The sequence below is a fragment of the Nocardioides bruguierae genome (assembly GCF_023656415.1).
Classification (GTDB): Bacteria; Actinomycetota; Actinomycetes; order Propionibacteriales; family Nocardioidaceae; genus Nocardioides; species Nocardioides bruguierae.
Window position 1 is genome coordinate 281,757 of record NZ_JAMOIL010000001.1, and the last position, 56,653, is coordinate 338,409.

The following is a 56,653-nucleotide window of genomic DNA, read 5'->3' on the forward strand; positions in this document are numbered from 1 at the left end:
ACCAGTTCACGAAGGCGACGGGCACGAGGAAGGTCAGCCCGGCCACCAGCTCACGCGGGTAGATCGTGAGCGGGTACTGGGTCAGCGACGAGCCGCCGTAGGTGAAGGCGTTGGCGACCTCGGCGGCGTCCGCCGTCCAGAACTGGATGGCCGCGAAACCCACGAAGATGCCGAAGAAGATGGCCGTGCCCGCGAGCAGCGCCACCAGCGTCAGCAGGACGGCGGCGGGCGACCAGTCCACGAACAGGCCGGCCCACACCAGGACCGCGACCGCCTGCCCGAGCCGGCCGACCCGGCGCAGGGCGAACCGGTCCGAGCAGACCTGCACGAGCAGCGGCACCGGACGCACCAGCATCTGGTCGAGCGTCCCGGTGCGGATGCTGCGCCCGAGGTCCTCGACGCTGCCGACCAGCAGGTTGGCCAGCGCCATGGGCACGCCGGTGGTGCCGTAGAGGAACGCGACCTCCCGCAGGGAGAACCCGCCCAGGTCGGGCACGTTGGCGAAGATGAAGACCACGGCGAGGAACTCGATCGCGTTGACCGCGAAGCTGCTGAGCACCATCAGCCAGAACGACAGCCGGTAGCTGTAGGAGGAGCGCACCCAGGCCGCGGCCAGCCGCAGGTAGGTCCGGGCGTGCCGCAGGACCGCGGCCGGTCGGGGCCGTGCGGGAGCCAGGACGTCAGCCACCCTGGACCACCACCTTGCGCTCGGCGGCCCGGAGCACGAGCGCGGTCGCCCCCAGCAGCAGCACGGCCCAGCCGACCTGGAGCGCCAGGCCGCCCACGAGGGCGCCCCCGGTGCGCTGCCCGAGCCAGACGTCGGCCGGCACCTGCAGGTAGGAGGCCCACGGCAGCACCATCGCCACCTCGCCCAGCCAGCCGGGGAAGAGGACGAGCGGCAGCGTGATGCCCGAGAAGAAGATGGCGAGCAGGTTCGCGGTCATCGTGAGCCCCTGGGAGTCCAGCACCCAGAACCCGGCGACGGCCACGAGCATGCGGACGGCGAAGCTCACCAGCAGCGCCAGGGCGACGCTGAGGGCGAAAGCCAGGACGGTCAGCGGGCCGTCGGGGTAGCGCAGGTCGAAGAGCAGCGCGCCGACGACCGTGGGTGCCACCCCGCGGGTGAGCAGGTGGAAGACGGCACGTCCGGCGTCCGCGGCGAGGTACCAGGAGAGCAGACCGACCGGGCGGTAGAGGTCCAGCGCGACGTCCCCCGTGCGGATGCGCTCGGCCAGGTCGCTGGGCGCCCCGCCGCCCCACAGCATGATCGTCATGATCATCGACTGGCCGAGCCACACGTAGGTGACCGCGTCGGTCGCGTCGTACCCGCCCGCGCCGGGGTTCGCGCGCCACACGGCGAGCAGCACGAAGGCGTTGATGACGCCGAAGACCGAGTTGGTGAAGATGCCCGACAGCGTCGCGGCGCGGTAGGTCGACCAGCGACGGAAGGACCGGACCGCCACGGCGAGGTGGAGACGGAGCCCGGGCACCGCTCGACGCTACCGGCGGCGGCGCCGCACGAGGGCGATCGACACGCCTGCGACCGTCGCACCCAGCGTCCCGAGCACCTCGTCGCCCAGCGTGTCCTCGTAGGCGGTGCCCAGCTCCGTGCCGTGCCGGATGAACGTCCACCACTCGCCGACCTCCCACCCGATGGCCAGCACCGCGCCGAGCCCGGCCACCACCAGCACGTCCAGCCCCGCCCGGCCGGTGCGGGGGAGCAGCAGCCCCAGCCCGCCGCACAGCAGCGCCCAGTTCACGAAGTGGTTCGCGTCGTCCCACCACACGACCGTGTCGTAGAGGTCGAGGGTGTTGCCGGTGACGTCGATCAGGAACGGGACCATCACCAGCGTGGTCGCCACCCAGGGCTGCCCGCGCCACCCGCGGCCGCGATGGGTCGCCCACCACAGCACGGGCACCAGCAGCATCAGCACCGGGTAGGCCACGAGGCGGGCGCCGAAGGCCTTGCCCGCGAAGCGGTCGATGCCGGGCACGAAGGTCGCCACCGCCAGCTGCCCGGCCGTGAGCAGCAGGACGAGGCCCGCGGCCGCCGCCCAGACGGCCGGTCCTCCGGGCGCCACCGCTGCGGGAGGACGGGTCTCGACGGTCTCGCTCATCCGTCCAGCATGCCGCGACGAGCTGCTCGCGGCCGGTGTTGCCGACCGCGAGGAATAGCGTGTCGTGCACCGCGGTTGAGGCGATTGTTCAAAGATTCAACTACTCTGGTGGAGTGAGTGACATGGAGCAGAAGCAGCACACCGGGATGCAGCTCGGCATCTTCACCGTCGGCGACGTGACGCCGGACCCGACCACGGGCCGCACCCCGACCGAGCACGAGCGGATCAAGGCGACCGTCGCGATCGCGAAGAAGGCCGAGGAGGTCGGCCTCGACGTCTTCGCGACCGGCGAGCACCACAACCCGCCCTTCATCTCCTCGGCGCCCACCACGACGCTGGCCTACATCGCCGCCCAGACCGAGCGGCTGATCCTGTCGACGGCGACGACCCTGATCACCACGACCGACCCGGTGCTCATCGCGGAGAACTACGCCAAGCTCCAGCACCTCTCCGACGGCCGCGTCGACCTGACCATGGGCCGCGGCAACACCGGCCCGGTCTACCCGTGGTTCGGCAAGGACATCCGCCAGGGCATCAACCTGGCCATCGAGAACTACGCCCTGCTGCACCGGCTGTGGCGCGAGGACGTCGTGGACTGGGAGGGGCGCTTCCGCACCCCGCTCCAGGGCTTCACCTCGGCCCCGCGGCCGCTGGACGGCGTGCCCCCGTTCGTGTGGCACGGGTCCATCCGCAGCCCCGAGATCGCCGAGCAGGCGGCGTACTACGGCGACGGCTTCTTCCACAACCACATCTTCTGGCCGGCCTCGCACACGCAGAAGATGGTGGCCTACTACCGCCAGCGCTTCGAGCACTACGGCCACGGCCGCGCCGACCAGGCGATCGTCGGCCTCGGCGGCCAGTTCTTCATGCGTCGCAACAGCCAGGACGCCGTCCGGGAGTTCCGTCCGTACTTCGACAACGCGCCGGTCTACGGCCACGGCCCGTCGCTGGAGGACTTCACCTCGGGCACCCCGCTGACCGTGGGGTCGCCGCAGGAGGTGCTGGAGCGCACCCTGTCCTTCCGCGACTACGTCGGTGACTACCAGCGCCAGCTGTTCCTCATCGACCACGCCGGCCTGCCGCTCAAGACCGTCCTGGAGCAGCTCGACCTGCTCGGCGAGATCCTGCCCGACCTGCGGGCAGGGTTCGCCGAGGGCCGGCCCGCCCACGTGCCCGACGCCCCCACGCACGCGTCCCTCGTGGCGGCCGCGGGCGGCGCCCGCGACAGCAGCGTCCACGCCGTCGACGACGTCACCGGCCGTCGCGCCGAGGAAGAGGTGTCGGCATGACCCGCCTCGTCGTCGTCAGCGGCGGGCTCTCCACCCCGTCCTCCACCCGCCTGCTGGCCGACCGGCTCACCGAGGCGACCGTGGCCGCCCTGGCACGGCCGGTCGAGGTGGACGTGGTGGAGCTGCGCGACCTCGCGCACCCGCTGGCCGACAACCTGCTCACCGGGTTCCCGTCCGGTGCGCTGGCCGAGGCCGTGGAGCTGGTCCGTCGGGCCGACGCGCTCGTGGTCGTGACGCCCGTCTTCAGCGCCAGCTACTCCGGCCTGTTCAAGACGTTCTTCGACGTCCTGGAGCCGGGCACCCTGGCGGGCAAGCCGGTGCTCGTGGGGGCCACCGCCGGCACCGCCCGGCACAGCCTCGTGCTCGAGCACGCCCTGCGGCCGCTGTTCGCCTACCTGCGGGCCGTGGTCGTGCCCACCGCCGTGTTCGCGGCCTCGGAGGACTTCGCCGACCCGGCGCTCCAGCAGCGGGTCGAGCGTGCGGCCGGCGAGCTCGCGGCGCTCCTCGGCGTCGCGTCCGCCCCGGCGGCCGGTCGCCCCACCTCGTTCGAGGAGCAGGTCGCCTCGCCGGTCGCCTTCGAGGACCTGCTGCGGCGGGCGAGCACCCCCGGCACCTGACCGGGCTCCCGTCCTCCTCGCCGCGCCCAGGCGTGGGCGCGGCGAGGGACGGGTGGTTGGATCGAGGCATGGAGGAGCCGGACACCGACCAGGCCCACCCGGGGCTGCCGACGCAGGAGCCGGGCGCGCAGGACGCGCGGGTCCGTGACGAGCTGCTCGCGGCGGTCTCCCGTGAGGAGGAGGGCTCCGTCCCCGACGCAGCCGTGTGGGCCGCGATCGCCTCGGTCGAGCGGATCGCCTGCCACGTCGGTACCACCGACGCGGAGGAGCTGACGGTCCTCCTGACCGACGGCGCCGCCGCGATCGGCAACGCCGAGACGCTGCGGCTGGTGGGGGAGGCCCACGACAGCGTGGTGCGGGGCCTCGGGTACCGCGCCCGGGGCATGGTCGTCGACGCCGGAGTCCTCAACCCGGAGGGCGGGGTCTACCCGGTGACCACCGACGCCCGACTGCTGCGGGCGGCCGTGCGTGCCGCGCACCGCACCTGTGCGCACGTGCCGTACTACGGGGCCCGCTACGCCGACAGCGCCGGGCGCTACTCCGGCACCGACTCGGCCTGGCTCGCCCAGCTCGCCGACCAGCCCCTCACGGAGTCGCAGCGCCAGGTGGACTGGCTGACGCGCCTGCTCGCCGCGCGCGGCATGCCGTCCTGGCTGATGGAGCGGCACCTGGGCGACCTCGTGGACGCCCTGGAGGAGGCTGCGGGCAGCCAGGCCGCCGGCAGCCTGCCCCAGGTGCGTGACGAGCTCGCCCGGCGGCGCCAGGCCGTCGTCCCCGACGTCATCCTGGACGAGGCGGAGCGCGTGCTGGCCCAGGAGCTCGGCGAGGAGCCGGCACCGGTGGGAGGCGCCGGGGCCCTGCTGGCCGCGGCGGTGGCCGACGTGGGCTCGGGGCTGCTGACCCACGACCGGGCGCTGTTCACCTGGCTCACCGACCCGGCGCGCTGCGGCGCCCCGGCCCGGCGAGCCCTCGAGAGCACGCGCGCCTCGGTCTACCGCGTGGCGCGGGTCGACGTGCCGACGCTGCAGCAGGCCCGGGGGCGGCGCCCCGCCTCGTCCTGACCGGGGATCAGTGCTGGTAGGTGCCGTGCAGGATCGCGCGGCCCGCCGTCTTGAACGCCAGGTTGAAGGAGACGACCGCGGGGGAGGCGTCGGCGTCGACGCCGAGGCTGTCCTCGGTCACGGCGTGCACCACGAAGTAGTACCGGTGCACCTGGTCGCCCTCCGGCGGGGCCGCGCCCATGAAGGCGTGGGTGCCACCGTCGTTGCGGCACATGAACGCGGCCCCGGGCAGGTCCGCGCCCTCCTTGCCGGCGCCGGTGGGGAGCTCAGTGCAGTCGGCGGGCAGGTCGACGAGGACCCAGTGCCAGAAGCCGCTCGGGGTCGGGGCGTCGGGGTCGAAGCAGGTGACGGTGTAGCTCTTGGTGCCCTCCGGGCCGGGCTCCCAGGACAGCTGGGGGCTGGTGTTGCCGCCGGACGCGACCTGGGCGTCGTCCAGGGGAGCACCGTCGATGACGTCGGTGCTGGTGACCGAGAAGGACGGTGCGGCCGGGAGCAGCTCGTACGGGTTCGGGGTGACGGGTCGGTCGAGACTCATGCCCTCGACGCTAGCGGCGCATCGCTGCGGGCCGCTCACCCTCCGAGCCCGGTCATGCCCCTGTCACACGAGAGCGCGAGAATGTGGGCATGACTCGTCCGGGAGAGAACCACCGCACCGACCACACGCCGTACCCGGTGGGGCTGCGCCTCGCAGGACGACGAGTCCTCGTCGTGGGCGGAGGGCACGTGGCGCAGCGCCGCATCCCGGCGCTCATCCGGGCCGGCGCCGACGTCGTCGTGGTCTCGCCCGACGTCACGCCCTCGGTCGAGGGGCTCACCGGCGTGCTGACCTGGCACGCCCGTGAGTTCGAGCCCGCCGACCTCGACGGCGCCTGGTACGCGCTGGCGCTCACCGACGACCCGGCGGTCAACGCCGCGGTCGCCGAGGCGGCCGAGGAGCGACGCATCTTCTGCGTGCGCGGCGACGACGCCAGCGAGTCGAGCGCGTGGACGCCGGCGGTCGGGCGGCACGGACACCTCACCGTCGCCGTCCTCGCGAACCGGGAGCCGCGTCTCTCGGCCGGCGTCCGGGACGAGATCATGACCGGCCTGCGCGACGGCACCATCTCCGCGCGCGCTGGCCTCGACACCACGGCCGGGGTCGTGCTCGTGGGCGGTGGCCCCGGCGACCCCGAGCTGGTCACCGTCGCGGCCCGGCACGCGCTGGCCTCGGCCGACGTCGTCGTCGCGGACCGGCTGGCGCCCCGCGAGCTGCTCGACGAGCTGCCGGCGCACGTGGAGCTCGTCGACGTGGCGAAGCTGCCGCGCGGTCGGCACACGACCCAGGAGGTCATCAACGAGACGATCGTGAACCGGGCGCTCGAGGGCAAGCGCGTCGTCCGGTTCAAGGGCGGCGACAACTACGTCTTCGGCCGCGGCTACGAGGAGGTCATCGCCTGCCAGGAGGCCGGTGTGCCGGTGACGGTGGTGCCCGGCCTGACGTCCTCGATCTCCGTGCCCGCCCGGGCGGGCATCCCGGTGACCCACCGCGGCGTCGCGCACGAGTTCACCGTCATCTCCGGCCACGTGCCCCCGGGTCACCCCACCTCGCTCGTCGACTGGTCGGCCGTGGCTCGCATGCGCGGCACTGTGGTGCTGCTCATGGCCGTGGAGAACGCCCCGCTCATCGCGACGACGCTGATGGAGGGCGGGCGCGACGCCGGGACCCCGGTCGCCGTGGTCGTCGAGGGCACGCTGCCCGAGGAACGCACGGTGTTGACCACGCTGGGCTCGCTCGCTGCCGACCTCGTCGCCCACGAGGTGCGCCCGCCCGCCATCATCGTGGTCGGCCAGGTCGTGGCCGTGGCCAAGCCCGGTCACTACGGGCTCGCCTGACCCGTGGCACGACTGGTCGAGGTCACCGACGCCGACGATCCCCGGCTCGCCGACTACCGGGACCTGCGCGACACCCAGCTGCGCCGCAGCCTCGAGGCCGAGCACGGCCTGTTCCTGGCCGAGGGGGAGAAGGTGGTGCGGCGGGCGGTGGCCGCCGGGTACCCGCCGCGCTCCTTCCTGATGAGCCCGCGCTGGGTCGAGGGCCTCCACGACGTCCTCGAGGCCGTCGACGTCGTCTGCTACGTCGCCCCCGAGCCGCTCCTCGAGGGGATCGTCGGGTTCCACCTGCACCGCGGGGCCCTGGCCTCGCTGGCGCGCACGCCGCTGCCGGCGGTCGCCGACGTGCTGGCGGGGGCACGCACCGTGGTGGTGCTCGAGGACATCGTCGACCACACGAACGTCGGCTCGGTCTTCCGCTCCGCCGCCGGCCTCGGGGTGGACGCGGTGCTGCTGGCGCCCCGGTGCGCGGACCCGCTGTACCGGCGCTCCGTGAAGGTCTCCATGGGCACCGTGTTCTCGGTGCCGTGGACGCGCGTCGAGGACTGGTACGCCGCCATGACCGACCTGTCGGCCGCCGGGTTCCGCACGGTGGCGCTCACGCTCGCCGAGGACTCCGTCGACCTCGCCGACGCCGTGGTGGGCGCGGAACGGCTCGCCCTGGTGCTCGGCACCGAGGGCGACGGTCTCTCGGCGCGCTGGCAGGCCTCCGCCGACGTCCGGGCGGTGATCCCCATGGCCGCCGGTGTCGACAGCCTCAACGTCGCCGCCGCGTCCGCCGTGGCCTGCTACGTCGCCGTGCGGCGGTAGCCCCGGCCCCAGGTCGGGCCCCGGGTCGGGCCCCGCGGCGAGCACCGGGGGCCCGTCCGAGGGGCGCTCAGGCCTCGAGCGGCCAGCCGGCCGGGTACTCCTCCACGGCCCGGTCGTGCTCCTTGGTCAGCTTCTTGCGAGCCTTCGTGGCGATCCGGTCGCCGAAGACGGTGCCCTGCAGGTGGTCGGTCTCGTGCTGCAGGCACCGTGCGAGCAGGCCGTCGCCCTCGAAGGCGACGGGCTCGCCGTCGAGGCCGGTGCCCGTGACCGCGGCGTGGTCGGGGCGGGAGCAGTCCACGAAGGCGCCGGGGTAGGACAGGCAGCCCTCGAGGTCGGTGTCGATCTGGCGGTCCTTGCCCTCGGGGAGGGTCAGGACGGGGTTGCAGACCACGCCGACCGTCCGCTCGCCGGAGGCGTCGGGACAGTCGAAGACGAAGATCGAGCGGTCCACGCCGATCTGGCACGCGGCCAGGCCCACCCCGTCGGCGGCGTACATGGTGGCGACCATGTCGGCAGCCAGCGCGCGCAGCTCGTCGTCGTAGGTGCTGACCGGCTCCTGCACGCGGTGCATCACGGGCTCGCCCCAGCGGGTGATCGCCCGCACGGAGCCGCCGGTGGGCAGCTGGCCGTGGGGGGCGTGCTCGGGCGGCGGGGGAACAGCGGTCTCCGACATGCGCAGGATCCTAGGGACGACGGCGGCCCAGCGCCCATCGAGGCCCCTCGGGGCCGCACCCGCGCCTCCGTCGTCCTGCCTTCGCGGGGCCTCTCACCCCCGGGGGTGAGAGGCCGGTGCCGGGAACGGGAACGCTGCCCCTCATGGACACCGAGAAGCGCATCCAGACGATCGTCGAGACCCTCGAGGACGCCTTCGGTGGGCTGATGCAGGCCGACCCGGCGGCGTTCCGCGGCAAGTACCGCAAGATGGCCAAGGACTCGCACGCATTCTACCGGGGCACGGCGTGCCTGTTCTTCCGGGACGTGACCGCGGGCCACGTGGACGACCTGGTGGGTCGCCCCGACGACTTCTCCGACGAGCGGTCGGGCCGGATCTGGGTCCACGGCGACCTGTACGTGGAGAACTTCGGCACCTACCTCGACTCCGACGGTCGGCTCGTCTTCGACGTCAACGACTTCGACGAGGCCTACGTGGGGTCCTGGACGTGGGACCTGCTGCGCTTCGCCGCCTCGCTGTCCCTCACGGGGTGGCAGAAGGCGCTGCCCGAGGACGACGTGCGCGACCTGGTCGCGGCCTACGTCCGGTCCTACCTGGACCAGGTGCGCACCTACGCGCAGGACCACGACGACGACTTCGCCCTCACCCTGGACAACACCTCCGGCCCGATCCGCGCGGCACTCGCCGCGGCCCGCCAGAACCGGCGCGCCGGCCTGCTCGACGCGAACACGACCCGCGAGGGCGAGGTGCGGATGTTCCTGGAGGACGCGACCATCCGCCGTCTCCCCGACGACGAGCGCGCCCGCGTGGAGGACGCCTACCGCCGCTACCTGGAGACGATCCCGGCCGACCGGCGCCGCTCCAGCGTCTTCCACGACCTGCGCGACGTGGCCGGCAAGTCCGGCTTCGGCATCGGCAGCGCGGGCCTGCCCGCCTACAGCCTGCTGATCGAGGGCCACAGCCAGGCGCTGGACAACGATGTCATCCTCTCGATGAAGCAGGCCAACGTGCCGGCCGTGAGCCGCTACGTCGACACCGACGCCGTCGAGCGGTACTTCGACCACGAGGGCCAGCGCACCGTCGTGTCCCAGCGCGCCCTCCAGGCCCACACCGACCCGCTGCTCGGCTGGACCGACATCGACGGCGTCGGCTACGTCGTCTCCGAGGTCTCCCCGTACGAGGAGGACCTGGACTGGGCCGACCTCACCGAGCCCGACGACATCCGGGAGGTGGTCGGGCTGCTGGGGCGCGCGACCGCCAAGATCCACTGCGCGTCGGACTCGGACTCCGACCAGGACCTCGTCGACTTCCAGGTCGAGGACGCCGTCCTCGCCTCGCTGGGGGAGCGCGAGGACGACCTGGTGTCGTGGCTCGCGGACGCCGGCGCCGCCTACGCCGAGCAGGTGCGCACCGACCACGGGCTGTTCGTCGAGGCCTTCCGGTCGGGCCGGATCTCGGTCTCGGCGACCTGAGGCACGCCCTCGGCTTCCCGCCTCAGCTCCCCGCCTCAGCCCAGCCTCCCGGCCCCGACCGAGGGGACGCCCAGCAGGTGGGCGGGCGCACGGAAGCCGGCGGTGACGAAGCGGGCGTCGATCGCCCGGACGACGGCGCTCACCCGCTCGGTCGGCACCAGCGAGACCGCCGAGCCGCCGAAGCCCCCGCCGGTCATCCGGGCGCCCACGGCGCCGGCCTCCACGGCGGTCTCCACCACCGTGTCGAGCTCCTCGCAGGAGATCTCGAAGTCGTCGCGCATGGAAACGTGGGAGGCCAGGAACAGTCGGCCGAGTGCGGCCCGGTCCTGCTCGGCGAGGGCCTCCACCGTGGCGGTGACCCGGGCGATCTCGGTGACGATGTGCCTGGCCCGACGGCGCAGCCGGTCGTCGGCCAGGCCCTCGACCTGCTCGAGGGTGGCCTCGCGCAGGCTGGGCAGCCCCAGCAGCCGGGCCGCCTCCTCGCAGTCGGCGCGGCGCGAGGCGTAGCCGCCGTCGTGCAGGGCGTGGGAGACCCGAGTGTCGGTGACCAGCACGGTGAGCCCGAGGTCGTCGAGGTCCAGCGGCACCGGGCGGTGCTCCCCGGAACGGAAGTCGATCAGGAGGGCCGCGCCGCCTCGTCCGTGCATGGCGATCGTCTGGTCCATGCCCCCCGTGGGGGCGCCGACGACCTCGGTCTCGGCCGTCATCGCCGCCCGCACGAGACGGGCGCGCAGGTCGTCGTCGAGCTCCTGGTCCGCCAGGGCGACGGCGGCCACCGCCACGGCGCACTCCAGCGCCGCCGAGCTGGACAGCCCCGCACCGAGCGGCACCGTCGAGTCGACCAGCACGTCCATGCCCGGCACCGGCACGCCCTCGCGCTCGGCCAGGGCCCACAGGACCCCGGCGGCGTACCCGGCCCAGCCCGGCGCCGCGGACGCCTCGGCGAGCGTGCCCTCCCAGGTCTCGTCGCTCTGGCGGCTGCGCACGCGGACCCGGTCGTCCGTGCGTCGGCGCGCGGCCGCGAACGTGGCGTGGGCCAGGGCGAGGGGCAGCACGAGCCCGGCGTTGTAGTCGGTGTGCTCGCCGATGAGGTTGACCCGGCCGGGCGCGCGTCCGACGACCTGCGCGGGCGCACCGAACGCCTCCCTGAACGCGCCGCCGAGATGCTCGGCGGTGGTCTGCGGGTCGCCCGGCTCCAGGAACGTCATGGCGTCACCCTAGGAGTCGTCGCTCGCGCGGCCGTTCACCCCTCCTGCCGCCTCCCTCCTGCCGCCACCCTCCTGCCGGGCGAACCGCGTGGTCCTCCACCGCGGCAGGCTGGAGCCATGGCAGCGCAGCAGACAGGCCCCACCGACGACGGGACGCGTGACGAGGCGGTGGACCCCGCCCTCGTCGAGCTCGCCCAGCAGATGCTCGACTGGGCCCGCGGGGGCGACACCGAGCGCGTGCTGGCCTACGTCGACGCCGGCGCGCCGGCGGACCTGACCGGCGCGGACGGCAACACGCTGCTCATGCTCGCCGCCTACCACGGTCACGCCGCCCTGGTGCGTGGCCTGGCCGAGCGTGGCGCCGACGTCGACCGCCTCAACGACCGCGGCCAGTCGCCGCTGGCCGGTGCCGTGTTCAAGGGCGAGGACGACGTCGTCAGCACCCTGCTGGCCCTGGGCGCCGACCTCGACCACGGCGCCCCCACCGCCCGCGCCACCGCCGAGATGTTCGGCCGCAGCCTCACCTGAGACCGGCGGTCGTCCTTCGGCTCACGTTTGGTCACCAACCCGGTGCTCCGGCCCGGATCCGACAGCGTTGGTGACCAAACCCGGGGTACCGGGACGTTCGGCTGCCCCAGGGTTGCCGGGGCTGGCGTACCGTCCGGGCACGTGCAGTTCCTCCACGAGACACCCCGCCACGACCTGACCTACGACGACGTCTTCATGGTCCCCGGGCCCAGCTCGGTCGCCAGCCGCTACGACGTCGACCTCGCCAACACGGACGGCACCGGGGCGACCGTGCCGCTGGTGGTGGCGAACATGACCGCCATCGCCGGCAAGCGGATGGCCGAGACCGTCGCCCGCCGCGGTGGCCTGGTGGTGATCCCGCAGGACATCCCCGTCCCGGTGGTCACCGAGGTGGTCCGCTTCGTGAAGTCGCGGCACCACGTCTACGACACCCCGATCGTGCTGCGTCCCGACCAGACGGTCGCCGAGGCCCTGGCCCTGATGCCGAAGCGGGCGCACCGGGCCGCCGTCGTCCTCGCCGAGGGTCGCCCGGTCGGCCTGGTGACCGTCGAGGACTGCGCCGAGGTCGACCGGTTCGCCCAGGTGCACCAGGTCATGCGGCCCATCGAGGTGCAGGTGGACGCCGGCACCGACGCCCGCACCGCCTTCGACCGGATCGACGCGGCCCGCGCGCCCCTCGCGGTCGCCGTCGACCAGGACGGCGGCCTGGCCGGCGTCCTGACCCGGGCCGGCGCCCTGCGCGCGACCCTCTACCGCCCCGCCCTGGACGCCACGGGCGGGCTGCGCGTCGCCGCCGCCGTCGGGGTGAACGGGGACGTCGCCGGCAAGGCCGCCGAGCTGCTCGCCGCGGGCGTCGACTGCCTGGTCGTGGACACCGCCCACGGTCACCAGGACCGGATGCTCGAGGCGCTGGCGGCGGTGCGGGCCCTCGCGCCCACCGTGCCCGTGGTCGCGGGCAACGTGGTCTCGGCGGCGGGCACCCGGGCGCTGGTCGAGGCCGGCGCCGACATCGTCAAGGTGGGCGTGGGGCCCGGCGCCATGTGCACCACACGGATGATGACCGGGATGGGTCGGCCGCAGTTCTCCGCCGTGCTGGAGTGCGCCGCGGCCGCCCGTGACCTCGGCGCGCACGTGTGGGCCGACGGCGGCGTGCGGCACCCGCGCGACGTGGCGCTGGCGCTCGCGGCCGGCGCCTCCAGCGTGATGATCGGTTCCTGGTTCGCCGGCACCCACGAGTCGCCGGGCGACCTCGTCGAGGACGGCGGCCGTCAGTACAAGGTGTCCTTCGGGATGGCCTCGGCCCGCGCCGTGGCGAACCGGACGACGGGGGAGTCGGCCTACGACCGGGCCCGCAAGGGCCTCTACGAGGAGGGCATCTCGGCCTCGCGGATGTACCTGGACCCCGCACGTCCGGGCGTGGAGGACCTCATCGACCAGATCTGCTCGGGCGTCCGCTCCGCCTGCACCTACGCGGGTGCCGCGAGCATCGCCGAGCTGCACGAGAACGTGACCGTGGGCGTGCAGTCCGCCGCGGGCTACGCCGAGGGACGCCCGCTGGCCACCAGCTGGTGACCTGCTGCCGGCCCGCTGCCGGGTCGGCTCCTAGCGGGAGGACCGGGCCGTGCGCCCGCGCACCACGCCGATGAAGGCCTGGATGCGCGGGTCCTCGTCCCGGTCCTTGAGCCAGGCGAGGCCGACCTTGGTGCCGGGCAGGTCGGTGACGACGCGGTGCGTGGCGTCGCGGCGGTGGTACAGGCGCGCCACCGACATCGGGACGACGGCCACGCCGGTACCCGCGGCGACGGTCTCGACCGCGTCCTTCTCGCTCATGGGCGGCCAGGGCAGCTGCTCGACAGCGGGCACCCAGCCGGACCGCTCGGGCAGCACCAGCTGCTCCTCGGCCAGGTCCTCGGTGGAGACCTCCTCCAGGAGGCTGAGCAGGTGCTCGTGGCCCATGACGGCCACGGGGAGCTCCTCGTAGAGCGGGATGCAGTGCAGCCCGAGGCCGTCGCGGTCGACCGGCAGGCGGACCAGCGCCATGTCGAGGGTGCGGTCCACCAGGCCGTCGGTCTGCGCGTCCTCGGTGAGCGGCACGAGCTCCATGCCGGAGGAGATGCGGCCGCGGTAGACGCGGGCCCACTTGTCCGGGGTCGCCCCGGTCACGAACCCGACACGCAGCGGCCAGTCCTCGAGGTGCCCGTCCATGCGCCCAGCCTAGGTGCCACGCCGTCGTCCACCCGCCTCGACGGGCTCTCCGACGATCGTGGCGACCCAGGCGTCGGCCCGCGGGTCAGGCGATCTCCAGCACCTCGTCGCCCGAGGCGCACAGCAGGCACGCGTCGACGGCGTCGGCGTCCTCGAGACCGAGATCGGTGCGCCACTGGTGCAGGAAGCGGCCGGCGCCGGTGCCGTCGTCGTAGACGCGCTCCTCGCCGTACCAGTGCAGCCGGGAGGTGGCCATGACCCACTCGTAGACGAGCACGGTCTCGCGGGTGCCGGTGATGGGCGGGTGCGCGGCGGCGACGAGGCGGGCGACGGCGGTGGCCTCGGCGTCCGGCACGACGTCGACGGCCTTGTGGCCGCGCAGGCCGGCGGGGCACAGGTCGCAGCGCTCGTCGCGTCCCTGGAGCGCGCGATGGGAGTGCAGGAACGCGGCGGCCTGGGAGAGCGAGGGGTAGACGTGCAGCCCGGGCTCGGTGGTCTCCGAGGACGTCAGCAGGAACAGGTAGAGGGCCAGGGTGTCCTCGACGTCGTGCCAGCCCACCTCGTGGCTGCCCATCACCAGGTCGAGGGTGGCGAACAGCTCCTCGTCGAGGTGCGGCAGCGGCGCGATCGCGGCGACCGCGCCCCGTCGGCGGCTCGTGCGGCAGGCGGCGGCCCAGAGTCCGTCCATGGAGTCCATGTGTGCGTCCCATCCGTAGGTCTCGCGACCCCTCGGGCGTCCGTGCCGTCACAGGGGTACCTCTGAGCCTTCGGCGCAGAGTCGGACGTCCTGAGCCCCTGACCGGCATCCGTAGGACAAGATCCGGACAACTCGGTGAACAGGCGTGAAAACGCCGGAAGGGCGGCCCGGGGGCCGCCCTTCCGTCTTCCTGTGTCCGAGGGGGGACTTGAACCCCCACCCCCTATACGGGGACTAGCACCTCAAGCTAGCGCGTCTGCCTATTCCGCCACCCGGACGAGGTGGTGGAACCGTAGCAAGACACCGCCGCGACTCACCAATCGGGACGCCACACCCCTGTCTTTCCGCAGGTCAGAACCACATCTGCGGCCGGCGTGCGGCTCGCACGGGCGAACACCCCGCCGGGGCGAGGGCCCGCCCACGACCACGATGGCATGCTGAGGCCCATGGCTCCCCACGACGCAGCGACCGCCCCGACCGAGCCCACCGCCCCCGGCTACGACCCCGCGGCCGAGGTCGTCGACCTGTGCCGCGACCTGATCCGGTTCGACACCTCCAACTACGGCGAGGCCGAGGGCCCCGGCGAGCGCAAGGCCGCGGAGCACGTGGCCACGCTGCTCGACGAGGTCGGCATCTCCTCGGAGGTCATCGAGGGCTTCGACGGCCGCACGAACGTGGTCGCGCGCTGGGGCGGCAACGGCTCCGCGGAGTCCCGGGCCAAGGGCGCCCTGCTCGTCCACGGCCACCTCGACGTCGTCCCTGCTGCCGCCGAGGACTGGCAGGTGCACCCCTTCTCCGGCGAGGTGCAGGACGGCTACGTGTGGGGCCGTGGCGCCGTCGACATGAAGGACTTCGACGCGATGCTGCTCTCAAGCGTGCGGGCGCGCGCCCGCGCGGGCGTGGTGCCCGACCGCGAGATGGTCCTCTGCTTCACCGCGGACGAGGAGGCGGGCGGCCACCGCGGCGCGGAGGTGCTGATCGAGCAGCACCGCCACCTGTTCGAGGGCTGCACGGAGGCGGTCGGCGAGGTCGGCGGCTTCTCCACCACGGTGCGCGGCCGCCGCGTGTACCTGATCGAGGCCGCCGAGAAGGGGATGGCCTGGATGCGGCTGACCGCCCGTGGCCGCGCCGGGCACGGCTCGATGATCAACGACGACAACGCCGTGACCCGCCTGGCGGCGGCGGTGGCCCGCGTGGGCGCCTACGAGTGGCCGGTGCGCCTGACGCCCACGATGGAGGTCTGCCTGGCCGCGGTCGGCGAGCTGGCGGGCGTCGAGGCCACCCCCGAGAACGCGCCGGGGCTGATCGAGGAGTTCGGGCCGGCGGCCCGCATGCTCGGCGCCGTGATCCGCAACGTCGCCAGCCCCACCCAGCTGGAGGCCGGGTACAAGGTCAACGTCATCCCCACCGAGGCCACCGCCCACATGGACGGCCGGTTCCTGCCGGGCTTCGAGGACGAGTTCTTCGCCACCATGGCCGACCTGCTCGGCGAGGGCGTGGAGATGGACTTCGTCTCCCACCAGCAGCCCTGGGAGAGCCCGTACGAGGGCGACACGGTGCGCGCCATGCACCGCTCGCTGATGGCCGAGGACCCCGATGCCCTTGTCGCGCCGTACCTGATGAGCGCGGGCACCGACGCCAAGCACTTCCGCAAGCTGGGGCTGCAGTCCTACGGCTTCGCGCCGCTGCGGCTGCCGGCGGACCTCGACTTCACCGCGCTCTTCCACGGCGTGGACGAGCGGGTGCCGGTGGACGCGCTCGAGTTCGGCGCGCGCGTGCTCGACCGGTTCCTCGGCGACGCCTGACGCGTGACGCCTGACGTCTGACCCCTGATACGGGCGTGGCCGGCCGGTGGCCGGTCAGGCCGTGCGGACGGCCCGGATGATCTTGCGGCGCAGGGTCACCCGGCGCACGCCGTCGGCGGTGATCCGCACGCGGTCGAGCTCCCACCCGCCGTGCTCGGCGCGCTCGACCAGCAGCTTGCGCACGACGTTGCGACCCAGCTCACGACTGAAGTTCACGCGCTCGAACTCCCACTCGACACCGGGTCGAGGGGCACGTCGGTCTGTTCGTGGCATCGGGACCTCCCCGGGGACGGACGAGCGACGGCGGAGCGGAGGTCAGTCCGCGCTGACGTCGTCGAGGGCTGCGGTGATCTCTGCCGGCAGGACGACGTCCTCGACTCTGAGGGCCTCGCGCAGCTGCGCGGTCGTGCGAGCCCCCACGATAGGGGCCGTGACAAGGGGACGGTCGCGCAGCCAGGCCAGCGCCACCTGGGTGGGGGAGAGGTCGAGCCCCTCGGCGGCGCGCACGACGGCACCGACCACGGAGCCGGCCCGCTCGTCGAGGTACGCCTCCACGAACCGCCGCCAGTGCTCCGAGGCGGCCCGGGAGTCCGAGGGCAGCCCGGTGCGGTACTTGCCGGTCAGCACGCCGCGTCCCAGGGGGGACCAGGCGAACAGCCCCACCTCGAGGGCCTCCAGCGCTGCGGCCGTGTCCAGCTCCACCGAGCGGTTGAGCAGGGAGTACTCGACCTGGTTCGACACGATCGGCGTGCGCCCGGGCACCGCCCTCTGCCAGGTGGCGGCCTGCGCGACCTGCCAGCCGGCGTGGTTGGAGAGCCCGACGTAGCGGGCGCGGCCGGTCGCCACGGCGTGGTCGAGCGCCGCGAGGGTCTCCTCGACCGGGGTGTACGGATCCGGGGCGTGGACCTGCCAGAGGTCGACGTGGTCGGTGCCGAGACGACGCAGGGACGCGTCGAGGCCGCTGAGCAGCCGCCCGCGCGAGGCGTCCACGTGCCGTCGTCCGCGCCTGGTCTCGAGGCCGGACTTGGTGGCCAGCACCAGGTCGTCGCGGGCCACGACCGGCCCGATCAGCTCGCCGAGCAGCTCCTCGGCACGGCCGTCGGTGTACACCCCGGCGGTGTCGACGAGGGTGCCGCCGGCGCCCACGAAGGCGGTCAGGAGGTCGCGCGCCTCGTGCTCGTCGGTCTCGCGACCCCACGTCATCGTGCCGAGACCGAGGCGGGAGACCCGCAGGCCCGAGGCACCCACGCTGCGCTGCTGCATGGCGGAAAACCTAGCGGGACGAGGGCCCGTGACCGTGCATCCCCGGCCGCTCGAGCCGTGCCCGGGCGAGATCCGCCACGCGCAGTGGCGTTGCTCACGCCCTCCGCGGGAGCAGGCAGCGGCGGCGGGTCCGGTCAGGTGCGGTGCAGGTCCTGGCCCTATTGTCAGGGCCCGTGGTCGATCTCCTCCAGGCAGTCGTGCTCGGCATCATCCAGGGACTCACCGAGTTCCTGCCGATCTCCTCCAGCGCACACCTGCGCATCTACCCCGAGCTGTTCGGCTGGGGCGACCCCGGTGCCGCGTTCACCGCGGTCATCCAGATCGGCACCGAGCTGGCGGTGCTCGTCTACTTCCGCAACGACATCGCGCGGATCATCAAGGCGTGGGTCCTGGCCCTGTTCAAGCCCGAGTGGCGCGGGCACGCCGACGCCCGCCTGGGCTGGTACATCATCGTGGGCTCGCTGCCGATCGTGGTGCTCGGCATCGCGCTCAAGGACGTGATCGAGAACGACCTGCGCTCCCTGTGGATCGTCGGCACCACCCTGATCGTCCTCGGCCTCGTCCTCGGCCTGGCCGACCGGATCGGCGCCAACCGCCGCGCCATCGGCGAGCTGACCATGCGGGACGCGATCCTCATGGGCTTCGCGCAGGCAGCCGCCCTGGTGCCCGGCGTCTCCCGCTCCGGCGCCACGCTGTCGATGGGCCGCTTCCTCGGCTACGAGCGGGCCGCCGCGACCCGCTTCGCCTTCCTGCTGGCCATCCCCGCCGTCATCGGTGCCGGCCTGTTCGAGCTGAAGGACGTCATCGGCTGCGAGCCCGGCACCGAGGCCTGCGCCAACAGCTACACCGGGCTCGACACCTTCGTCGCCACGGTGGTCTCGTTCGTCGTCGGCTACGCCGTCATCGCCTGGCTGCTGCGGTGGGTCACCACCCGCACCTACACCCCGTTCGTCGTCTACCGGGTCGTGCTCGGTGCCGCCGTCCTCGTCCTCGTCGGGACCGGGGTCCTCGCGGCCTGAACCGACGCCACTGCTCGGGTTTGGTCACCAACCCGGGGTTTACGGGCGTTCAGCACCACGTTGGTGACCAAACGTGAGGTCCCGGGTCGGCCTCAGAGCCACCCGGACCGCTTGAAGAACACCCAGAGCCCGACGACGGCGGAAACCATCAGCAGCAACGCGAACGGGTAGCCGAACGTCCAGGACAGCTCCGGCATGTGGGTGAAGTTCATGCCGTAGACGCCCGCGATCAGGGTCGGGACGACCACGAGCGCGGCCCCGGCCGAGATCTTGCGCATGTCGTCGTTCTGCTGGATGCCCAGCCGCGCGACCGAGGCGTCGAAGGCGGTCGAGAGCAGGCTGTCGAGCGAGTCCACGGCCTCGGCGGCCTGGTTGAGGTGGTCGAGCACGTCGCGGAAGAAGGGGCCGGCCTCCTCGGCGATGCCGCTGACGGCGCCCGAGGAGAAGCGCCGCATCGGCTCGCGCAGCGGCATCACCGCGCGGCGGGCCTCGGCGATCTCGCGCTTGAGCGTGTAGATCCGCATCGAGTCGTCGGTGCGGGCGGGGGAGAAGACCGAGACCTCCACCTCGTCCACGTCGACCTGGAGGTCCTCGACGACCTTCAGGTAGCCGTCGACGACGTGGTCGGTGACGGCGTAGACGACGGACGACGGCCCGTGGCTGAGCACCTGCTGCTGCCGCTCCAGCGTCTGCCGGGCCGTGGCCAGCTCCGAGCCGCCGCCGTGCCGCACCGTGATCACGAAGTCCTCCCCGACGAACAGGGCGACCTCGCCGGTCTCGACCGCGTCCTCGGCGTCGACGTACCAGAGCGTCTTGAGGACGAGGAACAGGCTGTCGTCGTAGCGCTCCAGCTTGGGCCGCTGGTGGGCGGTGAGCGCGTCCTCGACGGCCAAGGGGTGCAGCCCGAAGGCGTCGGCCACCTCGGCGAGCTCGCGCTGCCCCGGGTCGTGCAGCCCCACCCACACGAACCCGCGCTCGCCGTCCGCGTGCTGGTCGGGGCGGGCGACAGCAGCGCGCAGCCGCGCGAAGTCCTGCGGCGCACAGCCCACGTCGACGCGACGTCCCTGCAGGTAGGCGGCGGAGTCCACGATCACGCTCGGCACGCTAGTCCTCGCGGGCGGCCGACCGCGGCCCCCACGCGGGTGGGCACCGCTGGGTAGGGTCGCGGCCATGGCGACGGTCATCCTCCTGCGGCACGGACGCACCACTGCGAACGCCTCGGGCGTGCTGGCCGGCCGCACCGCCGGCGTCCGCCTCGACCAGACGGGACGCGAGCAGGCCCGGCGTGCCGGGGAGCGGCTCGCCCCGGTGCCCCTGGCCGCCGCGGTGGTCAGCCCGCTGGAGCGGTGCCGACAGACCGCCCGCCTGGTGCTCGACGCCCAGCAGGGCGAGGTCCCCAGCGCGATCGAGAGGGGCATCAGCGAGTGCGACTACGGCGAGTGGCAGGGCCGCGCGCTGAAGGACCTCGCCGCCGAGCCGCTGTGGAAGGTCGTGCAGGCCCAGCCCTCGGCCGTGCACTTCCCTGGCGGGGAGTCCATGCCCACCATGCAGGCGCGCGCGGTGGCTGCCGTGCGACGCCACGACGCCGCCGTCCAGGCCGCCCACGGCCCCCACGCCGTCTGGCTGGCCGTGAGCCACGGCGACATCATCAAGGCGCTGCTCGCCGACGCCCTCGGCATGCACCTGGACCTGTTCCAGCGGCTGCACGTCGACCCGGCGTCCATCTCGATCGTCCGCTTCGGCGACTCCCGGCCCACCGTGCTCGCCCAGAACACCCACGCCGGCGACCTGTCCTGGCTCAAGCCCCCGGCCTCGACCGAGGCACCCGCCTCCGACGACGCGGCGGTCGGCGGGGGAGCGGGTCCGGGGGAACCCCCGGCCGGGGTCTCCGCCTAGGCTGACGACATGCCTCTCGTCCACTCCTTCGACCCGCCGGAGCGCTTCGTCGCCGGCACCGTCGGCGAACCCGGTCAGCGCACCTTCTTCCTGCAGGCGCGGGAGGGTGCGCGGCTCGTCAGCGTGGCCCTGGAGAAGCAGCAGGTCGCCGCGCTCGCCGAGCGGGTCGACGAGCTCCTGGACGAGGTCATGTCCACGGACGGCGGCGCCGCCGTCGTCCCCGCGATGGCACCGCTCGGCTCGGCCGACAACTCCCCGCTCGACCAGCCGATCGAGGAGGAGTTCCGCGCCGGCACCATGACGCTGTCGTGGGACCCCGACGACGCCCGCGTGGTGATCGAGGTCTTCCCGTTCACCGAGGCCGCCGTCGTCAGCCCGGACCAGCTCGACGAGGAGCTGACCGAGCCGGAGCCCGAGGAGCTGCTTCTCGTCCGCCTGACCCCCGGGGCCGCCCGCGCGTTCGTGCAGCGCGCCGAGCGGGTCGTGGGCGCCGGGCGGCCGGCCTGCCCGTTCTGCGGGCTCCCCGTCGACCCGGAGGGCCACCTGTGCGTGCGCGCCAACGGGTTCAAGCGCCGCGACCCGGTGTGACGCGCCACCGGTGACCGACGTCGACGTGGAGGCGGAGCTGCGCGAGGGCGACCTCGCGCTGGACGGTCGCGTCCTCTCCGCCTCCAACGCCACCTTCGTCGGCGAGGTCGCCGGCACCCGCGTCGTCTACAAGCCGGTGGCGGGGGAGAAGCCGCTGTGGGACTTCCCCGGCGCCGTCCTCGCCCGCCGCGAGGTGGCCGCCTACGAGGTGGCCCGCACCTTCGCCGGCGACGACTTCCCCGTACCCGTGCCCCGCACCTGGCTGCGCGACGGCCCGCACGGCGAGGGCATGGTGCAGGAGTGGCAGGAGCCGGACGAGGCGCAGGACGCGGTCGCGATCGTGCCGTCGCGCGCGGTGCCGGAGGGCTACCTGCACGTCTTCGACGGGTACGACGCCCGCGACCGCGAGGTCTCGCTCGTGCACGAGGACAGCCCGCAGCTGCGCCGGCTGGCCGTGCTCGACGTGATCATCAACAACGCCGACCGCAAGGGCGGGCACGTGCTGGAGATGCCCGGCGGGCACCGCTACGGCATCGACCACGGGATCGCCTTCCACAGCGAGCACAAGCTGCGCACGGTGCTGTGGGGGTGGCTCGGCGAGCCGCTGGACGAGGAGTCCTGCGAGGCGGTGACCCGCGTGCGGGTCGGGCTCGCCGGCGGGCTCGGCGCCACGCTGGCGTCCCTGCTGGACCCGCTGGAGGTCGACTGCGTCGCCCGGCGGTGCGACCGGCTGCTCGCCTCCGGTGTGATGCCGGCCCCGCCCGGGGACGGACCTGCCATCCCCTGGCCGCCCTTCTGAGGGCCGGGGACTAGTGTCGGGCCCATGCGCGCCTGGTCTGCCCCGGACGTCCCCACCACCCCCGTCGCCCCCGCGGTCTCGCTGCACGACACCGCCACCGCGGGTCGCGTCGAGCTCGTCCCCGACGGCCCGGCCCGGCTCTACGTCTGCGGCATCACGCCCTACGACGCCACCCACATGGGGCACGCGTCCACGTACGTCGCCTTCGACCTGCTCAACCGTGCCTGGCGCAGCGCCGGCCACGCGGTCACCTACGTCCAGAACGTCACCGACGTCGACGACCCGCTGCTGGAGCGCGCCGACCGCGACGACATCGAGTGGACCGCCCTCGCCGAGCGCGAGACCGAGCTGTTCCGCGGCGACATGGAGGCACTACGGGTGCTCCCGCCGGACACCTACATGGGGGCGGTGGAGTCGATCCCGCTGGTCATCGCGCTCATCGAGCGCCTCCAGGAGCTCGGCGCCGTCTACCAGGTCGAGACCGACCTGTACTTCTCGGTGACCGCCGACGGCGCCTTCGGCGAGGAGTCCGGGTTCTCGCGCGAGACCATGCTGGAGATCTTCCCCCAGCGTGGCGGCGACCCCGACCGCGCCGGCAAGAAGGACCCCCTCGACGCCCTCCTGTGGCGCGGCGAGCGGCCCGGCGAGCCCGCGTGGCCCTCGCCCTTCGGCCCCGGCCGGCCCGGCTGGCACATCGAGTGCGCCGCCATCGCGCTGGAGCACCTCGGCGCCACCTTCGACGTCCAGGGCGGTGGCTCCGACCTGGTCTTCCCGCACCACGAGATGTGCGCCTCGCACGTCCAGGTCGCCGCCGCCGCGCCGTTCGCCAAGGCCTACGGGCACGCCGGCATGGTCGCCTACGACGGCGAGAAGATGTCGAAGTCCAAGGGCAACCTGGTCTTCGTCTCCCGTCTCCGGGCTGCCGACGTCGACCCGATGGCCGTGCGGCTCACCCTGCTGCGTCACCACTACCGCAGCGACTGGGAGTGGACCGACGCCGAGCTGGTGCGCAGCCTCGAGCAGGTCGACATCTGGCGCCGCGCCCTGGCCCTGGGCGCCGGCGCCCCGACTGCTCCGGTCGTCACCGGGGTCCTCGACGCGCTCGCCGACGATCTCGACGCCCCCCGGGCGGTCGCGCTCGTCGACGCCTGGGCCGAGGCCACCCTCGCCGGTGACACCACGGACGGCGACGCCGCCGCCGTCCTCGCCCCCGTGCTGGACGCCGCGCTCGGCGTGCTGGTCTGAGACTGCCGGGCCGGGCCTGACTGCCGGTGGGTCCACCCCACGTTTGGTCACCAACGTGGGGTCAGGAGGCTTCCCGGACTGGGTTGGTGACCAAACCCGAGGTCGGAGCCCGTGCCACCGACCCTGGCCGGGCGTCGGTCAGTCGTCGTCCTGACGCCGCTTGAGGTACCGCTCGAACTCCCGGGCGATGGCCTCGCCGGAGGCCTCGGGCAGGTCGGCGGTGTCGCGGGTCTCCTCGAGGGAGCGGACGTAGTCGGCGATGTCGTCGTCCTCCTCCGCCAGCTCGTCGACGCCGCGCTCCCAGGCGCGGGCGTCCTCGGGCAGCTCGCCCAGGGGGATCGAGATCTCCAGCAGGTCCTCGAGCTGTCCGATGAGCGCCAGCGCGGCCTTGGGGCACGGCGGCTGTGCGACGTAGTGGGGCACGGCCGCCCAGTAGGAGACGGCCGGCATGTCGATCCGCACGCAGGCGTCCTGGAAGACCCCGACGATCCCGGTCGGGCCCTCGTAGGTGGACTGCTCGAGCTTGAGCCGGTCCACCAGCTCGGGCTCGGTGGCCGTGCCGGTGACGGGGATGGGCCGGGTGTGCGGGGTGTCGGCCAGCAGGGCCGCCAGCGTGACGACCAGGCCGCCACCGAGCTCGTCGATCGCGGCGAGGATCTCGGTGCAGAACTGCTTCCACCGCATGTTCGGCTCGATGCCGCGCACGAGGATGACGTCACGGTTCATGCCCGGCGGGGAGCAGACGGCGATCTTCGTCGTGGGCCACGTGATGCGTCGCATCCCGTGCTCGTCGTTGCCCACCACGGGCCGGTTGACCTGGAAGTCGTAGAAGTCCTCCGGGTCCAGCTGCGCGACGACGCGCGCGTCCCAGACGTCCAGCAGGTGGTCCACGACGGACGAGGAGGCGTCCGCGGCGTCGTTCCAGCCCTCGAAGGCCGCGATGACGATGGGGTCCACCAGGTCGGGGGCTTCGTCGAACTCGATCACCCACCCACCCTAGAGCCGCCGGGCCACGATTTCCCCGCTCGCGCAGCCTGGTGTCACGCTTGTGATCCACCCTCGCCGTCGAACGGGACCTCCCTCACCTCCGGCCGGACCCACGGCGGCCCCGAGAGGAGCACGCGTGAGCGTCCCGAGCACCGCCGACACCCAGCCGCAGGCACCCGTCGAGGGCGTCGCGGCCATGGACCGGGTCGACGCCACCGACTGGCGTCCCGACGTCCACGAGGTGCTCGCCGAGATGCTGCGCGAGCGCATCCTCGTCCTCGACGGCGCCATGGGGACCGCGATCCAGCGCGACAGGCCGGACGAGGCGGGCTACCGCGGCGTCCGCTTCGCCGACTACGCCGGCGGCGACCTGGTCGGCAACAACGACCTGCTGACCATCACCCAGCCGCAGATCATCGAGAGCATCCACCGCGAGTACCTCGAGGCCGGCGCGGACGTCATCGAGACCAACACGTTCAACGCGAACTCGGTCTCGCTGGCCGACTACGGCCTCCAGGCGCTGGCCTACGAGCTGAACCTGGAGTCCGCCCGGCTGGCCCGGCGCGCCGCTGACACGGTCGCCACGCCCGAGCGGCCCCGCTACGTCGCCGGCGCCCTGGGGCCGACCACGCGGACGGCGTCCATCTCGCCCGACGTCAACGACCCCGGCGCCCGCAACGTGGTCTGGGACGACCTCGTGCCCGCCTACCTCGAGGCCGCCCGCGGGCTCGTGGACGGCGGCGCGGACCTGCTGATCATCGAGACGATCTTCGACACCCTCAACGCCAAGGCCGCGATCTTCGCGGTCGAGCAGCTGTTCGTCGAGTCCGGACGCCGCTGGCCGGTGATCATCTCGGGCACCATCACGGACGCCAGCGGGCGCACCCTCTCCGGTCAGACCACCGAGGCGTTCTGGAACTCGGTGCGGCATGCCAAGCCCCTGGCCATCGGCCTCAACTGCGCCCTGGGCGCCGCCGAGATGCGGCCCTACATCGCCGAGATGAGCCGCATCGCGGACACGTTCGTCTCCTGCTACCCCAACGCCGGCCTGCCGAACGCGTTCGGCGAGTACGACGAGGTCGCCGAGCAGACGGCGGCCGTCGTGGGCGAGTTCGCCGACGCCGGGCTGGTCAACATCGTCGGCGGCTGCTGCGGCACCACCCCGCAGCACGTGGCGGCGGTGGCCGCGCGGGTGGCGCAGGTGGCGCCGCGTCCCGTGCCCGAGGTGGCCCCCGCCATGCGCCTCTCCGGCCTGGAGCCGTTCACCATCGACGGCGACTCCCTGTTCGTCAACGTCGGCGAGCGCACCAACATCACCGGCTCGGCGAAGTTCCGCAACCTGATCAAGGACGGCGACTACGACACCGCCCTGTCGGTGGCGGCGCAGCAGGTCGAGAACGGCGCGCAGGTCATCGACGTCAACATGGACGAGGGGATGATCGACGGGGTCGCGGCGATGGACCGCTTCCTCAAGCTGGTCGCCTCCGAGCCCGACATCTCCCGCGTCCCGGTGATGGTCGACTCCTCGAAGTTCGAGGTGATCGAGGCCGGCCTGAAGTGCGTGCAGGGCAAGGCGATCGTCAACTCGATCTCGCTGAAGGAGGGCGAGGAGCCCTTCCGGGAGCACGCCCGGCTCTGCAAGGCCTACGGTGCCGCGGCCGTCGTCATGGCCTTCGACGAGGACGGCCAGGCCGACAACCTCGCCCGCCGCCAGGAGATCTGCGCCCGCGCCTACCGCATCCTGGTCGAGGAGGAGGGCTTCCCGGCCGAGGACATCATCTTCGACCCCAACGTCTTCGCCGTCGCCACGGGCATCGAGGAGCACGCCACCTACGGCACCGACTTCATCGAGGCCGCGCGCTGGATCACCGAGAACCTGCCCGGGGCCAAGATCTCCGGCGGCATCTCGAACGTGTCGTTCTCCTTCCGCGGCAACAACGTCGTGCGCGAGGCGATCCACGCCGTCTTCCTGTTCCACGCGATCAGGGCCGGGCTCACGATGGGCATCGTCAACGCCGGCGCCCTCGTCGTCTACGACCAGGTCGACCCCGAGCTGCGCGACGCCATCGAGGACGTCGTCCTCAACCGACCCACCCCCGACGGCACCGACGCCACCGAGCGACTGCTGGAGATCGCCGAGCGGTTCCGCGGCACCGCCGCCGAGACCGAGGCGAAGACCGAGGAGTGGCGCTCGCTGCCCGCCGCCGAGCGGATCACCCACGCCCTGGTGAAGGGCATCGACGCGCACGTCGAGGCCGACACCGAGGAGCTGCGCGCCGAGATCGAGGGCCGCGGCGGTCGCCCGATCGAGGTCATCGAGGGCCCGCTCATGGACGGCATGGACGTCGTCGGCGACCTGTTCGGCTCCGGCAAGTTGTTCCTGCCGCAGGTCGTGAAGTCCGCGCGCGTGATGAAGAAGGCCGTCGCCTACCTCATCCCGTTCATCGAGGAGGAGAAGCGGACCAACCCTTCGCTCGCCTCGGCCAAGGGCTCCAACGGCACCGTGATCATGGCGACGGTCAAGGGCGACGTGCACGACATCGGCAAGAACATCGTCGGCGTCGTCCTGGCCTGCAACAACTTCGAGGTCATCGACCTCGGCGTCATGGTGCCGGCGCAGAAGATCCTGGACGCCGCCAAGGAGCACGACGCGGACGTGATCGGGCTGTCCGGGCTCATCACCCCGTCGCTGGACGAGATGGTCTCCTTCGCGGCCGAGATGCAGCGCCTGGGGATGGACCTGCCGCTGATGATCGGCGGCGCCACCACGTCCCGTGCCCACACGGCCGTGAAGGTCGACCCGCGTTACGAGGGCCCGGTCATCTGGGTGAAGGACGCCTCGCGGTCGGTGCCGGTGGTCTCCCAGCTGCTGAACCCGGAGCGTCGGGTGAAGCTGATGGCCGACACCAAGGCCGACTACGACGGGCTGCGCGAGCGGCACGCCGGCAAGTCCGAGCGCAAGCTCATCGGCATCGACGACGCCCGCGCCCAGGCGACCCCGATCGACTGGACCGGCTACGTCCCGCCCGTGCCCGCCACGCCCGGCGTGCACGTGCTGGCCGACTACCCGATCAGCGAGCTGCGCGAGTACATCGACTGGCAGCCGTTCTTCAACGCCTGGGAGATGAAGGGCAAGTTCCCCGACATCCTCAACTCGCCCAGCCACGGCGAGACCGCGCGCAAGCTCTACGACGACGCCCAGGCGATGCTGGACCGGATCGTCGAGGAGAAGTGGGTGACCGCCCACGGCGTCTACGGCCTCTTCCCCGCGGCCTCGGACGGCGACGACGTGGTCGTCTACGACGACGAGACCCGCTCCTCGACGAAGGCGGTGCTGCACCAGCTGCGGCAGCAGGGCGAGCACCGGGCGGGCGTCCCGCACCGGGCGCTCTCCGACTTCGTCGCGCCCGTCTCCACCGGGCTGGCCGACCACGTCGGTGCGTTCGCGGTGACCGCCGGCATCGGGCTGCCCGAGCGGGTCCAGCAGTTCAAGGACGACCTGGACGACTACAACGCGATCCTGCTCGAGGCGCTCGCCGACCGGCTGGCCGAGGCGTTCGCGGAGCGGCTGCACCAGCGGGTGCGGACCGAGTTCTGGGCCTCCGACGCCGAGGAGTCCCTCGACAACGAGGCGCTCATCGCGGAGAGGTACCGCGGCATCCGCCCGGCCCCGGGCTACCCGGCCTGCCCCGACCACACCGAGAAGCAGACCATCTGGGAGCTGCTCGACGTCGAGGCCTCCACCGGCATCACGCTCACCGAGTCGATGGCCATGTGGCCCGGCGCGTCGGTCTCCGGCGTCTACTACTCCCACCCCGAGTCGCAGTACTTCGTCGTCGGTCGTCTCGGTCGGGACCAGATCGCCGACTACGCCGAGCGCAAGGGCTGGGACGTCGCCACCGCCGAGAAGTGGCTCTCCCCGAACCTGGGCTACGACCCGGAGGACTGAGCCTCCTGACCCCACGTTTGGTCACCAACCCGGTCTCCAGAGGCCCCGAGCACCGGGTTGGTGACCAAACCGTGTCGCGACGACCGATGGCACCGGCCCGGGACCGGGGCCCGTTCGGACCGGGTTGGTGACCAAACGGTGCGCTCGCAGCGACCGACCACCACGAGTGCCGGCCGTCACCGCGCCCGATCCGCCGCAGGCGCGGTGGATGGGGAAGACTGAGGTCGTGACCCAGGCAGCATCCCCCGAGGCAGGCCGCGAGACGATGCCGACCGCCGTCCTGTGGGACATGGACGGCACCCTCGTCGACACCGAGCCGTACTGGATCGCGACGGAGTTCGCGATGGCCGAGAAGTACGGCTCGACGTGGAGCCACGAGCAGGCGCTCGGACTGGTCGGCAACGAGCTGCTGGTCTCAGGGGCGGCCATCAAGGAGCAGATGGGTCTGCAGCAGAGCCCGGCCGAGATCGTCGAGGAGCTGCTCGACGGGGTCGTGGCCCGCGTCCAGGAGTCGGTGCCGTGGCGCCCCGGCGCCCGCGAGCTCCTGACCGCGCTCGGCGACGATGCGGTGCCGTGCGCGCTGGTCACGATGTCCTACCAGCGCTTCGTCGACCCGATCCTGGCCCACCTCCCGGCAGGGACCTTCGCGGCCGTGGTGACCGGTGACCGGGTGACCCACGGCAAGCCGCACCCCGAGCCGTACCTGGTGGCGGCCGAGCAGCTCGGGGTCGCTCCCGAGGACTGCCTCGCGGTCGAGGACTCAAGCACAGGCGCCCGCTCCGCGGTGGCGGCCGGCTGCACCGTCCTCGTCGTCGAGCACCACGTGCCCGTGCCTGACGGTGAGCGGCGGGTCAAGCGCGACAGTCTCGACGGCATCGGCGTCGCCGACCTCCCGGCGCTCGTCGCCGAGGGTCGCTGCGCCTGCTGAGGCCTCGGCGCCCGAACGAAGTCAGTCGAGGGCGTCGGCGTCCTCGTCGGCGCTGGGAACCACCGGGGTGGGCAGCAGCGGGGGAGTGCCACCGAACTCGGGGCACAGCGCCTGGTGCGAGCACCACCCGCACAGCTTCGACTTCTTCGCCTGCCACTCGCCCGACGAGGTGGCCGACGCGATGGCCCGCCAGATGGCCGTCACCTTGCGCTCGGTGGCGAGCAGGTCGTCCTCGTCGGGCTCGTAGCGGACGATCTCCCCGTTGCCGAGGTAGACCAGCTGCAGCAGGGTCGGCATCACGCCGCGGGCCCGCCACAGGACCAGCGCGTAGAACCGCATCTGGAACATGGCCTTGGCCTCGAAGCCGGGGCCGGGGGAGCGGCCCGTCTTGTAGTCGACGACCCGGATGCGTCCGTCGGGCGCGACGTCGAGCCGGTCGATGAACCCGCGCAGCAGCAGCCGCGAGTCGAGCACCGCCTCCACGTAGCTCTCGCGCTCGGCCGGCTCGAGGCGCGTCGGGTCCTCCAGGTCGAACCACCGACGCAGGTACTGGCGGCAGCCGGCCAACCACGACACGGCGTCCTGGCCGCCGTCCGCCTCAAGGACCTCGGCGAGACCGGGGTCGCCTGCGCACAGCTGCTCCCAGGCCGGGGCGAGCAGCGCCTCGGCCCGCTCGGGCGTCCGCTCGAGCGCAGGCAGGTCGAAGAGCGTCTCCAGCACCTTGTGCACGACCGTGCCACGCACCTGCGCCGGCGACGACGGCTCCGGCAGCCGGTCGATGCTGCGGAACCGGTAGAGCAGCGGGCACGTGAGGAAGTCCGACGCGCGGCTGGGCGAGAGCGCCCCCACCACGTCCACGCCGTCCACGAGCGTCGAGTGGCCCTCCGCGGGGGAGACCGGCGCGACCCCGACGGGTCGGACCGGCTCGTGCAGCGAGGTGGGAGGCGTCATGGTGTTCACCGTAGGGGAGGTCACCGACAGACGACGGGAGCCCGGGCCGGGCCACACCGGCTACGGCCTGCTCGGTAGCGTCTGCGCTGTGAGCTCCCCGCGCACCCGACCCCCGGGCACGATCCGCATCGGCACCATCGCCGGCAGCGACGTGCTCGTCTCCGGCTCGTGGTTCCTGATCGCGGGCCTCATCGCCCTCCTCATGGCGCCCGTCGTGGACCAGGTGCGGCCCGGCCTGGGCGCTCTCGCCTACGTCGCGGGCTTCGCCTTTGCGGTGCTGCTCTACGGCTCGGTGCTGCTCCACGAGATCTCGCACGCGCTGATGGCGCGGCGCCTCGGGCTGCCGGTCGGCGACATCACGCTGCACTTCCTGGGCGGCATGACCCAGATCGAGGAGGAGTCGCGCAGCTCGCGCGAGGAGCTGCTCGTCGCCGTCGTCGGCCCCCTCACGTCGCTGGCCGTCGGTGGTCTGGCGCTGGGCCTCGTCCAGCTGACTCCCGAGGGCCTGCCGCGGCTCGCGCTGGAGGGCCTCGCGGGCGCCAACCTCGTCGTGGGCGTCCTCAACCTCGTCCCGGCCTTCCCGCTGGACGGCGGCCGGGTGCTGCGCGCGGTCGTGTGGCGCTTCTCCGGGGACCGGCACCGCGGCTCGATCGTCGCGGGCTGGGGTGGTCGCGTGGCCGCCGTGGCCGCGATCGCCTACCCCTGGCTCGGCACCCTGCGCACCGGCGCCGCCCCGTCCGTCGTGGACGTCCTCCTCTTCGCCTTCGTCGCGGCGTTCCTGTGGCAGGGGGGCAGCCAGGCGATCGCCTCGGCCAAGATCCGGCGTCGCCTCCCGGCGCTGCACGCACGCGGGCTCGCACGACGCACCATCGCGGTGCCCGCCGACCTGCCGCTGGCCGAGGCCGTGCGCCGGGCGCGGGAGGCGCAGGCGGGAGCGATCCTCACCACCACCCCGGACGGCTCGCCCGCGGGACTCGTCCACGAGCCCGCACTGCTCGCCACCCCCGAGGAGCGCTGGCCGTGGATGGCGGTCAGCACCGTCGCCCGGACCCTCGACGGCCCGCGGGTGCTCGCGGCGGACCTCGCCGGCGAGGCGCTCGTCGAGGCCGTCACCGCCACCGGCCCGGGGGAGTACCTCCTGGTCGAGCAGGACGGCGGCGTGCACGGCGTCCTGGTCACCACCGACCTCGACGCGGCGTTCCGCGAGGCCCTGGGCTGAGCGGGCGACCACACGGCTGAATCGTCGTCCGGCGCGCTGCGGCCGTAGGGTTCGCCCGTGCCTGAGGAGTCCGCCGCCCCGTCCGACCCGACCGTCGACGTGCCCGCCGAGGCGATGTCCGGCGTGCACCGCGGCCCGTTGCGCGAGGGCGAGTGGGTGCGCCTGATCGACAACAAGGGCCGCAAGCACAACTTCGCCCTCGTGGCGGGCAAGCGCTTCTTCTCCAACAAGGGCCACCTCGACCACGACGACCTGATCGGTCGAGAGGAGGGCTTCACCATCGCCTCCTCCGCCGGCGGTGAGTACCTGGTCTTCCGCCCCCTGCTCAGCGAGTTCGTCGTGTCGATGCCGCGCGGCGCCGCGGTCGTCTACCCCAAGGACGCGGCCCAGATCGTCGCGCAGGCCGACATCTACCCGGGCGCCCGCGTGGTGGAGGCCGGCGTCGGCTCGGGCGCGCTGACCTGCTCGCTGCTGCGTGCGGTCGGCCCCTACGGCACGGTCACCTCCTACGAGCGGCGCGAGGAGTTCGCGGACGTCGCCCGCCGCAACGTCCACCAGTTCTTCTCGGTGCCCGAGGGCGCCGTGCACCCCTCGTGGAGCCTGCGCCTCGGCGACCTGGCCGAGCGGCTCCCGGCCGACGGCGAGCCCGCGGACCGCGTCATCCTCGACATGCTCGCCCCGTGGGAGTGCGTGGACGCGGTGGCGGACGCGCTCGTGCCCGGCGGCATCGTGTGCGCCTACATCGCCACGACCACCCAGATGTCGCGGTTCGTCGAGACGGTGCGCACCCACGGCGGCTTCACCGAGCCCCACGGCTGGGAGTCCCTCGTGCGCGACTGGCACACCGAGGGCCTGGCCGTGCGCCCCGGCCACAAGATGGTCGGGCACACCGCCTTCCTGGTCACCGCGCGTCGCATGGCACCGGGGCAGAAGCCGCCGCGCCGCACCCGCCGTCCCGCTCCCGGCGCCTACGGCCCGGACTACCGCGGTCCGCGGCCCGCCGACGTCCCCACCCTCGAGCAGGTGCTCGCGGACGCGGACGAGAGCTGACTCCGGCTCGCGCAGCCGCTCGCCCGGAGCATCGGGTTTGGTCACCAACCCGGTGTCGAACGGCGTCCAGCACCGGGTTGGTGACCAAACGTGAGGCGATGTCGCCACCGGCCGCTCGTCCGGACCGGCCTGTCTGACCCACCGCATGGTCACGGCAAAGCGCCGAAATCGTGACCGCTCGGCGTTGCAGAGGGGGTCGCACGGGGTCGTCCCGGGGGTAGGGTCGAAGCCACAGGAGGTGCGCTGATGACGACATCCGAGCCCAACGAGAACAACCACGCCGACACCCCGACCGAGCGTGGCCCCGGAAGTGCGGAGCAGCTGGCGACGCAGGTCCGGTTCCTGGAGTCCGAGGTGAGCGACCTGCGGCGTCGACTCGCCGAGGCTCCCGCCGGCAGCCGCAGCCTCGAGGCGCGGCTCACCGACACCCAGCGTCAGCTGTCGTCGGTGACCGGGCAGAACGAGAAGCTCGCCCAGACCCTGCGCGACGCGCGTGACCAGATCACGAAGCTCAAGGAGGAGGTGGACCGTCTCGCCCAGCCCCCGGCCGGGTTCGGCGTGTTCCTCTCCGCCAACGAGGACGAGTCGGTGGACGTGTTCACCTCCGGCCGCAAGATGCGCGTCAACGTCAGCCCGGCGGTCGACACCACCGAGCTGCGCCGTGGCCAGGAGGTCCTCCTCAGCGAGGCCATGAACGTGGTGGCGGCGCTGGAGTTCGAGGACGTCGGCGAGGTCGTCATGGTCAAGGAGGTGCTGGCGGACGGCAAGCGTGCCCTGGTCATCGCCAACGCCGACGACGAGCGTGTCGTGATGCTGGCGCAGCCGCTGCTCGAGGACGCGATCCGGGCCGGTGACTCCCTCCTGGTCGACACCCGCTCAGGCTGGGCCTACGAGAAGGTCCCGAAGTCGGAGGTCGAGGAGCTCGTCCTCGAGGAGGTCCCCGACATCGCCTACGAGTCGATCGGTGGCCTCGGCAACCAGATCGAGCAGATCCAGGACGCGGTCGAGCTGCCGTACCTGCACCCGGACCTGTTCAAGGAGCACGAGCTCAAGCCGCCCAAGGGCATCCTGCTGTACGGACCTCCGGGCTGCGGCAAGACGCTGATCGCGAAGGCGGTCGCGAACTCGCTGGCCAAGAAGGTCGCCGCCAAGACCGGCGCGTCCGGCAAGTCCTACTTCCTGAACATCAAGGGCCCCGAGCTGCTCAACAAGTACGTCGGCGAGACCGAGCGGCACATCCGCCTCGTCTTCCAGCGGGCGCGGGAGAAGGCGTCGGCGGGCACGCCCGTCATCGTCTTCTTCGACGAGATGGACTCGCTGTTCCGCACCCGTGGCACGGGTGTCTCCTCGGACGTGGAGAACACGATCGTCCCGCAGCTGCTGAGCGAGATCGACGGCGTCGAGCTGCTCGAGAACGTCCTGGTCATCGGTGCCTCGAACCGCGAGGACATGATCGACCCGGCGATCCTGCGTCCCGGCCGTCTCGACGTGAAGATCAAGATCGAGCGACCCGACGCCGAGGCAGCCCGCGACATCTTCTCGAAGTACCTGACCTCCAACCTGCCGCTGCACCCGGAGGACGTCGCCGAGTTCGGTGGCGACAAGCAGGCCACCGTGGACGGGATGATCCGGGCCACCGTCGAGCGGATGTACACCGAGTCCGACGAGAACCGCTTCCTCGAGGTCACCTACGCCAACGGCGACAAGGAGGTCCTCTACTTCAAGGACTTCAACTCGGGCGCGATGCTCCAGAACATCGTCGACCGGGCCAAGAAGATGGCGATCAAGTCCTTCCTCGACTCCGGTCTCGACGACGCGCAGAAGGGCCTGCGGGTGCAGCACCTGCTCCAGGCCTGCGTGGACGAGTTCAAGGAGAACGAGGACCTGCCGAACACCACGAACCCGGACGACTGGGCTCGGATCTCCGGCAAGAAGGGCGAGCGGATCGTCTTCATCCGCACGCTCATCACCGGCAAGCAGGGCACCGAGCCCGGCCGCTCGATCGAGTCGGTCTCCAACACCGGCCAGTACCTCTGACGCCTGGCCCCTGGCAACACCCACCGCGGCCCCGAGCAGATGCTCGGGGCCGCGGTGCGTGAGCGGACGCCGGCTCAGGTTTGGTCACCAACCATGTCCTCAGCGGCCCCAGGCACCGGGTTGGTGACCAAACGTGACGTCCTGGGGGGGTCGGTCACCGCCTTACAGCGGCTCGGTCACGTCCCCGACGAGGGCACCGAGAGCAGCCAGCAACGGGCCCGCCTCCAGCGTGATACCGACACCGTGCGCCCCACCGCCCAGCGAGATCCGCCCCGTGACGCGCTCGTCGGCCACCACCGGCAGCGGAGTCGTACTGCCCAGCGGGGTGATCGTCCCCCGCTCGAACCCGGTCACGGCCAGGGCCTCGTCCGCCGGCGGCATCGCGGCGCGGTTCACCCCCAGGGCGGCTCGCAGTCGGGGCCAGGCGATCTGGCGGTCTCCCGGCACGAGAACGAACCGGTGGTCGTCCTCGGCGAGCCTGATCACCAGCGTCTTCACCAGCCGGTCCGGGCTCACCCCACGCGCTGCCGCGGCCTCGGCCAGCGACGACACGCGACCGTGGCGGGTCACCTCCACCTCCAGCCCCAGGTCGGCGGCCGCCGCGAGCACGCGGCGGGTCCCGGGAGCGTCCCTGGCGTCGTCGGGGCTGCCATCCTCGGCGACAGGGGCGGACGAGGCGGGGCGGTCGTGGCTCACGACGGACTGCAACGCGGCGAGTCCCCGCGACCTTCCCGACCGGCACGTCCCACGACGCGGCCGCCCCGCCGCGTCCGCCCGACCGATCACCGCGAGCGCGGCTCGTCGGGCCCCGGGGTGACCGTGACGTGCGTAGTCTCGGTCCCATGAGCGTGCGACGAGTGATGGGTACCGAGGTCGAGTACGGCATCGCCGTCACCGGCAACCCGAAGGCGAACCCGATGGTGGCGTCGTCCCAGGTGGTCAACGCCTACGCCTCCGCGACCCTCAAGGCCAGGCGAGCGCGGTGGGACTTCGAGGAGGAGTCACCGCTCCGGGACGCGCGCGGGTTCGACATGAGCCGGGAGAAGGCCGATGCCTCCCAGCTGACCGACGAGGACTTGGGCCTGGCCAACATCATCCTCACCAACGGCGCCCGGCTCTACGTCGACCACGCGCACCCGGAGTTCTCTACGCCGGAGGTGACGACGCCGCTGGACATCGTCCGCTGGGACAAGGCGGGGGAGCAGGTCATGCTCGACGCCGCGCGTCGCGCCGCTCTGCTGCCGGGCGGGGCTCCGATCGTCCTGTACAAGAACAACACGGACGGCAAGGGCTCCTCCTACGGCGCGCACGAGAACTACCTGATGCGCCGCAAGACCCCGTTCGCGGACATCATCAAGCACCTCATCCCGTTCTTCGTGAGCCGACAGGTCGTCTGCGGCGCCGGGCGGGTCGGGATCGGGCAGGAGAACCGCGAGCACGGTTTCCAGATCAGCCAGCGCGCCGACTTCTTCGAGGTCGAGGTGGGTCTGGAGACCACCCTCAAGCGCCCCATCATCAACACCCGCGACGAGCCGCACGCCGACCCCGACGTCTACCGACGGCTGCACGTCATCATCGGTGACGCGAACCTCGCCGAGATCTCCACCTACCTCAAGGTCGGGACGACAGCGCTCGTGCTGTCGATGATCGAGGACCGGTTCATCGACCGCGACCTGACCGTCGACCAGCCCGTCGCCGCCCTGCGGTCGGTCTCCCACGACCCGTCGCTGCAGCACCTGGTCACGCTGCGCGACGGCCGGACCCTGACCGCCGTCCAGCTGCAGATGGAGTACCTCGAGCTCGCCCGCAAGTACGTCGAGACTCGTCTCGGCGACTCCGCCGACCCCCAGACCCTCGACGTCCTGGCCCGCTGGGAGTCGGTCCTCGACCGACTGGAGCGGGACCCGATGTCCCTGGCCGGCGAGCTGGACTGGGTGGCCAAGCTGAAGCTGCTCGAGCAGTACCGGCAGCGTGACGGCCTGGAGTGGGACGACCCCAAGCTGCAGCTCATCGACTACCAGTACTCCGACATCCGCCCCGAGAAGAGCCTGTACCAGAAGCTCGTGAAGGCGGGCCGCATCGAGCGCCTGCTCGACGACGCGGCGGTGGAGTCGGCGATGCACGAGCCCCCGACCGACACTCGGGCGTACTTCCGTGGCCAGTGCCTGGAGCGCTACCCCTCCTCGGTCGCCGCGGCGTCCTGGGACTCGGTCATCCTCGACCTCGAGGGCCGCGAGTCGCTCCAGCGCATCCCCACCCTCGACCCCCTCCGCGGCACCCAGCGGCACGTCGGTGCGCTCCTGGACCGATGCCGGACCGCCGAGCAGCTCTTCACCGAGCTCACCGGGGCCTGAGCGCAGAGGCTCCTGCTCCCTACGGCTCACGTTTGGTCACCAACCCGAGGTTCCGGGCCGGTTGACCGCGGGTTGGTGACCAAACCCGAGGGGCCGGCGTGGAGGCACTCCCAGCCACGAGCCACCACAGAGCCGTGTGACGCGCCAGTCCAGATGATCCGCGCGGTCCCTCCTGAAAGTCCCCGCCGAGGGATAGGGTCGGTGCATGTCACAGGAGCACAAGCAGCCGCGTAAGGGCTCCGAGGTCGAGGAGACCGAGGAGACGGTCACGGAGACCGATGCCGCCGAGCGGAAGGAAGCCCTCGACAACGAGGTCGACGACCTGCTCGACGAGATCGACGACGTGCTGGAGACGAACGCCGAGGAGTTCGTGAAGTCGTTCATCCAGAAGGGCGGCCAGTGATCCCGGACGACCCTCGCCTGCCCGCCGCCTACCTGCAGCCCGGCAGTGCGTCCTTCGCAGACTTCCTCTCCGCCCAGGCCCCGGACCTGCTCCCGGGCGCTCGCAACCTGCCGCCCGGCCAGGCTGGCGACATCGCGCCGCACGGCACCACCATCGTCGCCCTGACGTTCCCCGGCGGCGTGCTGATCGCCGGTGACCGCCGCGCCACGATGGGCAACCTCATCGCCTCGCGGGACATCGAGAAGGTGTTCCCGACCGACGAGTACTCCGCCGCCGGCATCGCCGGCACGGCCGGCCTCGCCGTGGAGATGATCCGGCTCTTCCAGACCGAGCTGGAGCACTACGAGAAGATCGAGGGCACCACGCTCTCCTTCGACGGCAAGGCGAACCGGCTCGCCGGCATCATCCGCGCGAACCTCGGCATGGCGATGCAGGGCCTGGCCGTCGTCCCTCTGTTCGTCGGCTTCGACATGGCCACGAGCTCGGGCCGCATCTTCTCCTTCGACGTGACCGGTGGCCGCTACGAGGAGACCGGCTTCCACGCCGTGGGCTCCGGCTCGCTGTTCGCCCGCGGTGCGCTGAAGAAGCTGTACCGCGCCGACCTCTCCGTCGAGGGCGCGATCACCGCCGCCGTCCAGGCGCTCTACGACGCCGCCGACGACGACTCCGCCACCGGCGGCCCCGACGTCGGGCGTCGGATCTTCCCGATCGTGCACGTCGTCACCGCCGAGGGCGGTCGCCGGGTGGACGCCGGCGTGGTAGCCGACGTCGCGGACCGGGTGATCGCCGCACGCATGGGCCGACCCGACGGGCCGATCGCCCCGCTCGACCTGCCCGGCTCCGGGGAGGGGGCCCAGTCATGAGCACACCGTTCTACGTCTCGCCCGAGCAGCTGATGAAGGACCGGGCCGACTTCGCCCGCAAGGGCATCGGCCGCGGCCGGTCGGTGGTGGCCGTCCAGTACGCCGACGGCGTCCTCTTCGCCACCGAGAACCCCTCGCAGGCGCTGCACAAGATCTCGGAGATCTACGACCGCATCGCGTTCGCCGCCGTGGGTCGCTACAACGAGTTCGAGAACCTGCGGATCGCCGGGGTGCGGCTCGCCGACATGCGTGGCTACGCCTACGACCGGCGCGACGTGACCGGTCGCGGCCTCGCCAACGCCTACGCCCAGACGCTGGGCACGATCTTCTCCAGCGGTGGTGAGAAGCCGTACGAGGTGGAGATCTTCGTCGCCGAGATCGGCGACACCGCCGCCGACGACCAGATCTACCGGCTCACCTACGACGGTCAGGTCGCCGACGAGCACGGCTACGCCGTGATGGGCGGCGCCTCGGACGTGGTGGGCGCCTACCTCCAGGAGCGGTACTCGGCCGGCTCCTCGCTCGAGGACGCCCTCCGGCTCGCCGTCAGCGCCCTCGGCCACTCCGAGTCGGAGGACCGCTCGATCTCCGCGACGTCGCTCGAGGTCGCGGTGCTGGACCGTACGCGCCTCCAGCCCCGCAAGTTCTCCCGGCTCAGCCCGGCTCGGCTCGAGGCGCTGCTCGGGCCGACCGACGCCGTCCCGACGGCGCCTGAGCCGAGCACCGAGGACGGTCCCCCCGAGCCTCCGATCGCGCCGCCGATCGCGTGACCTCGCCACAGTTTGGTCACCAACCCGCTCCAGGAGCCCTCTGGATCTCGGGTTGGTGACCAAACGTGCTTCTGGCGCAGGGCGCACCGCACCACCCACGATCCACAGCCTGCACCGACGACAGGCTTCTCCACAGCCCGAAGCTGACCCGGACCACGGGCCGTGCGACCGCACGACCCTGAGGCCATGCCATCCATCGAATCCGGCCCAGTCCGAGGGCAGCGTTCACTTGCGACCCACCGACGCGTCTCCCACGGGCTCTACGTCCCCCACGCCCAGCACCGCTCGAGAGAGCAACGGTGGCGGGACGACCTGTCCGCCGTCCTGCTGCTGCTCCCCGACGGCGCCACCTTCACCTCCGTCACGGCGGCGCGGCTCCTGGGGTGGAGCCTCCCGAAGTTGCCGGCAGTGCCACCCGTCTTCGCTTCCGTGGGGGAGCGGGACCCACGCCCCCGGAGACCGGGTCTGATCTGCTCCCGTCTGCGGCGGACGCAGGCCGCACAGCCGTCTCACCCCACCTGGCTCCGTGCGGTCTCCCCGGGGCTGCGGCATGCCGTCGACTCACCCGAGGAGGTCCTGCTGCGCGCTGCGCGGGACTTCGGCACGCTCGACCTCGTGATCATGATCGACAGTGCCCGCCGCCTCGGGCACGTGGACGAGGCCGCCATGGCTCTGGTCCTCGGCAGTGGCCGCCCCGGCGTCCGCGCCCTGCGCACGGCCTGGCTGCTGTCGGACCCCCGGGCGGAGTCGCCCGGCGAGACCCTCCTGCGCCTTCTCCACCTGGCAGCAGGCGCGCAGGTCACGCCCCAGGTCGAGCTACGGGCAGGCGGCACCTTCCTCGGACGCGTCGACCTCCTGCTCGACGGCACCTGCTGCGTCCACGAGTACGACGGGGAGCACCACCGTGACGCGGCCCAGCACCGCAGCGACCTGCGGCGAGACCGCCGGCTGCAACCGCGGTACCAAAGACGCGGCTACGTGCTGGACGACCTGCTCAACCGGCCCGCCGACGTTCTGGCCGACATCGACTCCGCCCTCGGTCGCCCGTGGGACCCCACCAGGCTGGCGCGATGGAAGCGGCTGGTGTCCAACTCCATGTACGGGGAGGGCTACGGACGACTGATCCAGCGCTGGCGGCGGCTCGGCGGCTTCGACGATTGGTCACGAACAGGCCGAGATCGACCTCAGAAGAGCAGGTTGGTGGCCAAACCCGATCCCGCAGCCTGACCCCCGACCGTTGCCGCCGGGCGTAGTGTTCAGTCATGGACCGACGCATCTTCGGCATCGAGAACGAGTACGGCGTCACCTGCACGTTCAAGGGGCAGCGTCGGTTGAGCCCGGACGAGGTGGCGCGGTACCTCTTCCGCAAGGTCGTGAGCTGGGGCCGCTCCAGCAACGTCTTCCTCCGCAACGGCGCCCGGCTCTACCTGGACGTCGGCAGCCACCCCGAGTACGCGACGCCCGAGTGCGACGACATCACCGAGCTCGTGACGCACGACAAGGCGGGGGAGCGGGTCCTCGAGGGGCTCCTCGCCGACGCCGAGCAGCGACTGCACGACGAGGGCATCGCCGGCGAGATCTACCTGTTCAAGAACAACACCGACTCGGCCGGCAACTCCTACGGGTGCCACGAGAACTACCTGGTCAGCCGCAGTGGGGAGTTCAGCAAGCTGGCTGACGTGCTGATCCCGTTCCTGGTGACCCGCCAGATCATCGTGGGGGCGGGCAAGGTCACGCAGACGCCTCGTGGCGCCGGCTACAGCGTCAGCCAGCGCGCCGAGCACATCTGGGAGGGCGTGAGCAGCGCGACCACGCGCAGCCGCCCGATCATCAACACCCGCGACGAGCCGCACGCCGATGCCGAGAAGTACCGCCGGCTGCACGTCATCGTCGGCGACTCCAACATGTCCGAGACGACGACGATGCTGAAGGTCGCCAGCGCCGACCTGGTGCTGCGGATGATCGAGGAGGACGTGGTCATGCGCGACCTCACCCTCGAGAACCCGATCCGCGCGATCCGCGAGATCAGCCACGACGTGACCGGCCGCCGCAAGGTCCGCCTGGCCAACGGCCGCGAGGCCAGCGCGCTGGAGATCCAGGCCGAGTACCTGTCGAAGGCCCGTGACTTCGTCGACCGCCGGCAGATCTCCACGCCGGTCATCGAGCGCACGCTGGACCTGTGGGAGCGCACCCTCAAGGCGGTCGAGAGCGACGACCTCGGCCTGGTGGACCGGGAGATCGACTGGGTCATCAAGTGGAAGCTCATCGAGGCCTACCGGGCCAAGCACGGGCTCCCTCTCGGCCAAGCGCGGGTCGCGCAGCTGGACCTCGCCTACCACGACATCCACCGGGGTCGCGGCCTCTACTACCTGCTGGAGAAGCGCGGCAAGGTCGAGCGGGTGACCGACGACCTGGCGATCTTCGAGGCCAAGTCCGTGCCCCCGCAGAACACTCGCGCCCGGCTGCGGGGTGAGTTCATCCGCACCGCCCAGGAGAAGCGCCGCGACTTCACCGTCGACTGGGTGCACCTCAAGCTCAACGACCAGGCCCAGCGCACGGTCCTGTGCAAGGACCCGTTCCGGGCCCACGACGAGCGTGTGCAGCGCCTCATCGACGGCATGTGAGTCCCACAGGTCGGGTCTGTAAGGTCTCAAGGTCCGCACGACCCGAACCATCGGCCGCAGCACCATGCGGCCACCTGGAGGAACACGCGTGTCCCGATTCACCCGGCCCGTCCGGCTGGCCCTCGTCCCCGTCCTCGCGATGGGTGCCCTCGCCGCGTGCGGCTCGGACTCCGAGGACGCCTCGAGCGACACCTCGGCCGACGCATCCGTCACCGCGCCCGCCGACACCGGCGACCTGGGCTCGCTCGAGGTCACCGGCGACGTCGGCGAGACGCCGAAGATCGACCTGGGGGACTCCTTCGCCCCCGAGGGCCTGTCCTACGAGACCCTCACCGAGGGCGACGGCCTGGTCGTCGGCGGCGACGAGGACCCGGCCGCGTTCATCGAGTACGTGATCGTCAACGGCACCTCGGGCGACGTCGTCTACTCGACCTACGACGGTGGCAGCCCCGAGGTCCTCGACCTCACCACCGACGGCATCCCCGCCGCCCTCTCCGAGCCGCTGATCGGTCAGACGGTCGGCACGCGCGTGGCCGTCTCCGACACCGTCGAGGACATCTTCGGCGACGCCAGCTCCACCAGCCTGGACATGGAGAACGACGACCCGCTGGTCCTCGTCTTCGACATCCTGGGCCCGCAGGCCGACATGAGCGACGACGCCTTCGAGACCGACGCCTCCGACTGGCTGCCCGGTCTCACGCTCGCCGACGACGGCACCCCGGAGGCCATGGACTTCACCGACGTCCCCGAGCCCACCGGCAAGCTCGAGGTCGAGACCGTGGTCGAGGGTGACGGTGAGGAGATCGAGGAGGGCGACACGGTCATGGCCAACTACATCGGCCAGGTCTACGGCGCCGACGAGCCCTTCGACTCCAGCTTCACCGGCAGCCCCGCCGCCTTCCAGGTCGCCTCCGGCAGCCTCATCGACGGCTGGGTCAAGGGCCTCGTGGGCGCCCACGTGGGCGACCGGATCTGGCTCCAGATCAACCCGAGGAACGGCTACGGCACCTCGGGCAACTCCAGCGCCGGCATCGAGGGCGACGACACGCTGTACTTCGTGCTCGACATCCTGGCGGTCTCCTGACCGTCGTCTCGTAGGCTTCCGGGGTCGGGTTCCCTCCCAGGACGGCGGCGTGCCGCCGTCCTGCTGGTGGAGCCCGGCCCCGGCCGTCTGTCCGCAGCGGCCCGTACCGGAGGGAGCCCATGTCGAACGGCCGCAAGAGCGAGCGCTTGCTCAACCTGCTCATCATGCTGCTGGTGCAGCGCCGCTACGTGCCCAAGTCGCGCATCCGCGAGCTGCTCTACGCGGACTCCCCGGACGACGGGTTCGAGCGCACCTTCGACCGGGACAAGGAGGAGCTGCGCAGCCTCGGGGTCCCGATCGAGGTCGGCACGCTGGACCCGCTCTTCGACGACGAGCCCGGCTACCGGATCAGCCCTGAGCGGCTCGCACTCCCGCCCGTCGACCTCACCGCCGACGAGGCCTCCGTCATCGGGCTCGCCACCCGCGTGTGGCAGAACGCCCGGCTCGCCGACGTCACCACGGACGCGGTGCGCAAGCTGAGCGCCCTCGGCGTCGACCTCGACACCGAGGCGCTCGACCTCGTCTCGCCGCGGCTCTCGGCCGACGAGCCGGGGTTCGACGTCTTCTGGGAGGCCGTCCAGGACCGCTGCGCCGTCCGCTTCGACTACCGGCGCGCCGGCCGCACCGAGGTCACCCGCCGCAAGCTCCAGCCGTGGGGCGTGGGCCGCTACGCGGGCCGCTGGTACGTCGTCGGCCTCGACACCGACCGCGGCGAGGAACGCATCTTCCGCCTCTCCCGGGTCCAGGGCGCCCCCAAGCGGTTCGGCCGCCCGGGCGCCTACGCCGTGCCCGAGGGCACGGACGTGGGGGAGAGCATCCGCCGCCTGGCCCCGCCGCCGGAGACCGTGACCGCCGAGCTCCTCGTGCGTCGGGACGCCGGCCACCAGCTGCGCCGGGGAGCGACCGTCCTCGCGACGGGCGTGAGCGGCCCGGACGGCACCACCGGCTGGGACCGGCTGCGCCTCGAGCACAGCGGCCACGGTCTGGCCGACGACGTGCTCGGCCACGGCGCCGCGGTCGTCGTCGAGCAGCCGGAGTCGCTGCGCACCGAGGTCGTCACCCGGCTCTCCCGCCTGCTGGGGGAGACCCCGCACGACACCGCACCGACCAGCGAGGGGACCCGATGACCCAGACCGCCGCCGCGGGCGCCCGCGACCAGGTCGCCCGGCTGCTCGCCCTCGTCCCGTACCTGCACTCCCGCGGGGAGGTGCACCTGGAGGAGGTCGCCGCCGACCTCGGCGTCCCTCCCGAGCAGCTGTTGCGCGACCTCAAGGTGCTGCTGATGTGCGGCCTGCCGGGCGGCTTCCCGGACGACCTCATCGACGTCGACCTCGACGCCCTCGAGGGCGAGGGCGCGGACGGCGTCGTGCGGGTCACCAACGCCGAGTACCTGGCCCGCCCGCTGCGGCTCTCGGCCACCGAGGCCAGCGCGGTCATCGTCGCGCTGCGGGCCCTGCGCGAGAGCGCGGACGAGGCGACCCGCCCGGTCGTGGACAGGGCGCTGGCCAAGCTGGAGATCGCCGCCGCCGAGGCGGGCGCCGTCGCCGAGGTCGAGCTCGGCAGCGAGCGCCGGGCGCCGGACCACTCCGACCTGGTGACGCGGCTGGAGGCCGCCGTCCGCGCGGGCAAGCAGGTGCGCCTGACCTACTTCGTGCCCTCCCGCGACGAGGTCTCGGAGCGGGTCGTGGACCCGCGTGGTGTCGTGACCGCCGACGACCACCCCTACCTGGACGCCTACTGCCACTCGGCGCAGGCGCCGCGGCTGTTCCGGCTCGACCGGGTGCAGTCGGCCGAGGTGCTCGAGCACGACGTGGAGACCGAGCAGGTGGCCCCGCGCGACCTCTCCGACGGAGTCCTGCCGGCTCAGCACGCCACGACGGTGACGCTGCGCCTCGCGCCGTCCGCCCGCTGGGTCGTGGAGTACTACGACGTGCTGGAGGTCAGGGAGGACGGCGACGACCTGCTCGTCGACCTCGCCGTGGCCGACGAGCGCTGGCTGGTGCGGCTCATGCTGCGGCTCGCACCGCACGCTCGCGTCGAGCGCCCCCACGAGCTCGACGAGCGTTTTCTCGGTGCGGCGCGACTCACGCTGAGCGCGTATGGGCCGAGGGGCTAGCATGGCGACGTCGCGGCTGCCACGCCCCGTGGTGGCCTCGGCGCAGGTTCCAGCAACACGTCAAACCGCCCCGACAGAAGGCCGAGCCTCACCATGATCTCCCCGTTTCTCGCCATGCCGCAGGGTGCCGAGTGGATCGTCATCCTCGTCATCGTGATCCTGGTCTTCGGCGCTGCGAAGCTCCCCGACCTCGCCCGCTCGACCGGTCAGGCCCTGCGGATCTTCAAGTCGGAGACCAAGGCGCTGAAGGACGACGACGAGAAGGACGCCCCCGAGGGCACCACCCAGCGTTCGTCCGCCGAGCTCCCGTCGACCACCGCCGAGCAGACCGGCGTCGTGCGTGACGAGAGCACCGACAAGCACCACGGCTGACGCCGCGCGCCTGTCGCTTCCGTGATCAAGGTCCTCTTCCGGCTCTTCTCCACCAAGCCCGCACACGCCATCGGCGAGGACGGTCGGATGGCGCTCTCCGACCACCTGCGCGAGCTGCGTGCCCGCGTCCTGCGGGTGGTGGTGACCCTCATCCTCGCCGTCGTCCTGGCGCTGTTCTTCTTCGACCAGCTCTACGACCTGGTCTACGGGCCGTACCGCTCGGCGCAGGAGACCATCCCCGACGGCGCCAGCCTCGCCACCACCAGCGGCGCCGGCGGTGGCCTCATGCTGTACCTCAAGCTGTGCGGGTTCGCCGCGATCGTGGTGACCAGCCCCGTGTGGCTGTACCAGATCTGGGCCTTCATCCTGCCCGGCCTGCACGCCCACGAGCGCAAGTGGACGCGGGTCTTCGGCGCCATCGCCGCACCACTGTTCGCGGTCGGCCTGGTGCTCGGCTACGTGACCCTGCCGAAGGGCTTGGAGATCCTGATCGGGCTGAACCCCGAGGGCATCACCAACCTCGTCGACTTCAACGACTACCTGCAGTTCTTCACCCGCACGCTGCTGGTCTTCGGCATCGCCTTCGAGATCCCGGTCTTCGTCGTGCTGCTGAACCTGGCGGGTGTCGTGTCGGGCAAGCAGCTGGGCCAGTACCGGTCCTGGATCATCGTCGGCGTCTTCGTCTTCGCCGCCATGGCGACCCCGTCGGCCGACCCGTTCACGATGACGTTCATGGCGGTGCCGATGGTGCTGCTGTTCCTCATCGCCGAGGTCATCGCCCGCCTCAACGACCGGCGACGGGGCCGCAAGAGCGTCAACGCGGGTCTCTCCCCGGACGAGGCCTCCACGCTGTGATCTCCGGCGAGATCCGCGAGGCCGACCCCTTCGAGCTGCCCGAGTGGCTCGGTGAGACCGACGTCGTGTGGTCCGCCGACTCCGGCCTGCGCACCGGGCACCGGGTCGCCGGCCGGCTGGACCCCGCCGCCCGCGGCGACGGCGACCGCCTCGTCTGCGACCTGCTGGCCGTGGACGAGGCGTACCCGACCACCGTCGTGGGGAACGACGTGCGCACCGCGGCCCACCGCGCCTGGCGCCACGGCCAGGTGCTGGTGCTCGACATCGACGACCGACTGACCCTCGCCGTCCCGGGCCGGGAGTTCGCCCCCGACCTGGTGCTGGAGTCGCTGTCCCGGCTCGCCCGTGCCGTCGGGGCATCGCCCGAGCGGTACGCGGTCCTGCTGCGCATCGGCGGCCGCTGAGCCGCCGCCCGAACCGGGTCCACCGGGGCCGAACCGGCCCCCGACACCCCACGTTTGGTCACCAACCCGGTGTCAGGAGCCTCCCAGCACCGGGTTGGTGACCAAACCCGAGCCACACCCGCCGAGCCGCGAACCGGCTACATTGCGCCGGTGACCACGCAGGAAGGCAGCACACGGCTGCGCAGGGTGGCCCTGCTGAGCAACCCGACGGCCGGCAAGGGCAGGGGAGCGGCCGCGCGCGAGACCGCGCTGCAGGTGCTCGGCTCGGCCGGGGTCGACGTCGTCGACCTGGTGGGCACCGACGCCGCCGACGCCCAGCGCCTCGCCGCGCAGGCCGTCGACGAGGGGGTCGACGCGCTGCTCGCCGCCGGTGGCGACGGGATGGTCCACCTGGCCACGCAGGTCCTCGCGGGCACCGCCACGCCGCTGGGGGTCGTCCCCGCGGGCACCGGCAACGACGTGGCGCGGCACCTGGGCCTGCCGCGTGACGACGTCGCGGCCGCCGTCCGCCACCTGCTCACCGCCCAGGTCACTCGCGTGGACGTCGCCGACGCCGGCGGCACCGCGTTCGTCACCGTTATGTGCGCCGGCTTCGACGCGATCGTCAACGAGCGGGCCAACCAGATGCGCTGGCCGCGCGGGCAGATGAGGTACAACCTCGCCACGTTGGCCGAGCTGCGCACCTTCCGACCGCTCGGCTACCGCCTCGAGCTGGACGGCGAGCAGGTCGAGCTGGAGGCGATGATGGTCTCGGTCGGCAACCTGCCGTCCTTCGGCGGGGGCCTGCGGATCGCCGAGGGCGCCCGGGTGGACGACGGCCTCCTCGACGTCGTGGTCATCAAGCCGGTGAGCAAGCTGGAGCTGGTGAAGACCTACCCGAAGCTGTTCAAGGGCACCCACCTCTCCCACCCGGCCTTCGAGCGGTACCGGGTGCGCAGCGTCGAGGTGGTCGCCGACGGCATCGTCGCCTACGCGGACGGCGAGCGCCTGGGCCCGCTGCCGATGACGGTCACGGCGCGTCCCGGCGCCCTCCACGTCCTGTCCTGAGGTCCGGCACGTAGGTTGGGGCCATGAGCACCGACGAGCTGTCACCGTCGGAGCGGTACTCCGCCTACCGTCGCACCCGCGAGCACCCGGTCTTCAAGGACTTCTCCGCTCTCTACGACTTCGGCCTCGACGACTTCCAGGTCCGGGCCTGCCGCGAGATCGAAGAAGGACGAGGCGTGCTGGTCGCGGCCCCCACGGGCTCGGGCAAGACGATCGTCGGCGAGTTCGCCATCCACCTGGCCCTGGCGACGGGCCGCAAGGCGTTCTACACGACGCCGATCAAGGCGCTGAGCAACCAGAAGTACGCCGACCTGGTCGAGCGCTACGGCTCGGACAAGGTCGGCCTTCTCACCGGTGACAACACCGTCAACGGCGAGGCCGACGTGGTCGTGATGACCACCGAGGTCCTGCGCAACATGATCTACGCCGACTCCCGCACCCTGGACCGCCTCGGCTACGTGGTGATGGACGAGGTGCACTACCTCGCCGACCGCTCCCGCGGCGCGGTGTGGGAGGAGGTGATCATCCACCTCGCCGAGTCGGTGACGGTGGTGTCGCTGTCCGCGACCGTCTCCAACGCCGAGGAGTTCGGCGAGTGGCTGGCCACGGTGCGCGGCGAGACGACCACCATCGTCGAGGAGCGGCGCCCGGTGCCGCTGTTCCAGCACGTCATGGTCGGGCGGCGCCTGCTCGACCTCTTCGCCTCCTCCGACGTGGACGCGGCGGCGGGCTTCGTCAAGGAGGGCGCCCCGGTCAACGACGAGCTGCTCAAGGTGGCGCGCGACGAGTGGGCCTCGAGCCGGTTCAAGGACCGCCGCTCGCCCAAGGGCGCCACGAAGGGTCGCGGCAAGACCCCCCGCGGTGGCGGCCCCCGGCAGATCGGCAACGGACGCCGGGTCTGGATCCCGTCCCGCACGGACGTGATCGAGCGGCTCGACCGCGAGGGCCTGCTGCCGGCGATCGTGTTCGTCTTCAGCCGCGCAGGCTGCTCGGCCGCCGTCGACCAGTGCCTGGCCGCCGACGTCCGCCTCACCACCCCCGAGGAGCGCGACGAGATCGTCGACTTCGTGGAGGCGTCCTGCCGGCACCTGGACTCCGAGGACCTGCACGTCCTCGGCTACCACGACTTCCTCGACGGCCTCTCCCGCGGCGTCGCCGCCCACCACGCCGGCATGCTCCCGGCGTTCAAGACCGTGGTGGAGGAGCTGTACCTGCGCGGCCTGTGCAAGGTCGTCTTCGCCACCGAGACCCTCGCGCTCGGCATCAACATGCCTGCCCGCACGGTGGTCATCGAGAAGCTGAGCAAGTGGAACGGCGAGACCCACGCCGACCTCTCGCCCGGGGAGTACACGCAGCTCGTCGGCCGCGCGGGCCGGCGCGGCCTGGACACCGAGGGCCACGGCGTCGTCCTGTGGCAGCAGGGCATGGACCCGCGCGAGATCGCCGGACTCGCCTCGACCCGCACCTACCCCCTGCGCAGCTCGTTCCGGCCCAGCTACAACATGGCCGTCAACCTCGTGAACCGCTTCGGCCGCGAGACCTCGCGCGAGCTGCTGGAGCAGTCCTTCGCCCAGTTCCAGGCCGACCGCGCCGTCGTCGGGCTCGCACGCCAGCTGCGCAAGGCCTCCGAGGCCCTGGACGGCTACGCCGAGGCCGCCCACTGCGACCGGGGCGACTTCATGGAGTACGCCGCCCTGCGCCACCAGATCTCCGACGTGGAGAAGGGCGCCAGCCGCGCCAAGCGCGAGGACCGCCGTACCGAGGCCGCCGCCTCGATCAAGACCCTGCGCCCCGGTGACGTCATCGAGGTGCCGCACGGCAAGTTCTCCGGGATGGCGGTGGTGATCGAGAACGGTTGGAACCCGGAGTCGCCGCGCCCCTTCGTCATCACGACGGCCGGGCAGGCCAGGCGGCTGGCCATGATGGACTTCCCCGAGCCCGTCGCAGCGCTGGCCCGCATCCGGGTGCCCAAGTCCTTCAACCACCGCAACCCGCAGATGCGACGCGACCTCGCCTCCGCGCTGCGCGCCCGCAGCCGCGACATCCCGCCCCCCGGCGTGGGCGGGCGACCCCCTCGCGGTCGCGGGGGCGCAGGAACCGGCGGCGCCGACGGACGCCCCAGCGCCTGGGAGCGCGAGGTCGCGGACCTGCGGCGCCGGCTCAAGGAGCACCCCTGCCACGAGTGCCCGGACCGGGAGGACCACGCCCGCTGGGCCGAGCGCTGGTACAAGCTGGAGAAGGACGTCCTCACGCTCCAGCGGCGCGTGGAGAACCGCACCAACACCGTGGCCCGCACGTTCGACCGGGTCTGCGACCTGCTGGCGCAGCTCGGCTACCTCAACCCTCAGGCCACCGAGGTCACCGACGAGGGCGCCCACCTGATGCGGCTCTACTCGGAGATGGACCTCGTCGCCGCCGAGTGCATCCGGCGCGGCGTGTGGTCGAGCCTGAGCCCCTCCGGCCTCGCGGCCGCCCTGTCCACGCTCGTCTTCGAGCAGCGCAAGCCGGACGACGCCGGCCCGCCGCGCCTGCCCGGCGGAGACGTGCGTGAGGCGATCGCCACGATGGTCTCCATCGCCGGCGAGCTCGAGCGCACCGAGCGCGAGCACAAGCTGGACTTCCTGCGCATGCCCGACCTGGGCTTCGCCTGGATCGCGTACCGCTGGTGCGAGGGCGACGAGCTCGACGACGTGCTCGGCACCTCCGGGCTGCCCGCCGGGGACTTCGTCCGGTGGATGAAGCAGGTCCTCGACCTGGCCGGCCAGGTGGCGGACGCGGCGGGCGACACCCCGCTGCGGCGCACCGCCCGGCAGGTGAGCGACCGGCTCAAGCGCGGCGTGGTGGCGATGTCGGGCGTGGCCGAGGGGGCCTGAGCCCGGTTCGCCGGATCAGTCCCCGCGGACCCCGACGCGCCGCAGCGACGGGTCCAGCACGGTGAGCGCCACGTTGAGCGCGGAGACCACCACGAGGAACCAGCCGAGCGCGTGCACGCCGGCGCTGCCGCCGTCCTGCGTGTAGAAGGCGGCGATCGCGGCGGAGGAACCGATCGCGCCCAGGTAGAGGAACGTGCGCAGCAGGCCCGCGGACGAGGCCGTGCGCGACGGCTCGGCCTGGTGGTAGAGCGCGTTCTGGTTGCCGAGGTTGAGCAGCCCCTGCGGGACGCCGAACACGACGATCATCACGACCAGGAACCACAGTGGCGAGTCGGAGGCGAGCAGCAGCATCGAGAGCGCCCCGGCCAGCTGGAAGACGGCGCCGACGACCAGCTTGAGGTGGACGTCGGGCCGCCGCCCGGTCAGCGCCGAGACGACGAGCGCGGCGCCGCTGAGCGGGAGCAGCAGGAGGCCGGTGGCGCTGGGGGAGAGCCCGCGCCCCTCCTCGAACCACTGGGTGAGGCCGTAGAGCACGCCGTAGGAGGTCAGGCCCGTGAGCAGCTGGCGCAGGTAGGTGAGGACGAGCGGGCGGTTGCCGGCCAGCACCCGGACGTCGATGAACGGGTCGTCGTGACGACGTTCCCACCAGACGAGCCCGCCGCCGGCAGCGACCACCACCAGCAGGAGCCAGGCGGTGGACGTCGAGGGCAGCATCAGCACGACGAGGAGCGCGGCCAGCAGGGCGCTGAAGAGCGCGACGCCGGGCACGTCGAGGCTGAGGGCGGGGCGGGTGCCGTCGGGGTGGCGGGTCGGTGGGACGCGACGCCAGCCGAGGACCAGGACGAGGACGGCGAGCGGCACGTCCACGGCGAACGTGGCGCGCCAGCCGCCGAGGTCGATGAGCAGGCCGCCGAGGGTCGGCCCGATGACGATGACGGTCTGGCTGGAGACGGTCAGCAGGGTGAGCACCGTGGCGGGGGAGTCCCGGCCGGTGCGCGCGGCCTCGCTGCGGATCAGGTACATCGCCGAGGGGTAGCCGGCGCAGGTGCCGAGCCCGATGAGGACCCGGGCCGCCACCAGCGTCCCGAGGTCCTGGGCGAACGTGCCGAGCAGGCCGCCGACGCCGACCAGCGCGCCACCGGCGAGGAAGAGCGTGCGGGGGCCGACGACGTCGACCAGACGCCCCACCACGGGCTGACCGATCGCGGTGGCCAGGTACAGCGACGATACCAGCCAGGCGGTCTCGCCGCTGGACACGCGCAGCGCGAGACCGATCGGCACCAGCGCGACGGCGATGATCGAGGAGTTGATCGGGTTGAGCACCGAGCCGAGCATCATCGGCGCCAGCAGCCTGGTGTCGAAGGAGTCCCGCAGCCGCTCGCGGGTCCCGGGCTGCTCCGCCGCGTCCGCGCTCACGCCAGCACGCTCCGCTCCAGGTGCTCGAGGGCGCGGACGACGTCGGCGGTCTGCGCCGCGTCCAACCTCTCGCGCAGGGTGCTGACCAACCAGTCCTCGCGCTCGGTGCGGCGCCGCTCGAGCCACGCCGTGCCCGCCTCGCTGGGGGAGACCACCAGCCGGCGTCCGTCCTGCGGGTCGGGATCGCGTCGCACCATGCCTGCCTCCTCGAGCGCCCCGAGCGTGGCGCCCATGGACTGCGGGCGCACCCGCTCGGCCGCGGCCAGCGCCGCAGCGGTCGAGGGTCCGTGCTTGTCCAGCCGGCTGAGCACCGACGTCTGCGAGGGGGTCAGCCCGGCCTCCTGGTGCTCGCGCAGGCGCCGCCGCAGCCGCCCGGTCACGGTCACCAGCAGCCGGGCCGCCACCACGGCCTGGTCGGCGTCCTCGTGCTGCAGGTGGTTGTCGTCGGCACTCATGTCTCCAGCGTAGGTCGACAGTCCGGACTGATCACGTACGGCTGCCGAACTCTGCTCTCCGACCTCACGTTTGGTCACCAACCCCGTCCCGGAGGCCCCGGAACCGCACGTTGGTGACCAAACCCGACCCACTCTGCTCCGGACGCACCTCCGCCCCGGTCCGAGCAGACCGGGGCGGAGGAGAAGGTAGGGACGCGGCGGCTCAGACGCGCACGCCCGCGACGGCGTCGGCGACGGACTGCTCACCGGAGACCAGCTCGACCTGGACGCCGACGGTGCCGGAGTCGTGGAGGAACGCGGCGATGACCGCGGCGACGTCGGCCCGGGAGATCTCGCCGCGCTCGACATTCTCGGCCAGCAGGACCCGGTCCGTGGCCGGGTCGTCGGTGAGGGCACCGGCGCGCAGGACGGTCCAGGCGAGGCCCGAGTCGCGCAGTGCCGCGTCGGCGTCCCGCTTGGCCTCCACGTAGGCGCGCCACACGTCCGAGGTGTCCTCGGGCAGCGGGTTGTCCGCGCCGATGGCCGAGACCTGCACGAACCGGTCGATCCCGGCCTTGCGGGCGCCCTCGATGGACTTCAGCGAGCCCTCGAGGTCGACGGTGCGCTTGCGCTCGATGTTGCCGTCGGCGCCGCCGCCGGCGGCGAAGACGACTGCGTCGCAGCCCTCGAAGGCGCCGGCGAAGTCGCCGCTGTCGCTGTTCTCGATGTCGAGGAGGCGGACCTCGGCGCCGAGCGCCTCGAGCTCGGCCTTGTACTCGGCCCGGCGCACCAGGGCGACGGGCGTGTCGCCCTGCCCGGCCAGGACGCGGATGAGCTGCTGGGCCACCTTGCCGTGGCCCCCGACGATCGCGATGGAAGACATGTCCCGAACGTACGTCCCCGCCGAGGTCGCGGGCTGGTCCCCGGGGGTGAGCACCGCCTACACGTGCGATCCCTCACCCGCCGCGGCTCAGCCGTGCGCGGCCAGCACCCCGGTCAGTCGCTCCACGGGCGAGGTCAGCCCGTACCGCTCGGTCAGCGCTGCCAGCGCCTCCGGGTCCCGGGGTGCGGTGGGCAGGGCCCCGACGCCGCGCTCGAGGGGCAGGTCCCGCTTCACCGCCACGACGGTGGGCGCCACGTCCAGGTAGTCGGCCGCGGCGAGCACCTTGGCCCGGACGCCGGCGGCCATCGCGACGCTCTCGTCCGCCGCCGCGGCCCGGACACCGGCGAGGTCGCCGTGCGCGGCCAGCAGCTTCGCGGCGGTCTTCTCCCCGACGCCCTTGACGCCGGGCAGCCCGTCGGAGGAGTCGCCGCGCATCGTGGCGAAGTCGGCGTACTGGGCGGCCTCGACGTCGTACTTCGCCCGGACCCACGCCTCGTCCACCTGCTCGGCGTTGCCGACGCCCTTGACCGTGTAGACGACCCGCACGCCGGCCGCGTCGTCGACCAGCTGGAAGAGGTCGCGGTCCCCGGTCACCACGTCGACGGGCATGCCGGCGTCCGTGGCCAGGGTTCCGATCACGTCGTCGGCCTCCGCCTCCGGGGCGCCGACGACGGTGATCCCGAACGCCGCGAGCACCTCGCGGATGATCGGCACCTGCACCTGCAGCGGGTCGGGCACCTCCTCCACGTCGGCACCGACCTCGGTCTCCTCGACCACCCGGTGCGCCTTGTACGTCGGCACGAGGTCGACGCGCCACTGCGGGCGCCAGTCGTCGTCCCAGCAGCACACGACGTGGGTGGGGGAGTAGGTGTCGACCAGGCGGCTGATGAAGTCCAGCAACCCGCGGACGGCGTTCACCGGCGTCCCGTCCGGGCCGTCCACCGGGGGCACCCCGAAGAAGGCGCGGAAGTAGAGGGAGGCGGTGTCGAGGAGCATCAGGCGGGGCTCGGGCATGGGCGCAGTCTGTCAGCCCGCGCCGACGTCCACCCGGTTCGGAGAACGGCCGGCGCCGACGTACCGTCGCGGTGATGGCTCACCGGTTCCTCCCGTCCTGCCCTCCGCGTCGCGCGGCACCCGTGCCGTGGTCGCGCTCGCGCTCGTCGGCAGCCTCGCCGCCACGGCCACCCCGGCCACGGCGGACGCAGTCACGGCGGACGCGGTCACGAGCAGCGCCGCCAGCGCCGCCGCGACCGCCGCGACCACCGCCCTGCGTGCCGACGACGCCCGCACCCCACGCCGGGTGCTGCGGCACATGACGCTGCGCCAGCAGGTCGGACAGCTCCTCATGGTCGGCACCCCCGCCGACCAGGCGTCCTCGCAGGTACTCACCCAGCTCACCGACCTGCACGTCGGCAACGTCATGCTGACCGGCCGCTCGGACGCCGGGGTCGCCGCGACCGCCGCGGTGAGCGAGCGCCTCACGCGCCGCGTCACCCGCCCGCGGCACCCGGGCGCCACCCGCTGGGTCGCACCGCTGGTCGCGACCGACCAGGAGGGCGGCGCGGTGCAGGTTCTCTCCGGTGACGGCTTCCGGGGCATCCCCTCGGCCCTGGAGCAGGGGACGTGGCGGCCCGTCGTCGTGCGGCGCCACGCGCACCGCTGGGGCTCCTCGCTCGTGGACGCGGGGGTGTCGATGAACCTGGCACCGGTGCTGGGCACGGTGCCCGGGCCGCAGGCCGCGGCGCAGAACCCGCCCATCGGCGCCTACGACCGCGAGTACGGCTACACGGTGCAGCGCGTACGACGGAAGGGCTGGGCCGCGCTGGCCGGCTTCCGGGACGCCGGGCTGGTCGCCGCGGCCAAGCACTTCCCCGGGCTGGGGCGCGTCAGCGCGAACACCGACACCGACAGCGGGGTCACCGACACCGAGACCGGCCCACGGTCGTCCTACCTGGACCCGTTCGCGGCTGCGATCTCCCACGGAGCCGAGACGGTGATGATGTCCTCGGCCACCTACAGCCGGATCGACGGCTCCCGCCCGGCGGTCTTCTCCTCGGCCGTGACCCAGGACCTGCTGCGGACGCGGCTCGGCTTCACCGGCGTGGTCATGACCGACGACCTCGGCCAGGCGGCCCAGGTGCAGGCGTGGTCGCCCGGCCGGCGCGCGGTGCTGGCGGTCGCGGCGGGCGCCGACCTCGTCGTCACCGTCACCCCGGACGTGGCTCCGGCCATGGTGGCCGCCCTGGTGCGCCGCGGCCAGGACAGCCCGTCGTTCCGCCGCAAGATCCGCGCGAGCGCGCTGCGGGTGCTGGAGATGAAGGACGCACACGGCCTCCTGTGAGGCCCTCCGCGGGCCGTTCAGCTCGGGGGCGACAGCACGGTCCACGGGTCAAGACACCACCACCGGAGGATCAACGCCTCCTTTACGGTGTCACCGTGAGTCAGACGGCGGTCGAGGCGACCGACAGGAAGATCCTGCAGCTGCTCGCCACCGACGGACGGATGTCCTACACCGACCTCGGCAAGGCGACCGGGCTGTCGACGTCCGCCGTCCACCAGCGGGTGAAGCGGCTCGAGCAGCGCGGGCTCATCCAGGGCTACGGCGCGACCATCAACCACGCCGAGATCGGGCTGCCGCTCACGGCGCTCATCTCGATCCGGCCGATGGACCCGTCGTCGCCGGACGACTGCCCCGAGCGGCTCAAGCACATCCCCGAGATCGAGTCGTGCTGGTCGGTGGCCGGCGACGAGTCCTACGTGCTGAAGGTCCGCTCGACCACCCCGGCCGCCATGGAGGAGCTCCTGGCGCGCATCCGGCACGCCGCGGACGTCTCCACCCGCACCACCATCGTGCTCACCACGTACTACGAGAACCGGCCCGTCACCGGCGCGTGAGCCGCCACACCCGCGCCCGGCCGGTCAGCTGCGCCCGTCAGTCGGGTCGGCCCAGCGAAACCGTGCACGCCTCGTCCACGAGCTGGTAGCCCAGCGACTCGTACAGGCGCCGCGCCGGCGTGTTCGACGCGAAGACGTTCAGCCCGAGGGCGCTCAGCCCCTGGCCCGTGCACCAGGCGGCCGCCGCCTGCATGGTCGCGCGGCCCACGCCCGCGCCGCGGGCGTCCTCCTCGACGCGGACCTCGTAGACGAACGCCGCCGGCGGCTCCACCCCGAGCCACAGGACGGCGGCGAGCGCGCCGTCGCGCAGCACGTCGAAGAACGCCTGGCCCGGTGTCGCCGAGCCGAGCGGGAGCAGCCCCTGGAGCTGCTCGGCCGCCTCGCGGGCGACCTGGTCGGCGTCGCGGTGCGGCTCCGCCTGCTGCCGGGTCTGCGCGTACTCGCGCCCCGACCGCTCGATGAAGCGCGCGAAGGACTCCGGGGTCATCGGCCGCAGCTCCAGCCCGGACGTCTCCGGCCCCGGAGCGCCCGGCAGCAGCGGCAGCACCCGCCGCTGGGCGACGAGGTCCAGGGGGCCGGCGGCCTTCCAGGCGGCGTGCGTGGCGTCGTCGGGGGAGAGCAGGAGCTCGACCTCCCGGACGCCGTCGCGGGCAGCGGTCTCCTCCACCAGCGCGCGCAGGTCCCCGGCACGCTCGGGGGTGACGAGACTGGTGTCGAGCACGACGAGCCGCCCCCGGTCGGGGCGGCCGAGCCACACCCACCCGATCGGGAAGCCGACGTCGGAGACCAGGTGCAGCGCCTGCTGCTCCGCGGGTCGGTCGCCCGGCAGCATCCGCTCCAGGGAGGCCTTCACGCGGGCCTCCGCGACCGGGGCGAACAGCTCGGGCTCACCGGTCAACGGCAGCTCGCGCAGGCGCGTGCGGCGCTCACGGACGACCTCGGCCCAGCGGGACAGGTCGGCGTCGGGGAACCGGGAGA

Annotated in this window: 54 protein-coding genes and 1 tRNA gene (2 of these 55 only partly in view); 35 read left to right on the forward strand and 20 right to left on the reverse strand. The window is 72.6% G+C overall.

All coding sequences use genetic code 11. From position 1 onward, the window contains the following. The 3 genes in view from M8330_RS01385 to M8330_RS01395 are tightly spaced (at most 9 nt apart) and all read right to left on the reverse strand, a layout consistent with a single transcriptional unit that may run on beyond the window. Window positions 1-688 carry the 5' portion of an ABC transporter permease gene (locus tag M8330_RS01385; RefSeq protein ID WP_250054397.1) on the reverse strand. It extends 152 nt beyond the left edge of the window, so only the first 688 of its 840 coding nucleotides appear in the window; the start codon lies at window positions 686-688; its stop codon lies off the left edge, out of view. Then, complete coding sequence (locus M8330_RS01390) at window positions 681-1,490, reverse strand: ABC transporter permease (RefSeq protein ID WP_250825875.1); 810 nt, start codon at window positions 1,488-1,490, stop codon at window positions 681-683. Before M8330_RS01390 ends, M8330_RS01385 begins: the two co-directional genes overlap by 8 nt. Before the next feature lie 9 nt (window positions 1,491-1,499). Then, window positions 1,500-2,117: a hypothetical protein gene (locus M8330_RS01395; protein WP_250054399.1), complete on the reverse strand. Its 618-nt coding sequence runs from the start codon at window positions 2,115-2,117 to the stop codon at window positions 1,500-1,502. A 146-nt stretch (window positions 2,118-2,263) separates the two neighbouring features. On the opposite strand from M8330_RS01395, the gene M8330_RS01400 reads away from it, so the two are divergent. From M8330_RS01400 to M8330_RS01410, 3 genes are all read left to right on the forward strand, one after another. Next, window positions 2,264-3,406: an LLM class flavin-dependent oxidoreductase gene (locus M8330_RS01400; protein WP_250054770.1), complete on the forward strand. Its 1,143-nt coding sequence runs from the start codon at window positions 2,264-2,266 to the stop codon at window positions 3,404-3,406. Next, the gene (locus M8330_RS01405; protein ID WP_250054400.1) at window positions 3,403-4,023 is read left to right on the forward strand and encodes an FMN reductase; all 621 of its coding nucleotides are present in this window, start codon (window positions 3,403-3,405) and stop codon (window positions 4,021-4,023) included. The genes M8330_RS01400 and M8330_RS01405 overlap by 4 nt, the downstream gene beginning before the upstream one ends. Window positions 4,024-4,091: 68 nt before the next feature. After that, entirely contained in the window at window positions 4,092-5,084 is a 993-nt protein-coding gene (locus M8330_RS01410) for a hypothetical protein (protein ID WP_250054401.1), read from the forward strand. A 7-nt stretch (window positions 5,085-5,091) separates the two neighbouring features. Here M8330_RS01410 and M8330_RS01415 read toward each other — a convergent pair whose 3' ends face one another. Then, window positions 5,092-5,619 (reverse strand): YbhB/YbcL family Raf kinase inhibitor-like protein, encoded by a 528-nt coding sequence (locus M8330_RS01415; protein ID WP_250825876.1) that lies wholly within the window; start codon window positions 5,617-5,619, stop codon window positions 5,092-5,094. A gap of 89 nt (window positions 5,620-5,708) precedes the next feature. On the opposite strand from M8330_RS01415, the gene cobA reads away from it, so the two are divergent. Then, entirely contained in the window at window positions 5,709-6,956 is a 1,248-nt protein-coding gene (cobA, locus tag M8330_RS01420) for a uroporphyrinogen-III C-methyltransferase (RefSeq protein WP_250825877.1), read from the forward strand. Between the two features lie 3 nt (window positions 6,957-6,959). Next, a complete protein-coding gene (locus M8330_RS01425; protein WP_250825878.1) occupies window positions 6,960-7,763 on the forward strand; it encodes a TrmH family RNA methyltransferase in 804 nt (267 codons plus the stop codon). A gap of 67 nt (window positions 7,764-7,830) precedes the next feature. Here M8330_RS01425 and def read toward each other — a convergent pair whose 3' ends face one another. Next, a complete protein-coding gene (gene def / locus M8330_RS01430; protein WP_250825879.1) occupies window positions 7,831-8,436 on the reverse strand; it encodes a peptide deformylase in 606 nt (201 codons plus the stop codon). Window positions 8,437-8,579: 143 nt separating this feature from the next. On the opposite strand from def, the gene M8330_RS01435 reads away from it, so the two are divergent. Continuing rightward, window positions 8,580-9,908, forward strand: coding sequence for a DUF2252 domain-containing protein (locus M8330_RS01435; protein ID WP_250825880.1), 1,329 nt, complete (start codon window positions 8,580-8,582; stop codon window positions 9,906-9,908). A 35-nt stretch (window positions 9,909-9,943) separates the two neighbouring features. On the opposite strand, the gene galK is transcribed toward M8330_RS01435, so the two are convergent. Then, the gene (galK, locus tag M8330_RS01440; RefSeq protein ID WP_250825881.1) at window positions 9,944-11,116 is read right to left on the reverse strand and encodes a galactokinase; all 1,173 of its coding nucleotides are present in this window, start codon (window positions 11,114-11,116) and stop codon (window positions 9,944-9,946) included. 117 nt (window positions 11,117-11,233) lie between these two features. Between galK and M8330_RS01445 the strand changes: the two genes are divergently transcribed. Both M8330_RS01445 and M8330_RS01450 read left to right on the forward strand, forming a co-directional pair. Further along, window positions 11,234-11,644, forward strand: coding sequence for an ankyrin repeat domain-containing protein (locus M8330_RS01445; RefSeq protein ID WP_250054411.1), 411 nt, complete (start codon window positions 11,234-11,236; stop codon window positions 11,642-11,644). A gap of 141 nt (window positions 11,645-11,785) precedes the next feature. Next, window positions 11,786-13,216 (forward strand): GuaB1 family IMP dehydrogenase-related protein, encoded by a 1,431-nt coding sequence (locus M8330_RS01450; protein ID WP_250825882.1) that lies wholly within the window; start codon window positions 11,786-11,788, stop codon window positions 13,214-13,216. Window positions 13,217-13,246: 30 nt separating this feature from the next. Here the strand turns inward: M8330_RS01450 and M8330_RS01455 are convergent, their stop codons facing one another. From M8330_RS01455 to M8330_RS01465, 3 genes are all read right to left on the reverse strand, one after another. Next, window positions 13,247-13,849: a LysR family transcriptional regulator substrate-binding protein gene (locus tag M8330_RS01455; protein ID WP_250054415.1), complete on the reverse strand. Its 603-nt coding sequence runs from the start codon at window positions 13,847-13,849 to the stop codon at window positions 13,247-13,249. Between the two features lie 85 nt (window positions 13,850-13,934). After that, window positions 13,935-14,546: a hypothetical protein gene (locus M8330_RS01460; RefSeq protein WP_250054416.1), complete on the reverse strand. Its 612-nt coding sequence runs from the start codon at window positions 14,544-14,546 to the stop codon at window positions 13,935-13,937. A 193-nt stretch (window positions 14,547-14,739) separates the two neighbouring features. Continuing rightward, window positions 14,740-14,824, reverse strand: a tRNA-Leu gene (locus M8330_RS01465). Between the two features lie 168 nt (window positions 14,825-14,992). Here M8330_RS01465 and M8330_RS01470 point away from each other — a divergent pair. Next, entirely contained in the window at window positions 14,993-16,351 is a 1,359-nt protein-coding gene (locus M8330_RS01470) for a M20/M25/M40 family metallo-hydrolase (protein WP_250825883.1), read from the forward strand. Window positions 16,352-16,405: 54 nt separating this feature from the next. Here the strand turns inward: M8330_RS01470 and M8330_RS01475 are convergent, their stop codons facing one another. After that, window positions 16,406-16,624 (reverse strand): DUF5703 family protein, encoded by a 219-nt coding sequence (locus tag M8330_RS01475; protein ID WP_250054420.1) that lies wholly within the window; start codon window positions 16,622-16,624, stop codon window positions 16,406-16,408. Between the two features lie 42 nt (window positions 16,625-16,666). Beyond that, window positions 16,667-17,614 (reverse strand): aldo/keto reductase, encoded by a 948-nt coding sequence (locus tag M8330_RS01480; RefSeq protein ID WP_250054422.1) that lies wholly within the window; start codon window positions 17,612-17,614, stop codon window positions 16,667-16,669. Window positions 17,615-17,787: 173 nt separating this feature from the next. Here M8330_RS01480 and M8330_RS01485 point away from each other — a divergent pair, with 173 nt between their 5' ends. Continuing rightward, entirely contained in the window at window positions 17,788-18,633 is an 846-nt protein-coding gene (locus tag M8330_RS01485; protein WP_250054424.1) for an undecaprenyl-diphosphate phosphatase, read from the forward strand. Between the two features lie 92 nt (window positions 18,634-18,725). Here the strand turns inward: M8330_RS01485 and corA are convergent, their stop codons facing one another. Further along, window positions 18,726-19,727, reverse strand: a complete 1,002-nt coding sequence (corA, locus tag M8330_RS01490) for a magnesium/cobalt transporter CorA (protein WP_250825884.1) — start codon at window positions 19,725-19,727, stop codon at window positions 18,726-18,728. A 76-nt stretch (window positions 19,728-19,803) separates the two neighbouring features. Here corA and M8330_RS01495 point away from each other — a divergent pair, with 76 nt between their 5' ends. The 4 genes from M8330_RS01495 to mshC are packed head-to-tail and all read left to right on the forward strand — an operon-like array spanning window position 19,804 to window position 23,161. Then, window positions 19,804-20,529, forward strand: a complete 726-nt coding sequence (locus M8330_RS01495; protein ID WP_250825885.1) for a histidine phosphatase family protein — start codon at window positions 19,804-19,806, stop codon at window positions 20,527-20,529. A 9-nt stretch (window positions 20,530-20,538) separates the two neighbouring features. After that, a complete protein-coding gene (locus M8330_RS01500) occupies window positions 20,539-21,117 on the forward strand; it encodes a DUF3090 domain-containing protein (RefSeq protein ID WP_250054430.1) in 579 nt (192 codons plus the stop codon). Window positions 21,118-21,127: 10 nt separating this feature from the next. Next, on the forward strand, window positions 21,128-21,916 hold the full coding sequence (locus M8330_RS01505) for an SCO1664 family protein (RefSeq protein ID WP_250825886.1): 789 nt from the start codon (window positions 21,128-21,130) through the stop codon (window positions 21,914-21,916). A 24-nt stretch (window positions 21,917-21,940) separates the two neighbouring features. Beyond that, window positions 21,941-23,161, forward strand: coding sequence for a cysteine--1-D-myo-inosityl 2-amino-2-deoxy-alpha-D-glucopyranoside ligase (gene mshC, locus M8330_RS01510; RefSeq protein WP_250825887.1), 1,221 nt, complete (start codon window positions 21,941-21,943; stop codon window positions 23,159-23,161). Between the two features lie 138 nt (window positions 23,162-23,299). Here mshC and M8330_RS01515 read toward each other — a convergent pair whose 3' ends face one another. After that, entirely contained in the window at window positions 23,300-24,148 is an 849-nt protein-coding gene (locus tag M8330_RS01515) for a PAC2 family protein (protein WP_250054436.1), read from the reverse strand. Window positions 24,149-24,344: 196 nt separating this feature from the next. On the opposite strand from M8330_RS01515, the gene metH reads away from it, so the two are divergent. Next, complete coding sequence (gene metH, locus M8330_RS01520; RefSeq protein WP_250826039.1) at window positions 24,345-28,097, forward strand: methionine synthase; 3,753 nt, start codon at window positions 24,345-24,347, stop codon at window positions 28,095-28,097. Between the two features lie 226 nt (window positions 28,098-28,323). Continuing rightward, window positions 28,324-29,025, forward strand: a complete 702-nt coding sequence (locus tag M8330_RS01525; RefSeq protein ID WP_250825888.1) for an HAD family hydrolase — start codon at window positions 28,324-28,326, stop codon at window positions 29,023-29,025. Between the two features lie 21 nt (window positions 29,026-29,046). Here the strand turns inward: M8330_RS01525 and M8330_RS01530 are convergent, their stop codons facing one another. Continuing rightward, window positions 29,047-29,976 carry a RecB family exonuclease gene (locus tag M8330_RS01530; RefSeq protein ID WP_250825889.1) on the reverse strand — a complete coding sequence of 310 codons (930 nt, stop codon included), beginning with the start codon at window positions 29,974-29,976 and terminating at the stop codon, window positions 29,047-29,049. Between the two features lie 88 nt (window positions 29,977-30,064). On the opposite strand from M8330_RS01530, the gene M8330_RS01535 reads away from it, so the two are divergent. The 3 genes from M8330_RS01535 to arc all read left to right on the forward strand — a co-directional run bounded on the left by M8330_RS01535 (window position 30,065) and on the right by arc (window position 34,282). Then, window positions 30,065-31,195 (forward strand): site-2 protease family protein, encoded by a 1,131-nt coding sequence (locus tag M8330_RS01535; protein ID WP_250825890.1) that lies wholly within the window; start codon window positions 30,065-30,067, stop codon window positions 31,193-31,195. A gap of 114 nt (window positions 31,196-31,309) precedes the next feature. After that, on the forward strand, window positions 31,310-32,245 hold the full coding sequence (locus tag M8330_RS01540; protein ID WP_250826040.1) for a tRNA (adenine-N1)-methyltransferase: 936 nt from the start codon (window positions 31,310-31,312) through the stop codon (window positions 32,243-32,245). A 246-nt stretch (window positions 32,246-32,491) separates the two neighbouring features. Beyond that, complete coding sequence (arc, locus tag M8330_RS01545) at window positions 32,492-34,282, forward strand: proteasome ATPase (RefSeq protein ID WP_250825891.1); 1,791 nt, start codon at window positions 32,492-32,494, stop codon at window positions 34,280-34,282. Window positions 34,283-34,444: 162 nt separating this feature from the next. Here arc and M8330_RS01550 read toward each other — a convergent pair whose 3' ends face one another. Then, on the reverse strand, window positions 34,445-34,978 hold the full coding sequence (locus M8330_RS01550; protein WP_250825892.1) for an aminoacyl-tRNA deacylase: 534 nt from the start codon (window positions 34,976-34,978) through the stop codon (window positions 34,445-34,447). A 146-nt stretch (window positions 34,979-35,124) separates the two neighbouring features. Between M8330_RS01550 and dop the strand changes: the two genes are divergently transcribed. The 14 genes from dop to M8330_RS01620 all read left to right on the forward strand — a co-directional run bounded on the left by dop (window position 35,125) and on the right by M8330_RS01620 (window position 50,047). Further along, window positions 35,125-36,636, forward strand: coding sequence for a depupylase/deamidase Dop (gene dop / locus M8330_RS01555; protein ID WP_272495061.1), 1,512 nt, complete (start codon window positions 35,125-35,127; stop codon window positions 36,634-36,636). Window positions 36,637-36,841: 205 nt separating this feature from the next. Then, window positions 36,842-37,039 (forward strand): ubiquitin-like protein Pup, encoded by a 198-nt coding sequence (locus tag M8330_RS01560; protein ID WP_250054447.1) that lies wholly within the window; start codon window positions 36,842-36,844, stop codon window positions 37,037-37,039. Further along, window positions 37,036-37,902: a proteasome subunit beta gene (prcB, locus tag M8330_RS01565; protein WP_250054448.1), complete on the forward strand. Its 867-nt coding sequence runs from the start codon at window positions 37,036-37,038 to the stop codon at window positions 37,900-37,902. The genes M8330_RS01560 and prcB overlap by 4 nt, the downstream gene beginning before the upstream one ends. After that, a complete protein-coding gene (gene prcA / locus M8330_RS01570) occupies window positions 37,899-38,672 on the forward strand; it encodes a proteasome subunit alpha (RefSeq protein ID WP_250825893.1) in 774 nt (257 codons plus the stop codon). Before prcB ends, prcA begins: the two co-directional genes overlap by 4 nt. A gap of 615 nt (window positions 38,673-39,287) precedes the next feature. Further along, entirely contained in the window at window positions 39,288-39,899 is a 612-nt protein-coding gene (locus M8330_RS01575) for a hypothetical protein (protein ID WP_250825894.1), read from the forward strand. Between the two features lie 35 nt (window positions 39,900-39,934). Further along, complete coding sequence (pafA, locus tag M8330_RS01580) at window positions 39,935-41,296, forward strand: Pup--protein ligase (RefSeq protein ID WP_250825895.1); 1,362 nt, start codon at window positions 39,935-39,937, stop codon at window positions 41,294-41,296. Between the two features lie 88 nt (window positions 41,297-41,384). Then, window positions 41,385-42,380 carry an FKBP-type peptidyl-prolyl cis-trans isomerase gene (locus M8330_RS22285; RefSeq protein WP_250825896.1) on the forward strand — a complete coding sequence of 332 codons (996 nt, stop codon included), beginning with the start codon at window positions 41,385-41,387 and terminating at the stop codon, window positions 42,378-42,380. Window positions 42,381-42,499: 119 nt separating this feature from the next. After that, window positions 42,500-43,507 carry a helix-turn-helix transcriptional regulator gene (locus tag M8330_RS01590; RefSeq protein ID WP_250825897.1) on the forward strand — a complete coding sequence of 336 codons (1,008 nt, stop codon included), beginning with the start codon at window positions 42,500-42,502 and terminating at the stop codon, window positions 43,505-43,507. After that, on the forward strand, window positions 43,504-44,496 hold the full coding sequence (locus M8330_RS01595) for a helix-turn-helix transcriptional regulator (protein ID WP_250825898.1): 993 nt from the start codon (window positions 43,504-43,506) through the stop codon (window positions 44,494-44,496). Before M8330_RS01590 ends, M8330_RS01595 begins: the two co-directional genes overlap by 4 nt. Before the next feature lie 93 nt (window positions 44,497-44,589). Continuing rightward, the gene (gene tatA / locus M8330_RS01600) at window positions 44,590-44,868 is read left to right on the forward strand and encodes a Sec-independent protein translocase subunit TatA (RefSeq protein ID WP_250054457.1); all 279 of its coding nucleotides are present in this window, start codon (window positions 44,590-44,592) and stop codon (window positions 44,866-44,868) included. A 21-nt stretch (window positions 44,869-44,889) separates the two neighbouring features. Continuing rightward, complete coding sequence (gene tatC, locus M8330_RS01605; protein WP_250825899.1) at window positions 44,890-45,723, forward strand: twin-arginine translocase subunit TatC; 834 nt, start codon at window positions 44,890-44,892, stop codon at window positions 45,721-45,723. Next, the gene (locus M8330_RS01610) at window positions 45,720-46,127 is read left to right on the forward strand and encodes a hypothetical protein (RefSeq protein ID WP_250825900.1); all 408 of its coding nucleotides are present in this window, start codon (window positions 45,720-45,722) and stop codon (window positions 46,125-46,127) included. Before tatC ends, M8330_RS01610 begins: the two co-directional genes overlap by 4 nt. 150 nt (window positions 46,128-46,277) lie before the next feature. After that, window positions 46,278-47,174: a diacylglycerol kinase gene (locus tag M8330_RS01615; protein WP_250825901.1), complete on the forward strand. Its 897-nt coding sequence runs from the start codon at window positions 46,278-46,280 to the stop codon at window positions 47,172-47,174. 23 nt (window positions 47,175-47,197) lie between these two features. Beyond that, entirely contained in the window at window positions 47,198-50,047 is a 2,850-nt protein-coding gene (locus M8330_RS01620) for a DEAD/DEAH box helicase (RefSeq protein WP_250825902.1), read from the forward strand. 15 nt (window positions 50,048-50,062) lie between these two features. Here M8330_RS01620 and M8330_RS01625 read toward each other — a convergent pair whose 3' ends face one another. The 4 genes from M8330_RS01625 to M8330_RS01640 all read right to left on the reverse strand — a co-directional run bounded on the left by M8330_RS01625 (window position 50,063) and on the right by M8330_RS01640 (window position 53,794). After that, on the reverse strand, window positions 50,063-51,463 hold the full coding sequence (locus M8330_RS01625; RefSeq protein ID WP_250825903.1) for an MFS transporter: 1,401 nt from the start codon (window positions 51,461-51,463) through the stop codon (window positions 50,063-50,065). Continuing rightward, complete coding sequence (locus M8330_RS01630; RefSeq protein WP_250825904.1) at window positions 51,460-51,918, reverse strand: MarR family winged helix-turn-helix transcriptional regulator; 459 nt, start codon at window positions 51,916-51,918, stop codon at window positions 51,460-51,462. The genes M8330_RS01625 and M8330_RS01630 overlap by 4 nt, the downstream gene beginning before the upstream one ends. Window positions 51,919-52,120: 202 nt before the next feature. Next, a complete protein-coding gene (locus M8330_RS01635; RefSeq protein WP_250825905.1) occupies window positions 52,121-52,780 on the reverse strand; it encodes an SDR family oxidoreductase in 660 nt (219 codons plus the stop codon). Between the two features lie 87 nt (window positions 52,781-52,867). Further along, window positions 52,868-53,794, reverse strand: coding sequence for a 5'-3' exonuclease (locus M8330_RS01640; protein ID WP_250054470.1), 927 nt, complete (start codon window positions 53,792-53,794; stop codon window positions 52,868-52,870). Window positions 53,795-53,921: 127 nt separating this feature from the next. On the opposite strand from M8330_RS01640, the gene M8330_RS01645 reads away from it, so the two are divergent. Continuing rightward, window positions 53,922-55,121 (forward strand): glycoside hydrolase family 3 N-terminal domain-containing protein, encoded by a 1,200-nt coding sequence (locus M8330_RS01645; RefSeq protein ID WP_250825906.1) that lies wholly within the window; start codon window positions 53,922-53,924, stop codon window positions 55,119-55,121. A gap of 95 nt (window positions 55,122-55,216) precedes the next feature. Further along, window positions 55,217-55,675 carry an Lrp/AsnC family transcriptional regulator gene (locus M8330_RS22290; RefSeq protein WP_250054474.1) on the forward strand — a complete coding sequence of 153 codons (459 nt, stop codon included), beginning with the start codon at window positions 55,217-55,219 and terminating at the stop codon, window positions 55,673-55,675. A gap of 37 nt (window positions 55,676-55,712) precedes the next feature. Here M8330_RS22290 and M8330_RS01655 read toward each other — a convergent pair whose 3' ends face one another. Then, on the reverse strand, window positions 55,713-56,653 hold the 3' portion of the coding sequence (locus M8330_RS01655) for a GNAT family N-acetyltransferase (RefSeq protein ID WP_250825907.1). 10 nt of this gene lie beyond the right edge of the window; the window shows 941 of its 951 coding nt (coding positions 11-951); its start codon lies off the right edge, out of view; it ends in the stop codon at window positions 55,713-55,715.

What these genes read in the sequence shown, in the direction of transcription:
- M8330_RS01495 (WP_250825885.1), top strand. Translation starts at nt 19,804, where the DNA reads ATGGCGACGGTCATCCTCCTGCGGCACGGACGCACCACTGCGAACGCC.
- M8330_RS01590 (WP_250825897.1), top strand. Translation starts at nt 42,500, where the DNA reads ATGTCGAACGGCCGCAAGAGCGAGCGCTTGCTCAACCTGCTCATCATG.
- M8330_RS01395 (WP_250054399.1), bottom strand. Translation starts at nt 2,117, where the DNA reads ATGAGCGAGACCGTCGAGACCCGTCCTCCCGCAGCGGTGGCGCCCGGA.
- M8330_RS01530 (WP_250825889.1), bottom strand. Translation starts at nt 29,976, where the DNA reads ATGACGCCTCCCACCTCGCTGCACGAGCCGGTCCGACCCGTCGGGGTC.
- M8330_RS01640 (WP_250054470.1), bottom strand. Translation starts at nt 53,794, where the DNA reads ATGCCCGAGCCCCGCCTGATGCTCCTCGACACCGCCTCCCTCTACTTC.
- M8330_RS01620 (WP_250825902.1), top strand. Translation starts at nt 47,198, where the DNA reads ATGAGCACCGACGAGCTGTCACCGTCGGAGCGGTACTCCGCCTACCGT.
- metH (WP_250826039.1), top strand. Translation starts at nt 24,345, where the DNA reads ATGGACCGGGTCGACGCCACCGACTGGCGTCCCGACGTCCACGAGGTG.
- def (WP_250825879.1), bottom strand. Translation starts at nt 8,436, where the DNA reads ATGTCGGAGACCGCTGTTCCCCCGCCGCCCGAGCACGCCCCCCACGGC.
- M8330_RS01470 (WP_250825883.1), top strand. Translation starts at nt 14,993, where the DNA reads ATGGCTCCCCACGACGCAGCGACCGCCCCGACCGAGCCCACCGCCCCC.
- arc (WP_250825891.1), top strand. Translation starts at nt 32,492, where the DNA reads ATGACGACATCCGAGCCCAACGAGAACAACCACGCCGACACCCCGACC.
- M8330_RS01455 (WP_250054415.1), bottom strand. Translation starts at nt 13,849, where the DNA reads ATGGACGGGCACCTCGAGGACTGGCCGCTGCGTGTCGGGTTCGTGACC.
- M8330_RS01415 (WP_250825876.1), bottom strand. Translation starts at nt 5,619, where the DNA reads ATGAGTCTCGACCGACCCGTCACCCCGAACCCGTACGAGCTGCTCCCG.
- M8330_RS01630 (WP_250825904.1), bottom strand. Translation starts at nt 51,918, where the DNA reads ATGAGTGCCGACGACAACCACCTGCAGCACGAGGACGCCGACCAGGCC.
- M8330_RS01475 (WP_250054420.1), bottom strand. Translation starts at nt 16,624, where the DNA reads ATGCCACGAACAGACCGACGTGCCCCTCGACCCGGTGTCGAGTGGGAG.
- M8330_RS01540 (WP_250826040.1), top strand. Translation starts at nt 31,310, where the DNA reads ATGTCCGGCGTGCACCGCGGCCCGTTGCGCGAGGGCGAGTGGGTGCGC.
- prcA (WP_250825893.1), top strand. Translation starts at nt 37,899, where the DNA reads ATGAGCACACCGTTCTACGTCTCGCCCGAGCAGCTGATGAAGGACCGG.
- pafA (WP_250825895.1), top strand. Translation starts at nt 39,935, where the DNA reads ATGGACCGACGCATCTTCGGCATCGAGAACGAGTACGGCGTCACCTGC.
- M8330_RS01560 (WP_250054447.1), top strand. Translation starts at nt 36,842, where the DNA reads ATGTCACAGGAGCACAAGCAGCCGCGTAAGGGCTCCGAGGTCGAGGAG.
- M8330_RS01400 (WP_250054770.1), top strand. Translation starts at nt 2,264, where the DNA reads ATGCAGCTCGGCATCTTCACCGTCGGCGACGTGACGCCGGACCCGACC.
- M8330_RS01480 (WP_250054422.1), bottom strand. Translation starts at nt 17,614, where the DNA reads ATGCAGCAGCGCAGCGTGGGTGCCTCGGGCCTGCGGGTCTCCCGCCTC.
- M8330_RS01460 (WP_250054416.1), bottom strand. Translation starts at nt 14,546, where the DNA reads ATGGACTCCATGGACGGACTCTGGGCCGCCGCCTGCCGCACGAGCCGC.
- M8330_RS01435 (WP_250825880.1), top strand. Translation starts at nt 8,580, where the DNA reads ATGGACACCGAGAAGCGCATCCAGACGATCGTCGAGACCCTCGAGGAC.
- M8330_RS01595 (WP_250825898.1), top strand. Translation starts at nt 43,504, where the DNA reads ATGACCCAGACCGCCGCCGCGGGCGCCCGCGACCAGGTCGCCCGGCTG.
- mshC (WP_250825887.1), top strand. Translation starts at nt 21,941, where the DNA reads ATGCGCGCCTGGTCTGCCCCGGACGTCCCCACCACCCCCGTCGCCCCC.
- M8330_RS01405 (WP_250054400.1), top strand. Translation starts at nt 3,403, where the DNA reads ATGACCCGCCTCGTCGTCGTCAGCGGCGGGCTCTCCACCCCGTCCTCC.
- tatA (WP_250054457.1), top strand. Translation starts at nt 44,590, where the DNA reads ATGATCTCCCCGTTTCTCGCCATGCCGCAGGGTGCCGAGTGGATCGTC.
- M8330_RS01410 (WP_250054401.1), top strand. Translation starts at nt 4,092, where the DNA reads ATGGAGGAGCCGGACACCGACCAGGCCCACCCGGGGCTGCCGACGCAG.
- dop (WP_272495061.1), top strand. Translation starts at nt 35,125, where the DNA reads ATGAGCGTGCGACGAGTGATGGGTACCGAGGTCGAGTACGGCATCGCC.
- M8330_RS01445 (WP_250054411.1), top strand. Translation starts at nt 11,234, where the DNA reads ATGGCAGCGCAGCAGACAGGCCCCACCGACGACGGGACGCGTGACGAG.
- M8330_RS01500 (WP_250054430.1), top strand. Translation starts at nt 20,539, where the DNA reads ATGCCTCTCGTCCACTCCTTCGACCCGCCGGAGCGCTTCGTCGCCGGC.
- galK (WP_250825881.1), bottom strand. Translation starts at nt 11,116, where the DNA reads ATGACGTTCCTGGAGCCGGGCGACCCGCAGACCACCGCCGAGCATCTC.
- cobA (WP_250825877.1), top strand. Translation starts at nt 5,709, where the DNA reads ATGACTCGTCCGGGAGAGAACCACCGCACCGACCACACGCCGTACCCG.
- M8330_RS01635 (WP_250825905.1), bottom strand. Translation starts at nt 52,780, where the DNA reads ATGTCTTCCATCGCGATCGTCGGGGGCCACGGCAAGGTGGCCCAGCAG.